Source organism: Rouxiella aceris, from assembly GCF_012933545.1.
Taxonomy (GTDB): Bacteria; Pseudomonadota; Gammaproteobacteria; order Enterobacterales; family Enterobacteriaceae; genus Rouxiella; species Rouxiella aceris.
Map to the genome: position 1 here is coordinate 115,343 of NZ_JAADJU010000009.1, position 57,671 is coordinate 173,013.

Sequence of the window (57,671 nt, forward strand, 5' to 3'; positions counted from 1 at the left end):
ACTCAGGAACTGTACAGTAATTTTGTTGCATTACGCGTTCTTAGGAGAAAGCATGACGGCTGAATTACTGGTCAACGTTACCCCGTCAGAAACAAGGGTGGCATATATTGACGGTGGCATCTTGCAAGAGATCCACGTAGAACGAGAAGCAAAACGGGGTATTGCCGGCAATATTTATAAAGGTCGCGTCAGCCGTGTGTTGCCCGGTATGCAGGCGGCTTTTGTCGATATCGGTCTGGAAAAGGCGGCTTTTCTCCATGCCTCCGACATTATGCCGCACACCGAGTGCGTTGCCCGCGATGAACAGAAAAACTTCAATGTCCGTGACATTGTCGAGCTGGTTCATCAGGGACAGGATCTGATGGTGCAGGTCGTAAAAGATCCCCTGGGTACCAAGGGTGCCCGCCTGACCACCGATATTACGCTGCCCTCCCGCTATCTGGTCTTTATGCCGGATGCCTCCCATGTCGGCGTGTCACAGCGCATAGAAAGCGAAGTCGAACGCGAGCGGTTAAAGCGCATTGTCTCCGCCTACTGCGATGAGCAGGGTGGCTATATTATCCGCACTGCCGCCGAAGGGGTCAGAGAGGAAGAGCTGTCTCAGGACGCTGCCTATCTGAAGCGCCTATGGACCAAGGTGATGGAGCGTAAGCGTCGCAATGTCACCAAGTGCAAACTCTATGGCGAACTGGCGCTGGCGCACCGCATTTTGCGTGACTTTGCCGGACAGGCGCTGGACCGTATTCGCGTCGACTCGCGCCTGACCTATGAGCTGCTGGTTGAGTTCACCAGCGAATATATGCCCGAGATGACCGAAAAGCTCGAGCACTATAACGGCAGGCAGCCTATTTTCGATCTCTACGACGTTGAAAACGAAATTCAGCGCGCGTTGGAGCGAAAAGTCGAACTGAAATCTGGCGGTTATCTGATTATCGATCAGACTGAAGCCATGACCACCATTGATATCAATACCGGTGCCTTTGTCGGACACCGCAATCTGGAAGAGACCATCTTCAATACCAATACCGAAGCGACTCAGGCCATTGCCCGTCAACTTCGGCTACGGAATTTGGGCGGCATTATCATTATTGATTTTATTGATATGGCCAATGAGGATCACCGCCGCCGCGTACTGCACTCACTGGAGCAGGCGCTTTCAAAAGATCGTGTTAAAACCGGCATCCACGGCTTCTCTGCGCTGGGTCTGGTGGAAATGACCCGCAAAAGAACCCGCGAAAGTGTGGAACATGTTCTGTGTAGCGATTGTCCAACCTGCCATGGTCGCGGCACGGTAAAAACCGTGGAAACCGTGTGCTATGAGATCCTGCGCGAAATTGTGCGGGTTCATCATGCCTATGATGCGGACAGATTTTTGGTCTACGCCTCGGTTGCCGTAGGGGATGCCTTGAAAAGCGAAGAGTCCCATGCGCTGGCTGAAGTTGAAATATTCGTTGGCAAACAAGTGAAAGTCCAGATAGAACCTTTATACAGCCAGGAACAGTTTGACGTTGTCATGATGTAGATCCCAGAATTAACTGGTTATTTAACGCCGGTTTTTAACGTAGGATCGTCTTGTGTAAGCAATGTTAACTGAGGTGTCGGGATCTCCGAGCGGTTCGGTTGGACAAACGAATAATTTCAAAGGAGAGAAGAGTGAGGCGACTGCCCGGGATACTGTTAACCAGTTGTGCGACGATAGTGGTGATCGTCGCGTTGGCGATCAGTGGTTTGCGTCTGGCACTGCCTCAGCTTAATCGTTTCCAGCAGCCTATTGTCGATAAAATTCAGGCGCTGACCGGCGTACCGGTCAGCCTGTCCCAGGTACAGGGTAGCTGGCAGACCTTTGGTCCCACGCTGGAAGTCAAAAATCTGTCGGTGGCCTTGCCGGACTCTTCCTGGAAAGTCGAACGCATCACGCTGGCACTGGATGTCTGGCAGTCGCTGGTTCATCTGCGCTGGCAGTTTCGCGATCTCACCTTCTACAATCTCCAGCTCGATTTGAACTCGACCCTTGGCGATGGCAATCATCAAGGCAATATCCTCGAACCTAATCGTATCAGCGATATATTCCTCAAGCAGGTTGACCATTTTGACCTGCGCGACAGCCGCATTACCTTCCTGACCCCTTCTGGCCCGCGCGCAGAATTCGATATTCAGCAGATGACCTGGCTTAACTCGCCCAATCGCCATCGTGCCGAAGGTCAGTTGGGATTATCGAGTTTTAACGGCCAGCACGGCGTGGTTCAGCTGCGTATGGATCTTAACGATAATGACGGCCTGCTCAATGACGGCAAAATCTATTTGCAGGCTGACGATATTGATATGAAGCCGTGGTTCAGCCGCTGGCTGCGCAGCAATACCGGCCTGGAAAGTGCCAATTTCAGTCTGGCTGCCTGGCTGACCGTGCGTGATGGCCAGGTATTTGGCGGAGATGTGCAAGTCAAAAAAGGCGAAGCCGTCTGGCATGTTGACGACCAGCCGCACCGTCTGGATGTTGATAACCTGACCTTGCACGGTGAGCGTCAGGGTAATGGCTGGCAGATTGCCACCCCGCAGTTGAATTTGAAAACCGATGGTCAGGCTTGGGCTCCGGGAGCGTTAACCGCGCTCTATCTGCCGGAAAACGGCGTTACCAGCAACAGCTCGTCACCCGTCACCCAGGCGGAAGAACTGCGCCTGCGGGGGAGCAATATCCAACTGGAAAGAATTGGCCCGCTGATCCCGACAATTTCCTTCCTGACACCGACGCTGCTGGAACGCTGGAAAGATCTGCAGCCCACCGGCACCCTCGATACGCTGGCCCTGGATATTCCCCTTAAACAACCAGAACAGACGCGCTTTAATCTTAAATGGCATGATGTCAGTTGGCAGCGCTGGGCGCTGTTGCCCGGCGTGAATCATTTGGCCGGCAGTCTCAGCGGCAGCGTGCCGCGCGGGCAGTTACGCATCAATTTGCAGGACAGCCAGTTGCCTTATGGCGAGATGTTCCGTGCCGCGCTAGAGATCAGCCAGGCCAGCGGTACCTTTGACTGGAGCAGTAACGACAGCGGCTGGTCGCTGTGGTCGCAGGACGTGGATGTCAAAGCCAAGGGGCTGTGGGCCAGCGGTGGTTTTGACTATAACCAACCGGCAAACGGTCAGCCGTGGCTAAAAATTGTCTCGGGGATCCGCCTTTACGACGCCGGCCAGGCCTGGCGTTATTTCCCCGAACCGCTGATGAGTAAAAAATTGGTGGATTATCTTAGTTCGGCGATCCAGGCCGGGCAGGTGGATAATGCCACCCTCAGCTTTAACGGTAATCCGCAAGACTTTCCGTTCCGCCATAACGAAGGGCAGTTTGAAGTCTGGGTACCGTTACGCCATGCAACCTTCCAGTTCCAGCCGGACTGGCCAGCCTTGACCGATCTGGGTATTGATCTGGATTTCCTTAATGAAGGCTTGTTTATGAAGGCGCCACACACCCTGCTCGGTAAGGTGTCTGGCAATAACATTGAGGCGGATATCCCCGACTATCTGCAAGAAAAGCTGCTTATCGATGCCGATATTGCCGGTGAGGGCAGCGATGTCGGCAGCTATTTTATGCAAACACCGCTGCACAATACGCTGGGGTCAGCGCTGCAGCAACTGCAGATTGGTGGTCCAGTTAGTGGGCGTTTACATCTTGATATCCCATTGAACGGCAAAGAGGTTCGTGCCACCGGCAATGTCAACCTGCATGACAACACGCTGTTTATCAAGCCACTGGACAACACCTTTAAGCAGCTCAATGGGCAGTTCAGCTATGATAATGGCAATCTGAGCAGTAATGCCCTGACGGCCACCTTGTTTGATCAACCGGTAAATATCAACTTTAAAACCGCTGAACAGCCTGATAACTATGCTATTCAGGTGGCCCTTGACGGCGACTGGCAGCCAGCAAAACTGGCGGGGCTGCCTAAAGGCATCGCCGAAAAGGTAGCGGGCACCGCCAGCTGGAAAAGCGATATCGCTATTTCACTACCGCATAAAGGCTCGCCGACTTACCAGGTTACCGTGGATGCCGACCTGAAAAATGTGAGCAGTCACTTACCTCAGCCGCTCAATAAAGAGGCGGGTCATGCATTGCCGCTCAGCGTTAATGCGCAGGGCGATCTGCGCAGTTTCACTCTCAGCGGGGTATTGGCCGGCAAGGATCGCTTTAATAGCCGCTGGTTGCTGGGCAAGCAGTTGACCCTCGACCGGGCATCGTGGCAAGCCAACGTAACGAAAACGCCTCCTTTGCCTGACAGCAGCAGCCTGACCCTGCATTTGCCAGCGCTGGACGGAGAGAATTGGCTGGGACTGTTTTCGTCAGATAAATCGTCATCGTCAGAAACCGGCAAGCTGACCGAGTTTGGCTTCCCGCATCAAATTATTCTTACTACGCCACGCCTGACGCTGGCGGGGCAGGCATGGAATGATCTGACCCTCAGCTCTACCCAGGATGAAGGTGGCATGCACGTCACCGCCAAAGGCAAAGAGATTGATGGCATTCTCGATATGAACAATCGGGGTCCGTGGCTGGCAAACTTGCGCTATCTCTACTTTAATCCGCAGTGGCCAGCGCGAACTGCCAGCACTTCGGCTGCCGACGGTAGCACGCCCGCCAACCGCATCTCTTTTGCCAGCTGGCCAGCTCTTGATCTGCGCTGCGAAGCCTGCTGGTTTATGGGACAAAGTTTCCGCAAAGTCTATGCTGACCTGCAACCACAGGGCGATCAACTGATCTTGCGTAACGGCCTGGTGGATACCGGTGAGGGCCGCCTGGATATTCAGGGCGACTGGAAACAGGATGCACAAGCTGGTGATAGCACGGCGCTGAAGGGAAAACTCAGCGGTAAAAATATCGATCGCGCCATGTCCTTCCTGGGCGTCACCACGCCGCTAAAAGGGGCCCCTTTTGATCTCGATTTCGATTTGCACTGGAAAGATGTGCCTTGGCGACCAGATGTCAAAACCCTTAACGGCACCATGAAAAATCAATTTGGCAAAGGCGAAATCACCAATCTTGGCGGCGGTCGCGCCGGACAGTTGCTGCGACTGGTCAGTTTTGATGCGCTGTTACGCAAGCTGCAGCTTGATTTCCGAGATACCTTTGGCCAGAGCTTTTATTTCGATTCCATTAAATCTACCGCCTGGATCAAGGACGGCGTGATCCATACCAACGATCTGTTGGTCGATGGCCTGGCCGCCGATATTGCCATTAACGGCGAGGTCAATCTGGTCGATCAGCGGCTGAATCTCGAGGCGGTAATTGCGCCAGAGATTTCCGCCACCGTCGGGGTTGCGACGGCCTTTGCCATCAACCCGATTGTTGGCGCGGCGGTGTTTGCTGCCAGTAAGGCTTTGGCACCGCTGTGGAATAAGATCTCACTGATCCGCTATCAGATTGATGGCACCATTGAGCAGCCCAATATTCATGAAGTTTTGCGGCAATCGAAAAGCGACAATAAAACCCTGCAGGCGACACCGGGCCATTAGCATCAGGCGCTGTCCCTTAAAGCAACTTAACTGTGATAGGCTGGGAATACCTAGCCCAAAGAGAGTGAAGATATTATGAGTCTGGCCTTAGTCAGTGAGCGGTTACTAACCGCAAATAACCTGAGTCAACAAGATCTGTTTGCGGTATTAGGCCAGTTGGCTGAACGTCGCCTCGACTATGCCGATCTCTTTTTCCAGTCCAGCTTTCACGAAGCCTGGGTGATTGAAGACAGCATCATCAAGGACGGCTCCTACAATATCGATCAGGGTGTCGGTGTTCGTGCCGTCAGCGGCGAGAAAACCGGGTTTGCCTATGCCGACCAGATCACCCTCAATGCCCTTAATCAAAGCGCGCTGGCAGCCCGCAGTATCGTGCGCGAGCAGGGCAATGGCCAAGTCCATACCCTGGGCCATATCAGCCATGCGGCGCTCTATTCGCTGGCCGATCCGCTGCAAAGCCTGCCGCGTGAAGAGAAAATTGCCCTGTTGCACCGCGTAGACAAGATTGCCCGTGCTGCCGACAGCCGCGTGCAGGAAGTCTCTGCCAGCATCACCGGCGTGTATGAAAGCGTACTGGTTGCGGCTACTGATGGCACCCTGGCGACGGATATTCGTCCGCTGGTGCGTTTCTCGGTCAGTGTGCTGGTGGAACAGGATGGACGCCGTGAGCGCGGTGCCAGCGGCGGCGGCGGTCGTTGCGGTTATGATTACTTCCTCGAAATCGTTGACGGCGAAGTGCGAGCTGAAGCCTATGCCCGCGACGCGGTACGTATGGCGCTGCTTAATCTTGGCGCGGTTGCGGCTCCCGCAGGCACCATGCCGGTAGTTCTCGGCGCAGGCTGGCCGGGCGTGCTGTTGCACGAAGCGGTAGGTCACGGTCTGGAAGGCGATTTTAACCGTCGTGGTACCTCGGTATTCAGTGGACAAATGGGCAAGCTGGTGGCTTCCGAGCTCTGTACCGTGGTCGATGACGGCACCATGCCAGGTCGCCGCGGTTCACTGGCCATTGATGACGAAGGCGTTCCTGGGCAGTACAACGTACTGATCGAAAACGGTATTTTAAAAGGCTATATGCAAGACAAGCTCAATGCGCGGTTGATGGGCGTGGCACCGACCGGTAACGGTCGCCGTGAGTCCTATGCCCACCTGCCAATGCCGCGTATGACCAATACCTATCTGCTTGGCGGCCAGTCGACGCCGGAAGAGATTATCAGCAGCGTGGAATACGGGCTATATGCGCCAAACTTTGGCGGCGGTCAGGTGGATATTACCTCCGGCAAATTTGTGTTCTCCACCTCCGAAGCCTACCTGATTGAAAAAGGTCGCATCACCACGCCAGTTAAAGGTGCCACCCTGATCGGCTCAGGTATTGAAGCGATGCAGCAGATTTCCATGGTGGGTAACGATCTGGCGCTGGATAAAGGCGTCGGCGTCTGTGGTAAAGAAGGCCAGAGTCTGCCGGTCGGGGTGGGTCAGCCTACCTTGAAGCTGGATAGTCTGACGGTGGGTGGTACCGCCTAAAAGCGATACCTCTTTATCCTTGACGCTGTTATGGCGTGATCCGCATCGGCTGCTATTTGGCAGCCGATTCTCTTTTGCGGTGTATACGATATATCTTGCTCACTTCTTTAAAGTAATCCGTCAGATAGTTGATGCACACCTGCACTTTCAGCGGCAGCTTGTCTTTTTCGGTGTACAGCGCATACACCGGGCGCGGCTCGGTTTGGTAGTTACCAAACAAAATCTCCACCTCCCCTGAATTAATCTCATCAATAATCCACATCAGCGGCACATAGGCGATACCTACCCCGGACTTGAGCCAGCGGATCATGGTCTGGGCGTCGTTGGTGATAAAGCGTCCCTCCGGGGAAATGCGCATGGTCTGACCTTCCGGGGTGATCACATCAAAATCGCTGTCGTGGCGCACGCTGTATTCCAGCCAGGCAAAATTCACCATATCCGCCGGGGTTTCCGGTTTGCCGTGTTGGCTAAGATAGCTTTTGGCCGAGCACACCACCATCGGCATGGCGCCGAGCAGTTTGGAGAATAGGCTCGAATCCTGAAGTTTCCCCACGCGGATCACCAGGTCCAGGCCATCGGCAATCAGATCCGGTGCCGGAATACCGGTTACCAGGTTGACGGTCAACCCCGGATATTCACTCAGCATCTTGGCGGTCATTGCAGCAAGAACATTTTGTGCCATTGTTGACGAGCTGCCGATGCGTAACGTCCCGGTGGGGGTGTTATTAAATGCGTATAATTGCTCATGTACTTCCCGCACGCTTTGCAGCATTTTCTGGCAACCCTGGTAGTAAATTTTACCGGCTTCAGTCAGCCCAAGACTGCGGGTGCTTCTATTTAATAGCTTGATCTGCAATTCATTTTCTAGCTTGGTAATACTTTGGCTGATTGCCGAAACGCTCATTTTAAGGCGTAAAGCGGCGGCGGTGTATGAGCCGCTTTCCACTACCTGAGCAAATACCGACATGCGTTTTAATCGATCCATTATTAAGCCTGGCTTAAAAGTGATTGTGATCACAGAATGTTGATAAGTTGATAATAAGCAGGCTAATATACTTGCTCAGATAAAAGCCTCAAGTTCGGATATCATAAAATCAACAATCTTACCCCTGCTGACTTTTCTGGCAATCCAACATTACCCTTCAGCGCATGTCATTGAGTTCCTCTCTGACACTGTGTCGATTTCTATTAAAGTTAATGAATCATATTTGCGATGTTAAAATTAGTGAATAATATGAGGCCTGCTGTGCGTTGCTACCTGTGTGGTAAGAGTTTAAGGAACTATCCATGAGTTTGCTTCCGGTGATGGTGATTTTCGGATTGTCGTTTCCCCCGGTGTTTTTTGAGATTTTGTTGGCGTTAGCCGTGTTTTTTGTTTTGCGCCGAATTCTGACCCCAACCGGGATTTACGATTTTGTCTGGCATCCGGCGTTATTTAATACAGCACTGTATTGCTGTCTCTTTTACCTGATTTCCTGCTTGTTCGTTTGAGGCTGTCGTGAAAAACTTCTCAATAAAAATAATACGTTATGCAATTACACTACTCATTGTGATCCTGGCTGCCATCGCGATTTTCCGCGCCTGGGTCTTCTACACCGAATCACCCTGGACGCGCGACGCCAAATTTACTGCCGATGTGGTGGCTATCGCCCCTGACGTTAGCGGACTGGTGACCGATGTGCCAGTGGTTGACAACCAGTTGGTTAAAAAAGGCGATGTGCTGTTTAAAATTGACCAGCCGCGCTACCAGCAAGTGTTGGCTGAGGCCAACGCCGACGTGGCTTATTACAAAGCCATGGCCGACGAGAAAAAACGTGAGGCTGGACGCCGGGTAAAACTGGGCATCCAGGCCATGTCGCAGGAAGCCATTGATCAGGCAACCAATGACCAGCAAACCACTCTGCATCAGTTGGCGAAAGCACAGGCGGCAGCAAGCTCTGCGGCGCTGGATCTGCAACGTACCGTGGTGACTGCCCCGGCCGACGGTTGGGTTACCAACCTTACTGTCCATCCCGGCGCTTTTATTACCCGTGGCGCGACCTCGGTGGCGCTGGTGAAACAAAATACGTTCTATGTGCTGGCCTATATGGAAGAAACCAAGCTGGCGCGCGTACAGAAAGGCGATCGGGTGGAGATCACTCCGCTGGGCAGTAATCACATCCTGCATGGCACCGTCGACAGCGTGGCGGCAGCGGTCACCAACAGCAGCAGCTCGGCGGCAAGCAACGGCCTGGCCACCATTGACAGTAACCTGGAGTGGGTGCGTCTGGCGCAGCGTGTACCGGTAAAAATTACGCTTAATGATATGGACGAAAAACATCCGTATTCGGCAGGGACTACGGCAACGGTTGTCGTCGCCGGGGAAAATGATCGCGTTGCACACAGCTCCTGGTTTACCAAATTTTTGCACCGTCTGCGTGAGTTTGGTTAAGAGAAAATAATATGAATAGCCAGACCTTCCTGCGTATGCGCTTTGCCTGCAAGCTGACCTTTGCCATTTTGGGCGCGTTGGTCTTGGGGTTTTATCTGCAACTGGAAACCCCGCGCTGGTCGGCGATGACCGCGGCCATTGTCGCCGCCGGTCCGGCGCTGGTCGCTGGCGGTGAACCCTTCGCCGGGGCTATTCGTCATCGCGGTATGCTGCGGGTGATCGGTACTTTTGTTGGCAGTATTGCTGCGGTGGCCATTATCGTTGCCACCGCCCGCGCGCCAGCAGTGATGTTATTGCTGTGCTGTCTGTGGGCCGGTTTTTGCACCTGGTGGTCAACGCTGGTTCGCGTTGAAAACTCTTATGCCCTGGGTCTGGCCGGCTATACGGCACTCATTATCGTGGTGCTGGCTTCCTCTTCCCTGCGCGAAGCGCCGCAGTTCGCCGTTGAGCGCTGTAGTGAGATTGTTTTGGGCATTTGCAGCGCCATAGTGGCGGATCTACTGTTCTCCCCGCGATCGATCAAAGGCGATATCGACCGCGCCGTAACCCGACTGCTGCTCGACCAATGGGCACTGATGAAACTCTGCCTGCATCAGGCTGAAAAAGCGGACATCGACCGCGCCTGGAACGGTCTGGTGAAAAGTACTACCGCCATCAATGCCATGCGTGGCAGCCTGATGATGGAGTCTTCTCGCTGGCAGCGCGTCAATCGCCGCCTGAAAGCCTTGCACAGTATGTCGTTAAGCCTGATCACTCAGGCCTGCGAAACCTATCTGATTATGCAGACTACCCCCGAGCTGGTACCGGTGGAGATCAAACGGCTGTTTGATGAGCCGGTTGCTGACCTGCATGACGTACGTAAAAAAATGAAACAGTTGCGACAGATTGTTGCCACCCTGCGTTCCGATGATATTGCCCTGCCGCTTTACTCGTGGATTGGATCCGGTACCCGCGCACTGTTGATGATCACCGGCATCCATACCAATAGCAGTATCAGCAGCATCGAAAGCAATGTGTTGAACACTGAAGTGGTGATCCGCCCGGCGTCAGCCGAACGGCATCACGCCATGATTAACGGTTTACGCACCTTTGTTTCCAGCGCCATCGGCTGTCTGTTATGGCTGTGGACCGGCTGGACCTCTGGCCCCGGTTGTATCGTAATTATTGCGGTGATCACCTCACTGGCGATGCGTACGCCCAATCCGCGCATGATGGCGATCGATTTTATGGTCGGCATGATGGCGGCTATCCCGGTGGGATCGCTGTTTTATATGGTGATTATGCCCTGGACCCAGCAAAGCCTGTTCCTGCTCTGCCTGTCGCTGGGTATTTTTATCTTTATTATCGGTATTGAGGTGCAAAAACGACGTCTGGGTGTGCTCGGCCTGTTGGTGGGCAGCATCAATGTGCTGGTGTTGAGTAATCCCATGTCCTTTAATGTCACCACCTTTCTCGACAATGTTACCGGCCAGGCCATCGGCTGTGGCATTGCCGTGGTGGTGCTGGCGCTGATCCGTGACAAGTCGCGGGATAGAACCGGTCGTACCCTGCTTAATCGCTTTGTCAGCAGCGCGGTGTCGGCGCTGACCACCAAAGCCTATCGCCGCCGTGAGAACCATCTGCCGGCCCTCTACCATCAGTTGAATCAGCTGCTGGTGATGTTTCCTAATGACATTGGTAAATACCGGCTGGCCTTACAGCTGATCATTGCCCATCAGCGTCTAAAGCTGGCAGAAATTCCGGTGAATGAAGAGCTGTCGGCGTTTCATAAACAGATCCGCTATACCGCCGATCGCGTGGTGTCCGCGCGCCGCGAAGGGAAACGCGCCTATTATTATCAGCGGCTGTTAACGGAAATGGCGGAGTATCAGCAAAAGCTGGTGGCATACCAGGCGCCGCTGAAGGTCACCGAACCGGTAAGACGACTGTGCGATTTATTGCATAACTATCAACGGGCGTTTCTGGAATAACGCCTGTCATAAACCCCCGTTATACTTTCTGAAAAGCACCCCTTGCGCCGCGCTGACTGCAACGGGGCGGGCATTAGCGACTATACTTTATAGTGAATAAACTGTGATTTTGTGGTCGCAGCCACGCTGCCGCTGCGTAAAAGGGAGCCTCGCCATGTCTGATCTGCACGCTACACTCGCCGCACATCCGCTGTTTAAAACCGGTTATTTTGTTGCCGGTGAATGGCATACCGCTGCCGAAACCTTTGATGTGCTTAATCCTGCCACCGGCGAAACGCTGGCAAAAGTGGCGCGCGCCGGTAAGGTGCAAACCGAGGCTGCCATTAACGCGGCAAGCCAGGCTTTTCCGCAATGGCGAAAAACCACCGGTAAAGCCCGTTCCGAGATTTTGTATCGCTGGTATCAACTGATGCGGGAAAACAAACAGTTTCTGGCGGAATTGATGGTCGCAGAACAGGGTAAGCCCTTGCAGGAAGCCTTAGGCGAGGTCGACTATGCCGCCAGCTTCCTGCAATGGTTTGCCGAGGAAGCCAAGCGTGGCAACGGTGAAATTATCCCGCCGGTAAAAGCCGGTTCGCGGATTTTTGCCACCCGTGAACCTGTTGGCGTGGTGGCTGCCATTACGCCGTGGAATTTTCCGCTGGCGATGCTGACGCGTAAGCTGGGGCCAGCTCTGGCCGCAGGCTGTACCGGCTTGATTAAACCGGCCAATAATACCCCGCTTTGCGCTCTGGCACTGCTTGAGCTGGCCAAACAGGCTGGCGTGCCCGACGGGGTGATTAATGGCGTGGCCGGTGATACTGCCGCCATCAGCGAGGCGATAATGCAAAGTACCGCCGTGCGAAAAATATCTTTTACCGGGTCTACCGAGGTGGGTAAAACGCTGGTGCGCAACAGCGCTGCCACCATGAAAAAGGTTTCGATGGAACTTGGCGGTAACGCGCCATATATCGTGTTTGATGATGCCGATATCGACGCCGCCATTGACGGGGTGATCGCCTGTAAATTCCGCAATTCCGGTCAGGTGTGCGTGGCGATCAACCGCATATACGTGCAGGCCGGTATCTATGACCGCTTTGTCAGCCGTCTGGCCGATCGCGTCAGCACGCTGCAAGTCGGTAACGGCATGGATAAGGGCGTGACTATCGGTCCGTTAATTGATATCAAGGGGCTTGAAAAGGTTGAAGAACATGTTAAAGACGCCTTGCAGCATGGCGGTAAGGTGCTGACCGGCGGCCAGCGACACCGGCTGGGGGGAAATTTCTTTCAGCCTACGGTGATCGCCCAGGCTAATGATGCTATGCAACTGGCCCGCGAGGAGACCTTTGGTCCACTGGCCGCCTGTTTCCGTTTTGACAATGAAGAAGAGGTGATTAAACGGGCCAATGCCACGGAGTTTGGTCTGGCGGCCTATTTCTACACGCAAAATCTGCAGCGTGTATTCCGCGTGGCAGAGGCAATTGAAAGCGGCATGATCGGCATTAATGAGTGTGCGCTCTCGACTGAAGTGGCACCTTTTGGCGGCGTTAAAGAGTCCGGTCTGGGCCGTGAAGGTTCGGTACTGGGAATGGAAGAATATTTGCAGGTAAAAACTCTGCATTTGGGTAATCTGTAGGCTTAAGTCTGGCTATTCTAAAAGTAGGTAATAATGCGCGCAGTAAATAAATGGCTCAGGGCTTATCTGCTGCTGGCCGGGCTGGTAGTGATTTTTAGTGATACCGCAGCGGCCAAGATCAATTTTTTCCAAACCGCTGCCGGCAATCAACAGGATATTGCCGCACTGACCGCAGAAAAAAACGTGGTCAGTTATCTGCAACAGCATCACCGACTGCCGGACTATTATGTCACTAAAAAGCAGGCGCGCGCTGCGGGGTGGGACGCCCGCGCCGGAAACCTTTGTCAGGTGTTGCCTGGCAAGGCGATAGGGGGCGATCGTTTCAATAATCGTGAACAGAATTTGCCCTCGGCACCGGGTCGCACCTGGTGGGAAGCGGATATTAACTATCATTGTGGCCGACGAGGCGCCGATCGCCTGCTATTTGCCAGCGACGGCCTGATTTACCTCAGCGGTGATCACTATAAGAATCTTGTACCGGTGGAGTCGCGCTGATGAAAAAAATTGTTTTCGATTTTAATCATATCCCGGATCTTGCCGCCTTTTACGCCGATTTTGCGCGCCAGTTTGCCCTTGGCAGTCAGTTTGGCGCCAATCTCGATGCCCTGTGGGATGAGGTCACCGGCGGTATTGCCTTGCCGGTGGAGATCGACTTTATCAATCTCAATGCCGGACGTAAGCGTCGCTTTGGTTCTCTGGTGCTGCTATTTGAAGAGGCGGAAGAAGAGCTGGAAGGGGCGCTGCGTTTTAATCTGTTTGATAAGTCGCCGGTAAAACCCAAAAGCTAAGCCAGGAGTAAAAAGTCCGGCTGTAAACCTCAGATCACTGATAAAGCCCGTTTTTAGGGAGAGTACAGCGTTGGGGGTCGATGCTGCCGGCGACGTTACCTGCCAACACAGGCCTGCAATAACGCACCTTTTAAGGTGCCAGGCCAACCTGCGTTAAGCCAATGGCGACCGCTGGCACAGGCCAGGGCGGCAATTGGGTAAACGCGGTGGCAAAGAAGGCAGAGATTAGTTTTTGGCTTCTGCCAAGTCACGTAGATACTGGAAAATCTGGCGATAGGATTTTGGTGGCTTGCTGGTGGCTTTTTCTTTTTGCGCATTACGTACCAGCGCACGCAGTTGCTGGCGATCCGCTTCGGGATAGATATCCAGTACCGCAGGAATAGCGTCATCGCCTTCTTCAACCAGACGATCGCGCAGTACTTCCAGTTTATGGAACAGTGAAACCTGTTGGTTGTGGCGGTTCTTGAGTTTATCCAACGCGGTCTGGATAGGTTCAATATCGCGTGAACGCAGCATTTTACCGATCAACTGCATCTGACGGCGGCGGCCTTCTTTTTTGATGCGTTGCGCCAGATCGATAGCGGCACGCAGATCTTCATCGAGCGGGATCTTGTCCAGGGAGTTTTTGCCCAGATCGACCATCTCGGCACCCAGATCTTTCAGTGCTTCGGCATCGCGTTTGATTTCACTTTTACTGACCCAGATGATTTCATCATCTTCTTCGTTGTTCTCTTCGGGAACATCATCGAGCCAGTCTTCAATTTTCTTCGTCATTATGTATCCTTAAATTTCTGGCTGCTATTATCGCACGGTTAACCTCCGCCTTCTATACCCGTCATCTTTTAGCCAGTACCGCCAACAGGAATGCGAAATTCCAGACGGTCTCTGATAGACTCAAGAGTATCTGAACTCAATATTTTTTCTTAAAAAAGGGCGGGCTGATGAAGGTAACCACTCAAGTGGCAGAGCAACGTAAAACGCTGGAAAACGCCGTAGCGCAAGCTCTGGAATTAGCGAAAGTCGGTTCTGACGGTGCGGAAGTGGCGGTCAGTAAAACCACCGGTATAGGGATTAGTACCCGTTTTGGCGAAGTCGAAAATGTCGAATTCAACAGTGACGGTGCACTGGGTATTACCGTTTATTATCAGCAGCGTAAAGGCAGTGCCTCCTCGACTGACCTCAGCCCGGACGCCATTGCGCGTACCGTGCAGGCGGCACTGGATATCGCGCGTTATACCTCTCCCGATCCTTTTGCCGGCGTAGCCGACGAACAGATGCTGGCCTTTGATGCGCCGGATCTGGATCTTTTCCACCCTACCGAGTTGGATGCCGATCGCGGTATCGAACTGGCGGCCCGTGCCGAACAGGCTGCCCTGGGTGCCGATGCACGTATCACCAATACCGAAGGTGGCAGTTTCAACAGTCATTACGGTATTCGCGTATTTGGCAATAGCCTCGGTATGCTGCAAAGCTATTGTTCAACCCGTCATTCGCTGTCGGCGTCAGTGATTGCCGAACATAACGGGGATATGGAGCGTGATTACGCCTACACCATTGGTCGCGCGATGGCCGATCTCGCCAGCCCGGAATCCGTGGGTGCCGACTGCGCGCGCCGTACGCTGTCGCGCCTCTCGCCTCGTAAACTGCCAACCATGAAGGCACCAGTGATGTTTGCCGCCGAAGTGGCAACCGGTTTGTTCGGCCATCTGGTGGGGGCGATCAGCGGTGGCAGCATTTATCGTAAATCTTCTTACTTGCTCGACAGCCTGGGCAAACAGATCCTGCCGGAATGGATCACCATTGAAGAGCATCCACATCTGCTGAAAGGCCTGGCATCGACGCCGTTTGACAGCGAAGGGGTGCGCACGACCCGTCGGGATATCGTCAAAGAGGGCGTACTGCAAACCTGGCTGATGACCTGCTACTCCGCGCGTAAACTGGGGCTGCAAACCACCGGTCATGCTGGCGGTATCCATAACTGGCGTATTGCCGGTCAGGGCGACGATTTTGCCGCTATGCTGCGTAAAATGGGCAAGGGCCTGCTGGTAACCGAATTGATGGGGCAAGGGGTCAGCGGCGTGACCGGTGACTACTCGCGCGGTGCCTCTGGTTTCTGGATCGAAAACGGCGAAATTCAGTACCCGGTCAGTGAGATCACCATTGCCGGTAATTTGAAAGATATGCTACTTAATATGGTCAGCATTGGTAGTGATATCGAAACTCGCAGCAATATCCAGTGTGGTTCGGTTTTACTGCCGGAGATGAAAATCGCCGGCGAGTAAGGCTTTTTCCGCGCTCTCTTACAGCGGCGGCCTGCCGTCGCTGCTTGTCTTTCCTCTATTTTATTGCGCTTTCTGCACTTCTTTACAAAAATTTAATACACCTTTTCTACTATTACCCCCTATGTTATTAACAGTTCCATCCGCAATGTCGTTAATTGATTAAACCAAAAAATAAATGGAAGGTAGCATGCGTAAACATCTGATTGCGTTAGTAACGGTAACCCTGCTGGCATGCAGTGCCCAGGTGATGGCGGCAGACTTGTCGACAGATATGGACACCATTGCCGACAACTACGGCAAGATAATGAAAACCAGTGATGCTAAAGCTTTTACCGATGGTCTGGCCAAAATGAAGGCCGCTGCCCTAGATGCCAAAAATGACACCCCGGACAAGCTTAAAGGAAAAGCGCCAGACAGCCCGGAAATCAAAGATTATCACCACGGTCTTGATACGCTGATCGGCCAGATTGACAAGGCCGCAGAGCTGGCCAAAGCCGGTAAATTGGATCAGGCGAAAAAAGAAGCCGAAGGCTTTAAAGCTACCCGCAACGAAAACCATAAGAAATTTAAGTAAATCAATTCCATCCCCCTCTTTCGCCACTGTCCGGATAAAGAGGGGGACGCCAATGCCACGCTTTCCCTCTGCTGATTGTTACTTGTTGCCGCCCACCGCCTGCGTCGCCAATACCAGTCTGTTCCACTGCCAAAACCTCGCCAGCCAGTTCTCTGCGCCACCAAATTGTATTTTTGATAATGAGATCTGCTTGGTATAGGGCATTTCCAGTTTGAACTGGAAAAAAACCGTCTACACAAGATATCGGCTTACGCGTAGGGTAATAACAATAGAAACGGCTCTGTAAAGAGAACGAGCAGATTGATATGAATAATGCCCTTGAAATAAAAGATGCACCGGCAATTACTGAAAAATTATTAACAGATATTCAAAAAATGTTGAATGCAGAAAATATATTTACCAATGACGTTCAACAGCAGATGTTAACTTCGCACGTTAAAGCAATGGTATTGCGTTCAATTACCGGGGAACCCTTACCTGAAGTAGAAAAAGAGCTGTTTGATGAAATTTCATCAGGCTCAATGAAAATGGCTGAACAGGTTGTCGATATGCTGGGGAATTTACCGATTGAGGAAGCCTATTTACTCTCGGTACATTTTGAAGTAGCCAAAGACAATAACAACCTATAACCCTTGCTTATAAAAACTTATCTGGAGAGTAGACATATGGCACAAGTCCTCGTAGTGATTGGCGACCGTTTAGGGAAAGGCCAGAAAGTTGCCGCTGGCGTAGAAGCAGCAGGAGGCCGCGCCATTGTGGTTCCTGGTGTGGCTGCCGATATGAAATTGGGCGACGTGATGAAAGCGGAGGGAGCCACCTTTGGTATCTCTTTCTGCGGCAGTGGCGGCGCGGGGGCGATTACTGCCCAAAATAAATATGGATATAAAGCCAAACACGGCATGCGTTCCGTTGAAGAAGGTGTAACGGCAATTAACGAGGGCTGTGCGGTATTGGGCTTTGGTTTTATGGATAAAGAAGAGCTGGGTCAGAAACTGGTAGAAGCTTATATCAAGAAAAATGGCCAGTCGTAATGAAGCAACACTTAACGACCACAGTTCGGGTAGAAGGAAAGGGCGAAAATAAGGCTGCCGCCTTTTCCTCCGCGCTGAGCCAGGTTCAGCGAACCGTTCTTAAATCTACTGAAAATATTTTGCTGCGTATCGAACCGCAGGACGTCAAGATAATTACAGCAGAAGAGAAGGTGACCAAGGAAAGGTTTCTGTTCTTTTTTCTGGCCAGGGAAAGAAAGAGTTATTACGTGGTATTAGACATTACCGTCAATCTGACTGTCATTAATACTGAGCAGGTGGTCTTTACTACGAAATAAAACCGTTAGCGATACCCGTCGTCATTGACGGGGGTATATAAAATCACAGGGATACTCTGATGTTTTTAATTATTTTATTTAAGTCGCTGATTATCGGCGGATTGGTGGGCGTGGGGGTAGGTGCCGGTGCGGCGCGTATGTTCCATGCACCTACCGTACAGGGAATGGGGGCGTTTCGTACCCTGGGGGAACTGAACTCCTGTGAAGGGGATCCTGCTTCGCACTTCTCCTTCGGGCTGGGCTTTTTCTTCAACGCCTGGGCGTCATCCGTGGCGGCCGGTTCCTTCACTCAGGACGTCGATCACCGCATTATTCCCAACTGGGCCGCAGCTGCGTTGATGATAAAAAATCGCAACGTTGCCGAGACCCTGCATGACCCACGCAAAATGGCCATTGCCAGCGGCATTATCGGCATGATTGTGGTGGCCTTCCTTAATACTACCGCCTCGGCGGTGCCGCCTGCCCTGCAGGTAACGGCGATTAAGGTGCTGGTCCCGGCGGCCAATATGCTGGTCAATACCGTGATGCCGGTTATTTTCTGGTTGGCGGCCATTGATGCCGGTCGTCGTTCCGGTTTCTGGGGCACTATTTTTGGTGGTCTGGCGCAGATGATTATGGGTAACGCGGTGCCGGGACTGGTACTGGGGATTCTGATCGGTAAAGGGGTAGAAGAGGGCGGCTGGAACCATGTCACCAAAGTGATGATGGCGGCGATTATCGCGCTGTTTGTCCTCAGCGGCTTCTTCCGTGGCTTTGACGTAAAAATGTTGCAGTCCTTTATGCTCGACGTACCGGCATGGCTGAATGGCATTCATAATTCACTCAGTGGTAAATAAGGGGATCATGAAAATGGAAGAACAAACCAAAAGTGGTTTCTGGTACGCCGAGTGGTCGTTCCCGATTTTTGTCGGGTTACTCTCTGCCGGGGTGTTTGCCGGGACCCATATGTATTACCTGTATGGCATTGGTGCCTTTAACGAGGTGGCTTTCGTTTCCATGCTGCGTTCGGGGATGAATACCGGCGTCTATGGTGCGGTGGCGGCGTTCGGTGCCAGTTTCCTGTTTGCCCGTATCATTGAAGGTTCGCTGGTCGGTATCCTCGATATCGGCGGTGCCATCCAGACCGGGATTGGCCTGGGCGTGCCTGCGCTGTTGCTCGGTGCTGGCATTGTCTTTCCGGTGGCCAACTTCGCCGCCTCGTTGGTTACCGGTTTAATCCTCGGTCTGGCAGTGGGCTATATCATTATTCTGGCACGTAAATTTACCATCAATCAGGGTAACTCGACTTACGGTGCTGACGTGATGATGGGGGCAGGTAATGCCACCGGCCGTTTCCTTGGGCCGTTGATTATTCTGTCGGCAATGGCCGCCTCTATCCCGATCGGTCTGGGTGCGTTATTGGGTGCGCTGCTGTTCTATATCTGGAAAAAACCGCTTACCGGTGGCGCGATCCTCGGGGCGATGATCCTCGGTGCTATCTTCCCGGTTTCACTGTAATACCTTGATTTAAAATAATTAGAAAGTTTGTTTATCCCCTGGCGACCCCAAGTTGCCAGGGGATGAGGAGAAAGGTCGTATGTATGATGTGATCGTCAGACAGGCTAAAATCGCCGATGGCAGCCTGATAGATATCGCCATTCAAGACGGTAAGCTGGCCGCTGTTGGCCAACTGCCACCGGATGTGACCGCCACCCGGACGCTCGATCTGCACGGACAATATTGGCTAAGTGCCGGCTGGATCGATTCCCACGTTCACTGCTACCCGAAATCACCGATTTATCATGATGAAGCCGACCGTGTTGGTATCGACAGCGGCGTGACCACGGTGATCGATGCCGGTAGCACCGGCGCGGATGATGTGGATGATTTTTATCAGTTGACCCGTCAGGCCAAAACCCGGGTGTATGCCTTCCTCAATATTGCCCGCACCGGTATCGTGACGCAAAACGAACTGGCCGATATGGCGCAGATCGACAAAGTCGGTGTCGCCCAGGCGATTGCCGATCATCCGGATTTTATTATCGGTCTGAAAGCCCGTATGAGCAGCAGCGTAGTGGGTAAAAACGGCATTCAACCGCTGCTGCGTGCCAAAGAGATGCAGCAGGAAAATCAGGGTCTGCCCTTGATGGTGCATATTGGCAATAACCCGCCGGATCTCGATGAGATCGCCGATTTGCTGGCGGCGGGCGATATCATCACCCACTGCTATAACGGCAAACCCAACCGCATTCTGACGCCGCAAGGTCAACTGCGCGAGGCGGTGAAACGCGCCCTCGAACGCGGCGTGCTGCTGGATGTCGGCCATGGTTCCGCCAGCTTTAGCTTTGCGGTCGCCGAAATGGCAATCCGCCAGGGGATCCTGCCTCATACCATCAGTTCCGATATCTACTGCCGCAACCGTATTTCCGGGCCGGTGCATAGTCTGGCGACGGTGATGTCGAAATTCTTTAGCGTCGGTATGACCTTGCCGCAGGTGATTGACTGCGTGACCTGTCATGCCGCCGATGCGCTGCGTCTGGGCGGCAAAGGCCGTCTTGAGGTCGGTGCCGATGCCGACTTGACACTGTTTGAGTTGCAGCATGTGCCGCAGGTGTTTATCGATTCCGAAGGGCTGTCGAAGGCGGGCGAACAGCTGCTGGTGCCGCTGGCTGCCATTGTGGCCGGTGAAGTGATATTAACTGCCGAAGGGAAGTCTAAAAATGTCTTCGATTTATGAAAAATACAATTTAAAACAGGTGATTAACGCGTCAGGCCGCATGACGATCCTCGGTGTGTCTACCCCGAGAACCGAAGTGGCCGAGGTGGTAAATACCGGGCTTAACCACTTCTTTGAGATGAAAGATCTGGTTAATAAAACCGGCGCTTATATCGCCAATCTGCTGAATGTTGAAAACGCCGTGGTGGTTTCCTGCGCTTCGGCGGGGATTGCCCAGTCTGTTGCCGCTGTAATTATTAAAGATAACGCCTGGCTGTTGGATAATCTGCACGCGGCACCGTTGACGGTAGCCAATGAAATTGTACTGCCCAAGGGACATAACGTTAACTACGGTGCGCCGGTGGCCACCATGGTGACTCTCGGCGGCGGTAAAGTGGTCGAGGCTGGCTATGCCAACGAGTGTTCTGCGGCCCAGTTGGCGGCGGCTATCACCCCGCACACTGCGGCGATCCTCTATATCAAGTCCCATCACTCGGTGCAAAAAAGTATTTTGTCGGTGGCCGAAGCGGTGGCGGTTGCCCATGAACATCAATTGCCGTTAATCGTTGATGCGGCGGCGGAAGAAGATCTCCACTGTTACTACGAGATGGGGGCTGACCTGGTGATCTACAGTGGGGCCAAAGCCATTGAAGGGCCGACCAGTGGTCTGGTTTTGGGCCGCCATCAGCTTGTCGAGTGGGTAAAACTGCAATCCAACGGCATTGGCCGCGCGATGAAAGTGGGCAAGGAAGGCATTCTCGGTCTGACGCAGGCCATTGAAAGTTATATCACGCAGCCAAAAACCACCGGCCAGCAGATGGTCGACAAAATGACCCCCTTTATCGCCAGTCTGAATGCGATTAACGGTGTTTCTGCCCGCGTGGTGTGGGACAGCGCCGGTCGCGATATTGCGCGCACGGAAATTGCCTTTGATGAAACCTTGTTGGGCTGGAAAACCAAAGCCATTGTCGATGCGATGAAAACCGGTGAGATTGCCATTTATTTTCGTGGTTATCGTGCCAACGAAGGCAAAATCGAAGTGGATGTGCGCAGCGTAACCCCGGCGCAACTGGTTACCGTTGCCGAATGTTTTAACGCCCTGTTTAGCGGAGAGAAAGCATGAAGCTGACCCCTAATTTTTACCGTGACCGTGTGTGCCTGAATGTTCTTGCTGGCAGTAAAGACAATGCCCGTGATATCTATCAGGCGGCGGAAGGTCATGTACTGGTCGGCGTACTGTCCAAAAATTATGCCGATGTGGCCAGCGCTGTAGAAGATATGAAAGCTTATGCTGCCTTGATTGATAATGCCTTGTCTGTCGGTCTGGGTGCTGGCGATCCGCGTCAGTCGTTGATGGTCAGCCAGATTTCCGGGCAGGTTCAGCCACAACACGTTAATCAGGTGTTTACCGGTGTGGGTACCAGTCGTGCGCTGCTGGGGCAGAACGACAGCGTGGTTAATGGTCTGGTTTCTCCCAGCGGTAAAGTCGGTTGGGTGAAGATCTCCACCGGTCCGCTCAGCTCAAAAACCAGCGACGGTATTGTGCCGGTAGAGACCGCCATTGCGATGCTAAAAGATATGGGCGGTAGCTCGGTGAAGTATTTCCCGATGGGCGGCCTGAAAACCCGCGAAGAGTTCGCTGCGGTGGCACGCGCCTGTGCCGAACAGGACTTTTGGCTGGAACCTACCGGCGGTATCGATCTGGAAAACTTTGAACCTATTATGGAGATCGCCCTGGCGGCGGGAGTGAGCAAAATTATTCCTCATATCTATAGTTCGATCATTGATAGCGCCAGCGGCAATACCCGCCCGCAGGATGTCAGCACGCTGCTCGCCAGTGTTAAAAAACTGCTTGGCTAATAATAAGCGCCCGGTCTAAGCCCGTGTACACTCGCTAAAAACGGGCTTGGTCAGCAGTCTGGGTGGTAAGGTGTTTTTGTTGATGGCTAATCGGTTGCCGGTAGTCCATCGTAGAGCGTACCCTGAAACAGAGTAAATTGAGGGGGTGAGCTGCAACCTGTGCGGGATGATGTTAGCCATTCATCCTGCCCGGTTATTTTTGGTCAGACTCAGCGGAAGGTTTATGGTGAGATTTCCTTATCAACGATTGGCAGTGCTGTTTGATGCTTTACAGACGGAAACGTTGCCGCAGGATGAGCTGGCAAAACGTCTGGATGTGTCCACGCGCACGGTGCGGGCAGATATCACCGCACTGAATGAAATTATGCAGCAATACGGTGCCTGTTTTATTCATAATCGCGGCAGTGGTTATCAACTGAAAGTGGATGATGCTGCGCTGTTTTCCATGCTGCAACAACCGGTTAAGCGCAATAATCCTACGCCGCGCAGTGCCGCAGAGCGGGTTAACCGACTGCTGATCCGTTTTTTGACCTCGGCTTTTTCGTTAAAGCTGGAGGATCTGGCCGACGAATGGTTTGTCAGCCGCGGCACGCTGCAAAACGATATGCCTGAGGTGCGCGAGCATCTAAACCGTTACCATCTCAATATTGAAACCAAGCCGCGTTATGGCATGAAACTGTTCGGTTCGGAACTGGCGATCCGCGCCTGCCTTACCGATTTGCTGTTCCAGCTTAATAATGACGACCAAATCAGCCCGTTCCTGAAAGCCGAAAGCCTGGAAGCTGAAGCACTGCAACCCTTGACCGATTTTATGCATCAGTTGCTGAATCAGTCGTCGATTCAGCTTACCGACGAGGGGGAGAAGTATTTGATCCTCTATTGTGCCGTGGCGGTCAAGCGTATTGCTGGCGGTTATCCGTTAACGGATTTTGATGCCGAAGAACAAGAGCCAGCGGTCAGGCAAATCTCCAGCAAGCTGGCAGCCGAGTTAAAACGAATGGTAGGCAAAGAGATCCCGGCGGCGGAAGAGGCCTATTTGCGGGTCAATATTGCCGCACGACGTGTGCAGAGTATTTTGCCCACCGACATTAACGCCGATGATGAAGAGTCGTTGGTCGACTATATTCTCTCCTATATTAACTCCCATTATAATTATGATTTACAAGGGGATAAGCAACTTCGCTCAGACTTGCTGACGCATATTAAGGCGATGATCACCCGGGTGAAATACCAGATCAATATTCCCAATCCGCTGCTCAACAATATTAAACAGCACTATCCGATGGCCTACGACGTTACTCTGGCGGCGGTATCAAGCTGGGGGAAATACACCCCTTATAGCCTGAGCGAAAATGAAATCGGCTTTCTGGTGCTGCATATCGGCGTCGGGCTGGAGCGTCATTACAATATTGGCTATCAGCGGCATCCGCAGGCGATGCTGGTGTGCGATACCGGCAACTCCACGCTGCGCATGATCGAAGCGCAAATCAGCCGCAAGTTTCCGCAAATTGTGGTTACGCGGGTCATTTCATTGCGTGATTATGAACAAATCGAGCATATCGACGAAGATTTTATTATTTCCAATGCACGGCTGGTGGAGCGCAATAAGCCGGTGGTGGTGCTGTCGCCGTTTCCTACCGAATATCAGATGGAGCAACTGGGAAAACTGGTGCTGGTGGACCGCACCCGGCCTTATATGCTGGAAAAATTCTTCGATCGGCAACACTTTCTGATCCTCGATGAGCCCATGACTCAGGCGCAGCTGTTTCGCAAAATTTGCACTCAGCTGGAAGAGGAAGGCTATGTCGATGAGGCGTTTTATCCTTCGGTGGTTGAGCGCGAAGAGATTGTCTCCACCATGTTGGGTGAGGGCATTGCGCTGCCGCACTCGCTGGGCTTGCTGGCCAAAAAGACCGTGGTGATCACCGTATTATCGCGGCAGGGGATCAAATGGGGCGAGGGGGAGACAGCGCACGTTATCTTCCTGCTGGCGATCAGCAAGGCCGATTATGAAGAAGCGATGGCGATATATGACTTGTTTGTGACTTTTGTGCGCGAAAGATCGATGAGTCGCCTGTTGACCAGCCGTAATTTTGACAGCTTCAAGGCGATGGCGATTGACTGTCTAAGCCGTATCTAGCGCTCTGAACAACGACTTCCCCCTTTTTGATTGTAGGGGGAGGCTTGCCTGATTACGCTATTCTTCATCAAACCCGGAATTAATCAGATTAATCACCGCCGCCAGCGCTTCCGCTTCGTCCGGGCCGGTGGCTTCGATTTCAATTTGCTGGCCTTTCGGCGAGTCGAGCATCAGCAGTGCAATCACGCTGCTGGCTTCGGCTTCAATACCGGCATCGTTGCGCAGCATCACTTCCGATTCAAAACTCTGTACCAGTTCAAACAGTTTCATCGCCGGGCGAGCGTGCATTCCCAGCCTGTTCTTGATTTCAACTTTCTGTTTAATTGACATAAGGGTTAACCGTCATGATTTGCGCTTTTCCAGCGTACGATGGCGAGACTGCACGTTTTTTCCACGGGAGCGGAAATAGTCGGCGAGTTGTTCAGCCACATAGACCGATCGATGTTTACCGCCGGTACAACCGATGGCTACCGTCAGGTAGCTGCGATTGTTGGTTTCCAGCATAGGTAACCATTGTTCGAGATAGCTGCGGGTCTGATAGATAAAATTATGCACTTCGGTATGGCGATCAAGAAAGGCGGCAACGGGTTTGTCTAACCCGGTCATGGGCCGCAGTTTGGGATCCCAGTGCGGGTTAGGTAAAAAACGCACGTCGAAAACGTAATCGGCATCGATAGGAATACCATGCTTAAAGCCAAATGATTCAAACACCATGGTCAATTCACGCTCACGTTTGCCCAATAAACGGGTACGCAGCATTTCGGCCAGTTCGTGCACCGACATTTCCGAGGTATCGATAATCAGATCGGCGCTGGAACGCAGCGGTTCCAGTAATTCGCTTTCCTGATCGATAGCACTTTCCAGTGACAGGTTTTTACTGGAAAGCGGATGTAGACGGCGCGTATCGCTGTAGCGTCGGATCAGGGTATTGCGATCGGCATCCAGAAACAGCAGTTGTGGAGAGAAACTGTCTGGCAACTGGGTCATGGCATGCTCGTAAACTTCTGGTGTTTCCGGCATGTTACGTACGTCAATGCTTACGGCGGCAGAGGTATTCCGTTCTGCCAGCGTTTGCGCCAGCTGCGGCAGCAATACGACCGGCAGGTTATCGACGCAATAAAAGCCCATATCCTCCAGCGCACGCAAGGCGACGGATTTCCCCGAACCAGAACGGCCGCTGACAATCATCAGCACCATGTTTATCACTCCCTCAAGCAAATGTAGCCTTTATCTTTCAAACTGCAGGCATGCGCCGATGCGGTTGCTTGTCCAGGTTACTTACCTGAGTAAGTTGCTGTGACGTGCTCGGAGGCCGCTGCCCTGCGCCTTGAAATCTATGGGGTATCGACCCGATAGATGGTCTTCTTCGCGATTTACTCGTCTTCGGTAATTATATGGAACAGTTCTTCATCACTTTGCGCACCGCGCAAACGGCGACACACTGTTTTATCGGCCAGTTTCTTGGCCACTAATGACAGGGTGTGTAAGTGGGTTTTACATTGATCGGCAGGAACCAGCAAGGCAAAAAGCAGGTCAACAGGCTGATTATCTATCGCATCAAAGGCAATGGGCTGGTCAAGCTGGATAAAGACGCCGATGGCGCGCAGGGTGTCCTCTTCCAGTTTGCCATGGGGGATGGCGATACCTGCACCTATTCCAGTACTGCCCATACGTTCACGGGTCAAAATGGCATCGAAAATCACCTGTGGCGCGAGGTTGAGCTGTTTGGCAGCCAGTTCGCTAATGATTTCCAGTGCGCGTTTTTTACTGGCACAGTGGACGTTGCTTTTGGTGCATTCGGCATTTAATACCGAGGTTAGCTGCAGTGCTGAATCGTTGATCATCTCATTCTTTCACTTAGGCGCTTTACCCTAAAGATTTATCGGCTCGTACCCGAGGGTAACGAGCCGATTCATATATCCCCTGGCCCTGACAGCGTGGCTGTACGCGGGTTGCGAGATACTCGTCTGTGGCTCGCTGGCCACAGAGAGGGCTTAGTGCTGTTTCAGTTTGTCTTTATGCTTATTAAGCTGTCGGGCCAGTTTGTCAACCAGGCCATCAATAGCGGCATACATGTCCTGATGTTCCGAGGTGGCATGCAACTCGCCCCCGTTCACGTGCAGTGTTGCTTCGGCCACTTTCTGCACTTTCTCGACGCTTAATATTACGTACACCTGGTTGATGCGGTCAAAGTATTGCTCAAGTTTGCCAAACTTTGCATTAACAAACTCTCTCAGAGGCTCGGTAATATCTACGTGATGTCCGGTAATGTTGAGTTGCATAATGTCTTCCTTCTCTGTTGAGGTCAAACCAACTGTTTGCGTTGGTTTGATGGCGGGATGGACAAAGACTCTCGGTATTTCGCTACAGTGCGTCGAGCCACCATAATGCCTTGATCCGATAGCATAGTGGCTAACTTGCTGTCGCTCAGAGGTTTGACGGGGTTTTCCGCCGCGATTAACTTCCTGACCAGTGCGCGGATGGCGGTGGATGAGGCTTCACCACCGCTGTCCGTACTGACGTGACTGGAAAAGAAATATTTCAGTTCGAAAATGCCTCGCGGACTGTGCAGAAACTTCTGCGTGGTCACGCGCGAGATTGTCGATTCGTGCATTTCCACGGCACTGGCAATATCGGCCAATACCATGGGTTTCATAAACTCTTCACCAAGATCAAAGAATGCCTGCTGCTGTTCAACAATACAACGCGTCACTTTCAATAACGTATCATTGCGGCTTTCCAGGCTTTTGATCAACCACTTGGCTTCTTGCAGGTTACTGCGAATAAACTGCCCGTCGCTGTCGTTGCGTACCGAATTGCCCATGGCCGCATACTGCTGGTTGATCTTCAGGCGCGGAATGCTGTCTGAATTCAGTTCCACCGACCACACTGCGCCGATTTTACGCACCAGCACATCCGGGATCACATACTCGGACTCGCCGGTGTTGATCGACTGTCCCGGCCGTGGATCCAGCGACTGGATCAGCAACATGGCACCTTTCAGTGTATCTTCTTTTAGACGGGTTGATCGCATCAACGCACGAAAATCGTGATTGGCGAGCAGATCTAAATGTTCACTGACGATTAGACGCGCTTCCGGCAGATACTGGGTCTCAGGCACATATTGCGATAGCTGGATTAACAGGCAATCGCGCAGATCTTTTGCCGCCACGCCCACCGGATCAAAACGCTGTACGCGCTTCAGCACGGCTTCGACTTCATCCATATTGACGTTGTCGTCACCCATGCTTTCGAGAATATCGTCCAGGGATACGGTCAGGTAGCCGGTATCGTCAACTGCATCGACGATCGAGGTGGCAATGGCGCGATCGGTATCGGTAAAGGGTGTCAGTTCGACCTGCCACATCAGATAATCTTGCAGCGTCTGCGTGGTCTCGCCCTGATACACCGGCAGCTCGTCGTCGCTGTAATCATTGCCGGTTCCGGAAGGGGTACCGGCGGTATAGATTTCGTCCCAGGTGGCATCCAGTGGCAGCTCCTCGGGCATATCTTTTTGCTCAAGGGCCTCACGGGTATCCAGCGCTTCACTTTCGACGGGTTCTATGGCGTCTATTTCATCATGCAGGTCGGATTGTTCCAACAGCGGATTGCTTTCCAGCGCTAATTGAATTTCTTGCTGGAGTTCAAGCGTGGACAGTTGCAGCAGGCGTATTGCCTGCTGTAGCTGTGGTGTCATGGCCAATTGTTGGCTGAGCCTGAGTTGCAAACCTTGCTTCATATCTTGGGTTTATTTCCGTTGCGACAAATAAAATAAACTGACTGTTATGCTACCTTTTGCCCTTGACGCTGTGGCTGTATTGGCCTCACCCGCTTAGCCGAACACTTGTTGGCTTCACTTTTTAATCGGCGGGTTTGCCAGCTTGCCACAACCGCCATGGCTTTGGATATAACTGAGCCACTTACAAGCGGAAAGCTTCGCCCAGGTAAACGCGTTTGACCTGTTCATCTTGCAGAATTTCTTCTGGTGTACCGTGAGCAATCAGATGCCCCTGGCTGACGATATAAGCGCGTTCACAAACGTCGAGGGTTTCACGCACGTTATGGTCGGTGATCAGAACCCCGAGGCCGCTGTCACGCAGGTGTTCAATAATTTTCTTGATATCGATAACCGATATCGGGTCAACCCCGGCAAAGGGTTCATCGAGCAGGATGAACTTGGGATTGGCAGCCAGCGCGCGGGCAATTTCCACGCGACGACGTTCACCACCGGAAAGTGACTGTCCGAGATTATCGCGCAAATGCGCAATATGGAACTCTTCCATCAGTTCATTGGCGCGCGCCACGCGCTGTTCTTTATTGAGATCGTCGCGGATCTCCAGCACGGCCATCAGGTTATTGAACACGCTCAAGCGACGAAAGATTGAGGCTTCCTGAGGCAGATAGCCAATGCCGCGGCGAGCGCGAGTATGCAGCGGCAACAGGCTGATATCTTCATCATCAACCACAATTCGTCCTGCATCGCGCTGAACAATACCGACGACCATATAAAACGTGGTGGTTTTACCTGCGCCGTTTGGCCCCAATAAGCCGACGATTTCCCCTGACTTGACGGACAGACTGACGTCTTCAACGACTTTGCGGCCTTTGTAGGCTTTAGCCAGGTTTTCTGCGATTAATGTTGCCATAAGTTATCAGTTACTCTTTTTCTGACCTGCGGCAGCAGGCGTCTTTTGCTGTAGCTGAGACGGAACCAGCACGGTGGTTACGCGCTTGCCTTTGTCACTAAAGGCTTCCATCTGCTGTTTTTGCACCAGATAGGTAATACGATCGCCGGTGACGTTGCTGTCGAGCTGTTCCAGGTAAGCATTGCCGGTCAGGGTCACCAGATCGGCGGAAACGTCGTAGCGTACTTTCAGTGCATGGCCATTAATGGGTTTACCATTATCTTGCATCTGATAAAAGGTTACCGGATTACCAAAACCTTCGACGATCTCTTTGCCTGACTCACCACCTGGGCGGACGATAGTGGCGCGGTCTGCTTTCACCAGGATGGTACCCTGTTTGACAATCACGTTACCGGTTAAAGTAACGGTATTGGTATTGATATCGACAGCCTGGTTATCCGAGGTAATGGTCATCGGCTTGGTGGTGTCATCTTTCATCGCCAATGCCGACATGCTTACGGCCAACAGCGAGGTGGTGATCAATAGGTTACGGATTTTATTTTTTGTTTGGAATTTCATAATTTGTATTTACCTTTTCGATCAGCTCTGCGGTTTTATTTCGCAAATTACCACGCATTTTCATGCCGTTAGATGTAAAACCGGTGCCATATAAATAGACTTCGTCGTCGGAAGCTACGTCTTGAGTGACCAGGTTGACCTGGGCATTATCTGTTCTTATTTTCTGCAATTGTGACGTTGCCGGCGTCAGGCTATCAACCTGCACATGACCATAAAGATAGAGCATCTTATCATTGGTCAGCTTGGCGCGATCGGAACGAACGGTCCAGGTCGCCACGGTATTCTGGTCATACATGGTCACCACCGGGTTGGTAAACCAGCTAAGCTGGTCGGCGGTGTAATATTTGACCTCATCCGAGACAAGCCGATAATTCAACTTGCCCGTCGGGTCATACACCACGGTGATGGTATGCTGACTCTGATAAGTCGGATCCTGAGTGTTGACGGCCACCGCTGGGGCTTTGTTGATACTGTCTGACAGCGTCCAGCCAATCAGTACCAGCACAATAAGGCCCAGCAGCAACGTTATCCAAAGTTTTGTTTTATTCATATCGACAGCCCTTTGGCGTCCTCCAGCTTACCCTGTGCCAGCAAAATCAAATCGCATAACTCGCGCACTGCACCTCGCCCTCCGGCAATGCGGGTCACATAGTGCACCCTGGGGAGCAAAATGGGATGGGCATCGTTAACGGCGACAGCAAGCCCGACTTTCTCCATCACCGGCCAGTCAATTAAGTCATCGCCAATATAAGCGACCTGTTCAGGTTGCAGAGACAGTGTATCTAACAGTTCGCGGAAGGCCAAAAGCTTATCGGATTGCCCCTGGTAAAGATGACGAATCCCCAGCGTTTTTGCACGATCTTCCAATAATTTGGCATTACGCCCGGTAATAATGGCCACCTCAATATCTGAAGTGAGCAGGCAACGGATACCGTAACCATCGCGAACGTTGAAGCTTTTCAGCTCTTCGCCCTGATTTCCCATGAAAATCAGGCCGTCAGACATTACGCCATCAACGTCACAAATCAGCAAGCGGACCGCTTTGGCTCGCTCCAGCACTTCTGCGCTAACGGGACCGTAACAGGTATCCACATTGGCTGCGCTTTTACTCATTGGGGCAATTCCTTATGGAGACGAAGGGAGGGCAACTTCACTTCGCCAGTGTTAAACCACGCCGGCTCTCAGCATGTCATGCATATGTACCACACCCAACAACTGGTCGCCATCGGCAACCATCACGCAGGTAATATGCCGCTCCTGCATAATATTGAGCGCATCAACGGCCAGCATGGCAGGCCGCACACGGATACCGCCGCAGGTCATGACGTCGGTAATTTTGGCCTCATTAACGTTGACGCCCATATCAAAAATCCGTCGTAAATCCCCGTCGGTAAAAATCCCTTCGATTTTCATCAGATCGTCGGTAATCACCGTCATACCGAGATTTTTCCGGGTGATCTCCAGTAATGCATCACGCAAGGAAGCATCGCGGCTTACCTGCGGAATTTCATTACCGGTGTGCATGATATCGCTTACGCGCAGCAGCAGTTTACGACCCAGTGCTCCGCCCGGATGGGAGAGGGCAAAATCTTCGGCAGTAAAGCCGCGTGCTTCCAGCAGCGCCACCGCCATGGCATCCCCCATCACCATCACCGCGGTGGTGCTGGTGGTCGGTGCCAGGCCCAGTGGGCAGGCTTCCTGCGGCACTTTGACACAAATATGTACGTCGGCGGCTTTGCCCATCGAGCTTTCGGCATTGGCCGTCAGGCAGATAAGGCGGATATCCAGGCGTTTTAACACCGGGATCAGTGCCAGAATTTCGTGGGCTTCACCGGAGTTGGAGATCAATATCACGATATCCTGTTTGGATACCATACCGAGATCGCCGTGGCTGGCCTCGCCGGGATGGACAAAAAACGCCGGGGTGCCGGTACTGGCAAAGGTCGCCGCCATTTTGCGGCCGACGTGTCCGGATTTGCCCATGCCCATCACCACCACTTTACCGTGGCAATGAAGCATCATTTCACAGGCGCGACTAAAGTCGTCGTTGATGTATTGATCCAGTTGCGCCAGACCTTCTCTTTCGGTTAACAGCACCTGTTTACCGACGTTGATGAAGTTGAATTTCTCGTAATCTAATGATGTCATCGTCAATTCCTGTGACTTTGTCCGACCAGCAAAAGCTGTCTGCAAGTCGATGTTATCAGGTCTAAAATGTCATGCCGCCGGGAAAGCAAAACAGCAGCGTCAGATAAGCAATAAAACCGCATAACAGCAGGGCACCTGCCAGATGGCCAATGCGGTGTTTGCGCATCAGGCAAAGCCCGGTCAATACCACGCTGACTACCAGCATGACCCAGTAATCCCGATGAAAGGCGTCAGGATTGAAATGACCCGGGGCGACCAGCGCCGGCAGGCCGAGTACCAGGCACATATTAAAAATATTTGCGCCGATAATATTGCCGAGAGCAATGTCATCTTCGCCTTTGATTGCGCCGGCAATAAATGTCGCCAGTTCCGGCAGGCTGGTGCCGATAGCGATCACCGTCAAACCGATAACCAGTTCGCTGATGCCAAAGTAGCGGGCAATCACCGACGCATTGTCGACAACCATGTTCGACGCCAGCGGCATGATAATAAACGCCAGCGCCAACCACAAAAATGCTACCGTATTGCTGCCGTCTTGCGGTAATTCAGCCATTTGTTCGCGGGTCAGTGTATCCTGTCCGGCGTGTTGTGACATTTTGGCAATCTTTATCATCAGTATCAGGAACACGGCCGCTGCCGTAAGCAGCACTACGCCGTCCCATCGACTTAGCTCACTGTCTCTGAGTAAGAAACCACAGAGTACCGTGACCAGCAACATTAACGGCAGTTCGCGTCGCAGGATATCAGAACGCACGGAAAGTGGATGAATTAGCGCTGCGCCACCCAAAATCAGAAGAATATTAGTGATATTTGAGCCAATCACATTGCCGACCGCCAAATCCATCTGGCCATTGATGGCTGCCGTAGTGGTGACCACCAGTTCAGGCAGGGAAATACCCACGCCCACCACCGTCATGCCAATAATAAGAGGGGGAATACCGATTGAGCCTGCCAGGACTGAAGCGCCGTACACCAAACGATCGGCGGCATAAACAAGCAAAAACAGGCCGACAATCATGAGTACAATAGCGAGAAACATGAAAAATCCTTTATTGGGTGTAGGCTGTGCCCTTTAAATTGTTCGTGGTCTTGTCGTGGTTACGAAAACAAACCGTAATCAAGGCGTAAGAGACACAGCCTGGTGCAATGTTCGTAAGTCTGGCAAGGAACCAAAAAGACTTTGATCACTCTGACTTCAGACAAAGGGTCTGAGCAGGCGTGACTCGGGTTCCATAATAGCGATTACCTTGGCTTCTGACTTTTAGTTTTGAAAATTTTCAAACTGCGGGGTGATAATGCTGCCACAGTTGGTTGATTTTGACCGTCTGGGAACTAAAAGTAAATCAATGGCAACTTTAGTAACGCAATGGCAGTAAGTTTTTGTAAAATGTAGGGCACAAGGACCAACGATTGGTCAAAGTGATATACCGATCATACTTCAAGCTGCCTCTTTATGGCGGCCTTCCCTCACTCCGGCCTGCTGGTTATCTATGCTCCCGGAGATTCGTCAAGTTGCCGCCTCAACGCAACTCGAACTATTTTGAGGCAAAGGTCATCCACAAGGCGCGGCGTGGTCGGCTTTCTGAGAAGGAGCTTTGCAGTTGCGTTCGCCCAGAGGAAGAAACAAATGAGTCAGAGCGAAGCGAATTTGGTCGAGATCAAGAGCATGAGCTTTATGCGCGGCGATCGCCCCATTTTCGAAGAGATAAACATGACCGTACCCAAAGGAAAGGTCACCGCCATTATGGGGCCTTCCGGGATAGGTAAAACCACGCTGCTCAGATTAATCGGCGGACAACTTACGCCGGATAGTGGGGAAATATGGTTTGATGGTGAAAACATTCCTGCGCTGTCGCGTCGTAAGTTGTACGAATCCCGTAAAAAAATGAGCATGCTTTTTCAGTCCGGGGCGCTTTTTACCGACCTTACCGTGTTTGAAAACGTGGCTTTTCCGCTGCGTGAACACAGTAAACTGCCGGAGGAGTTGTTGCGCAGTACCGTGCTGATGAAGCTTGAGGCCGTTGGCCTGCGTGGTGCGGCAGAGTTGAAACCGGCGGAGCTTTCCGGTGGTATGGCGCGCCGCGTGGCATTGGCGCGCGCTATTGCGCTCGATCCCGCACTGATTATGTTCGACGAGCCTTTTGTCGGCCAGGACCCGATCACCATGGGGGTGCTGGTAAAACTGATTGACGAGCTCAATCATGCACTGGGGGTGACCTGTATTGTGGTGTCCCATGACGTACCCGAGGTGCTCAGTATTGCTGATTATGCCTATATCGTGGCAGCGCAGCATGTTATCGCTCAAGGCACTCCCGAGGAGTTGCAAAATAACCCTGACCCTCGCGTTCGCCAGTTTCTCGACGGTATCGCCGATGGACCGGTGCCTTTCCGTTACCCTGCCGGTGACTATCTCACCGAGCTGCTTGGATGATGGAGTAGTAAATCAATGTTAATTAGGGCGTTAGCCTCTTTAGGTCGCAGCGGATTAAAAACCTGTGCGTCATTTGGTCGGGCGGGGCAATTGTTGTTCCGCGCGCTGGTGGGTCGGCCGCAGTTTGCCAAACAATGGCCACTATTAATCAAACAGCTTTACAGCATTGGGGTATTGTCCCTGCTTATCATTGTGGTCTCGGGCCTGTTTATTGGCATGGTATTGGGATTACAGGGCTATCTGGTGCTGACTACCTACAGCGCCGAAGCCAGTTTGGGCATGATGGTGGCGTTATCTTTGCTGCGTGAATTGGGGCCGGTGGTTACCGCGCTGCTATTCGCCGGACGAGCCGGTTCTGCGCTGACAGCGGAAATTGGCCTGATGAAAGCTACCGAGCAGATCTCCAGTCTGGAGATGATGGCCATAGATCCGCTGCGTCGTGTGGTGGCACCGCGCTTCTGGGCTGGTCTGATTACCATGCCTTTGCTGACGGCAATCTTTGTTGCCGTGGGTATCTGGGGTGGCTCGCTGGTTGGGGTTAACTGGAAAGGTATCGATAGCGGCTTTTTCTGGTCGGCGATGCAAAATGCCGTGCAGTGGCAGCAGGATTTGCTCAACTGCCTGATTAAGAGCATCGTTTTTGCCATTACCGTTACCTGGATCGCGTTATTTAATGGTTACGATGCCATCCCGACCTCTGAAGGGATTAGCCGGGCTACGACTCGTACCGTTGTGCACTCGTCACTGGCGGTGCTGGGATTGGATTTTGTGCTGACAGCACTGATGTTTGGGAATTGAGCCATGCAAAACAAAAAGAGTGAAATCTGGGTAGGCATCTTTATGCTGATCGCCCTGTGTGCCGCGCTGTTTATCTGTCTGAAAGTGGCCGATATCCGCTCCCTTGGCTCGGATCCCACCTACCGAATTTATGCCAATTTCGACAATATTGGCGGGTTGAAAGTCGATTCGCCGGTAAAAGTCGGTGGCGTGGTGGTTGGCCGCGTAAGTAGCATTACACTTGATAAGAATTACTCACCGCGTATCGCGATGGATATCGATCAGAAATACAACCAGATCCCGGATAGCAGCTCGCTGGCCATCCGTACATCGGGTTTGCTGGGTGAACAGTTCCTGGCATTGAGCATCGGTTTCCAGGACCCGGATATGGGGACCGCAATCCTTAAACCGGGTGGCGTGATCCAGGACACCAAGTCCGCATTGGTGCTGGAAGATTTGATCGGCCAGTTCTTGTACAAAAGTGGTGGTAAAGACGACGCCGCAAAACCGGGTGATGCTGCTGCGCCAGGCAGTACGGCGACGCCCGCTCCTGCGGCTCCAGGTAATTAAGAGGAATTTTTATGTTTAAACGTTTTCTGGTGGTTGCGTTACTGATGATGGCCCCCCTGGCGGCCAATGCGGCTGCCGCTGTGGATAAAACCAATCCTTACAGCATGATGAATGAAGCAGCCAAGGCGACCTTTACACGTCTGAAAACCGAACAGCCGAAGATCAAACAGGATCCCAACTATCTGCGCACCATAGTGCGCGAAGAGCTGTTGCCCTTTGTGCAAATCAAATATGCCGGGGCATTGGTTTTAGGCCGTTATTACAATTCGGCGACACCGGCGCAGCGCGAGGCCTACTTCAGCGCCTTTAATGATTATCTGCAACAGGCTTATGGCCAGGCGCTGGCGCTGTATCACGGTCAGTCCTATCAGGTGCAGCCGGAGCAACCTGTTTCTGCCGGAACCAATATTGTCGCCATCCGGGTGACAATTACCGATCAAGGGGGCCGTCCTCCGGTTCGTCTTGATTTCCAGTGGCGCAAAAACAGCATCTCGGGCGAATGGCAGGCTTATGACATGATCGCCGAAGGCGTCAGCATGATCTCCACCAAGCAGAATGAGTGGGCTGATATCCTGCGCCAGAAAGGTATCGATGGCCTGACCGAGCGTCTGAAAAGCGCCGCCGCCCAGCCGATTACCCTGCAGCAGAATCAAAAATGAGTGGCGAACTGCACTTTGAATCCTTGCAGCAATGCCTGATCCTCAGCGGTTGTCTTGACCGCGAAACGCTGTTGCCACTGTGGCAACAGCGTGAGAGTTTGCTTAATGGCGTGACCTGTGTGGACGTGGCGCAGTTAGAGCGTGTTGATTCATCCGGCTTGGCATTGCTGGTGCATTTACGCGACTATGTGGGCAGGCATGGCATTGTGTTACAAATTTCAGGTATCACCGATCGTTTGCGCACATTAATTGAGTTGTACAACCTGCAAGAAATAATCCCTGTTGATCCGGCCAGTTAGCCAAGGTTAGACGACAATATGGATGTGGCAATGCGGTTCTAAATAACGTGCCCCTGTCTGAAACTCTCATGCAGGGGCTTTTTGCCAGTTTAAGAGTTGGCCGGATCTCTATAATATGTCCGGCTATGACTTATCTTCGATGATATGAGTTTTATGGAAACTAACGAAATTAAAGACGTGCTGATGGCAGCATTGGCACTGGATGAAGCACATGTTACCGGCGACGGCAGCCACTTTCAGGCGATTGTGGTAGGCGCACTGTTTGACGGCATGAGCCGTGTAAAGAAACAACAGACTGTCTATGCCCCGCTGATGGAATACATCGCCGACAATCGCATTCACGCCCTCTCTATCAAGGCTTATACCCCAGAAGAGTGGCAGCGCGATCGTAAGCTCAACGGTTTTTAAGGTCGCCGGGGCATCGTTGCTACCGGCCATGTTGTTGAATACCTGAATTAGATCACAGATAAGAGAGCAATAATGGATAAGTTTCGTGTGCAGGGCGGGACCCGCCTGAGCGGAGAAGTCAAAATCTCGGGTGCGAAGAACGCCGCGCTGCCTATTTTGTTCGCCGCACTGCTCGCTGAAGAACCGGTCGAATTGCAAAATGTCCCGCATTTGAAAGACATTGATACCACCATCAAACTGCTGAGCCAACTGGGCACCAAAATCGAACGTAATGGTTCGGTGTATGTGGATGCCAGCGGTGTAAACGAATTTCGCGCTCCCTATGACCTGGTGAAAACCATGCGTGCCTCTATTTGGGCTTTGGGTCCGTTGGTGGCGCGTTTTGGCTGTGGTGAAGTGTCGCTGCCTGGCGGATGTGCCATTGGTGCGCGTCCGGTGGATTTGCATATTACCGGTCTTGAGCAGCTCGGTGCGAAAATCGTGCTGGAAGAAGGTTATGTCAAAGCCACGGTTGATGGACGCCTGCAGGGTGCCCATATCGTAATGGACAAAGTCAGCGTTGGCGCGACTGTGACCATCATGAGTGCCGCGACGCTGGCGGAAGGTACCACCATTATCGAAAACGCCGCGCGTGAGCCGGAAATTGCGGATACCGCCGCTTTCCTTAATACGCTGGGCGCGAAGATCAGCGGTGCCGGTACCGACCGGATCACCATCGAAGGTGTCAAACGCCTTGGCGGCGGTGTCCACCGCGTAGTGCCTGACCGTATCGAAACCGGGACCTTCCTGGTGGCGGCGGCCATCTCAGGTGGCAAAGTGGTTTGTCGCGACACCCGTCCGGATACGCTGGATGCCGTACTGGCAAAACTGCGCGAAGCGGGCGCGGATATTGAAGTAGGCGAAGACTGGATCAGCCTTGATATGCACGGCAAGCGCGCGAAAGCCGTAACCCTGCGTACTGCACCACACCCTGGTTTCCCGACCGATATGCAGGCGCAGTTCAGCCTGTTGAATATGGTGGCTGAAGGCACCGGTGTGATCACCGAAACTATCTTTGAAAACCGCTTTATGCATGTGCCAGAGCTGATTCGTATGGGCGCACACGCAGAAATCGAAAGCAACACCCTGATTTGCCACGGCGTTGAAAAACTCTCTGGTGCCCAGGTAATGGCGACCGACCTGCGTGCTTCTGCCAGTCTGGTATTGGCGGGCTGCATTGCCGATGGCGTGACCCTGGTTGACCGTATCTATCATATCGATCGCGGCTATGAACGTATCGAAGACAAGCTGCGTCTGCTGGGTGCCAAAATCGAAAGAGTAAAGGCGGACTAACGCCTTTATCTGAAAAGACAAAAAGCCGAAAAGGGTGACCTTTTCGGCTGAGTTTGATGACAAAGTCGTCTTGATGATCGAGATACCCGGGCATAGCACACCTAGGGGCGCTCCGGCGGGCAAGCCCGCTACGACCCCAACGGTGCACTCTCCCTAATAACGGACTTTGTCAGCAGTCTGAGCCGAAAAGGGTGACCTTTTCGGCTTTTTTAATGGTTCTGCGGCAGTGCGTTGGCGTTAGTGTTCGGGGTATTCCTGCACCGTCATCTGCAGGTCGAGCTGTTTGCCGTTGCGATTAATCACTACCGGGATCACCGAACCCGGGCGAACTTCGGCTACCTGGTCCATGGTTTCAATTGCCGAGATGGCCGGTTTATTGTTTACGCTGACGATCACATCATGCACCTGGATACCGGCTTTGGCCGCCGGACCGTTTGGTGTTACCTCATTGACTACAATCCCCTGCAGATGATCGACATTGGCGCTGGGTCCATGCAGTGGCGAGGCTTCACGCCCGGCAATCCCAATATAGCCGCGGATCACCCGACCATCGCGGATCAGCTTGCCCATCACTTTGGTGGCCAGCGCGGTGGGGATGGCAAAACCAATGCCTTCCGGCGTCGCACCGTCGCTGCTCTGGTCAAAAGAGAGGGTATTGATGCCAACCAGTTCACCTAACGAGTTCACCAGCGCGCCTCCGGAGTTACCCTGGTTGATGGAGGCATCGGTCTGTAGGAAGTTTTGGCGACCGGAAGGGCTAAGACCAATACGTCCGGTGGCGCTGATAATCCCCTGCGTCACGGTTTGGCCGATATTAAACGGGTTACCAATGGCCATCACCACATCGCCGACGTGGGGAATACGCTTGGCATTAATCGGGATCACCGGCAGATTGGTGGCATCGATCTTTAATACTGCCAAATCGGTCAGGCTGTCTGAGCCAGCCAACAGCGCGTCAAATACGCGGCCATCTTGCAAGGCGACAATAATCTGATCGGCATTGTTGATAACGTGTTTGTTGGTAAGGATATAGCCTTTGTCGTTCATGATCACGCCGGAACCCAGGGTGCGGATCTGCAATGCATTTTGCGAAGAATCGCCCATATTGCGGTTATAAACGTTGACCACTGCGGGCGCAGCAAGGCGCACGCCGTTGTTGTAACTGGCGGGTTGTTCGCTTTGATTGCTGAAATCATGTTCGAAAAGCGGACCGGCAATATTTTTGCGCAGCCTGGGCACTGTGGCCAACAGAATAGCGGCGACAATAAGCCCGATCAGCGCAGATCTCAATAACTTAACAAACATGGATTTATCGGCGTCGAAAGAAAATGTGCCAGAAGAATAGCATGAGTTGTTGGGACGTAGCACAAGCTACGTCCAATTTTCAGCGGATTAGTAACAGAAGTGAGGCGTTATTGCCCTTCTGCAGGCTAATTTTGGTCTCTGTGGTGAAACGATCAAGGCATCAGCAGGTAAATGCTTTGACCATTACGCTGCACGCTTAGGGCAATAAGGTCTGGTTTGCTTTCCAGCATCTTGCGCAAAGCCGCCAGATTATCGACAGGTTCGCGGTTAATACCGACAATCACATCGTCTTTCTGCAGACCGACCTGATCGGCCGGGGAGCCTTTTTTCACGTCATCAACATGCACGCCTTTACCCGTTTTGGCATCGATATCGCTGAGGCTGGCACCGGTCATTGCCGGATTGATTTTCTCCAGCGCAATCACCACGTCCGGGCTTTTATCCAGCGTCACATTAACGTCCATGGCTTTGCCATCACGCAGAATACCCAGCTTCATCACAATACCAGGACCCGCGGTCGCCACCTTGGCGCGCAGTTCGGCAAAGCTGCTCAGGGGTTGATCCTGCAAACTGACAATCACGTCGCCCGATTTGATACCGGCCTTGGCGGCGGCAGAGTCGGCCAATACTTCATTGACGAAGGCACCGCGCTGGCGGTCAAGCTTAAAGGCTTTGGCCAGATCCGGCGTCATTTCACTGCCGCGAATACCCAGCAACCCGCGTTTGACCTCGCCAAACTCGATGAGCTGTTTGCTCAGGTTTTTCGCCATATTGATCGGGATGGCAAAACCAATGCCCATGCTGCCACCCTGGGATGACAAAATGGCGGTATTAATGCCCACCAGTTCACCTTGCAGATTGAGCAGCGCACCGCCGGAGTTACCGCGGTTGATGGAGGCATCGGTCTGAATAAAGTTTTCCAGCCCTTCCAGATTCAGCCCACTGCGTCCCAGCGCGGAGATGATGCCGGAAGTGACCGTTTGCCCCAGACCGAAGGGATTACCTACCGCCACGGCAAAATCGCCAACGCGCAGTTGATCGGAATCCGCCATCGGGATTTGCGTCAGGTTTTTGGCATCTTTTAGCTGGATTAGGGCAATGTCGGTTTGATCGTCTTTACCTATCAGTTTGGCTTCATATTCACGGCCGTCGTTGATTTGTACGGTAATTTTGTCAGCATTGTTGACCACGTGGTTATTGGTCAGCACATAGCCTTTGGCGGCATCGATGATTACGCCGGAACCCAGGCCTTCAAAAGCCTGTCCATCCTGTTTTTCTGCAGGTTTATCCGGGCCAAAGAAGAATTTGAACTCGGGTGGCACTTGATCGCTTGGCGGCTGTGTTCCCGAAACTTTGACACTGACCACGCCAGGCAGCACTTTTTGCAGCATGGGTGCCAGGCTAGGCAGAGCTTGTCCCTCAACGGCGACCGGCAGGGCGGCCATGGCGGACTGAAAAGAGGAGAGGCTTAATCCAAGGCTGAGCGCCAGTGCACTGAATAGAAAAGCAGTTTTTTTCATATGGATCACTCTCTCTTGTCTTATCTTATTAAATAAGGAGTGTTAAACCCCGTGGGCGTTTGCTCGCTAACAAAAATAAACGAAAGTTACTCTATATCGGCCAGAGAGAGGGAGATCGGTGACCATAGCGCCACCGATCCGGCTATCTGCATTATTTACGGCGCGGGCGATCGCCACTGCGCAGCAGGCCTGATGCACCATCGGAATAATCACGAGGCATTTCAACCGGTGCCTGATCGTTGTCCGCTTCTGAGCCGGTCAGACGATAGTTGAATGGATTATCCTGCACGGGCAAATCAGGTAACAGGTTATTCGAGCTTTTTGCCATATGTTGATACAGCTGACGATAGTCAGTGGCCATATTATCCAGCAGCTCGGCGCTGCGAGCAAAGTGGCCCACCAACTCCTGACGGTATTCTTCCAGCTCTGCCTTGCTCTTGTTGAGCTCGTTTTGCATGATTTGTTGATCGCGTAATTTACGATTGCCAAAGCGCATCGCTACCGCGCCGATGGCGATACCGACCACTAATCCAATGAGCGCATACTCCCAAGTCATGATAACTCCTATTATTGACAACGTTGTCCTGTAAGGCTTTTTGGCGTAACTTTCTCACCAATCTTTTTTAACAATAGCTTTAATAAATATATCGCTTTTATACCCGCTACACCTGATGCAGCAACGGCGGCAGTGTGGAAGTACCACGCAAAGCACCGGTGCACATCAGCGTATTGGCATTTGCTGTCTTACTGCAACAGCAATGACTTAGGGTATCGCTGACCAGCGTAGGGTAAAACTGAACACCACTATAACCGTTAACCTTGTGTTAGTGGAATCCTGTGGTAACTTTCGCAATAACCAGTGGGGTTTCTTTGCGTGATAAGTACATTAAAAACCGCGAAATAGCGAAAAACGCTGCGCTAATTACCCGAAAATTTCGCCAAGAAAAACTGAAAATATTTTCTCAGGGCCGTTTATGACCATGCAATCTACAACACCCCTTATCTGTTATCAGAGTGCGTTAGATGCCGGAGAGTTCCAACCGGATGATGTTCAAAAGCAAGCCGTAACCCGTCTTGATGCCATTTATCAACAATTGGTCGCGGCAAAACCAGCGGATTTAGCCGAAAACCGTGGCTGGTTGGGACGACTGTTAAAAAAGACAGCCAATAAAACCGCACAGCGTCCGGTACAGGGCCTGTATATGTGGGGCGGCGTGGGGCGCGGCAAGACCTGGCTGATGGATCTGTTTTTCCATAGCCTGCCGGGCGATCGTAAAATGCGGCTGCATTTCCACCGCTTTATGCTGCGTGTGCATCAGGAATTGACTCAGTTGCAAGGGCAGGTCGATCCGCTGGAGATTATTGCCGATCATTTTAAGCAAGAAACCGACGTGCTCTGTTTCGACGAGTTTTTTGTTTCCGATATTACCGACGCCATGTTGCTGGCTACGCTGTTGCAGGCGCTGTTTGCCCGTGGCATCACTCTGGTGGCGACCTCAAATATTCCGCCGGATAACCTTTACCGCAACGGTTTGCAGCGCGCCCGTTTCTTACCGGCGATTGCACTGATCAATCAGTATTGTGATGTTATGAACGTTGACGCCGGTATTGACTATCGCTTGCGTACACTGACCCAGGCCAACCTGTGGCTGACACCAGAAGCCGGGAAAACATCCTCCGAGCTTGATGAGGCAATGCACGTCATGTTTGGCAAACTGGCGGGGCAAGCCGGTGAGCAGGCGCCGGTGCTCGAGGTTAATCACCGTCCCTTGCAGGCGATTGCTTCTGCCGACGGCGTGCTGGCCGTCGAGTTTCATACCCTGTGTGAAGAAGCGCGCAGTCAACTGGACTATATTGCGCTATCGCGGCTGTATCACAGCGTGCTACTGCATAATGTGCCGGTGATGCACCGCGACCAGGAAAACGCTGCCCGTCGTTTTCTGGCGCTGGTCGATGAGTTTTACGAACGCCGCGTCAAGCTGGTGGTTTCGGCGGAGGTGGCGATGTTTGAGATTTATCGCGGTGAGCGGCTGAAATTTGAATATCAGCGTTGCCTGTCGCGTTTGCAGGAAATGCAAAGTGAGGAATACCTCGCCAGCGAACATCTTCCCTGATTCGGGTAATTAACTGCGCATTTTTTATGCGCATTGGGTAGACTGCAGACAGGGAAATTATGCTTTTTTCCAAAAAAGGGTTCGCTCTTTGTTCCGGACTTCTCTATAATCCTGCGACCCCACGTTACAACAAAGTTTTTTTCCCGAAACTTTATAGTGCCGGCAATGGCTATTCGAAGGGGTAGGTTTGCTGGACTGATGGTCGTGTGAACCTCCAATACTTATTTTATAAACAGGTAAGCGTTTGGGTGTTCGCCAACGTGTAACTTAAATTGGGTAAGCTTTTAATGAAAACTTTTACAGCTAAACCGGAAACAGTACAGCGTGACTGGTTCGTAGTTGACGCAACCGGCAAGACCTTGGGTCGCCTGGCCACTGAACTGGCTCGCCGTCTGCGTGGCAAGCATAAAGCGGAATATACTCCGCACGTTGATACTGGTGATTACATCATCGTTCTGAACGCAGAAAAAGTTGCTGTAACCGGCAACAAGCGTACTGACAAGATTTATTACCATCACACCGGCCACATCGGTGGTATCAAACAAGCGACCTTTGAAGAGATGATTGCTCGCCGTCCTGAGCGTGTGATTGAGATCGCGGTTAAAGGCATGCTGCCGAAGGGTCCGTTGGGTCGTGCAATGTACCGTAAACTTAAAGTTTACGCGGGCAACGAGCACACTCATGCGGCACAGCAACCGCAAGTTCTTGACATTTAATCGGGATTATAGGCAATGGCTGAAAATCAATACTACGGCACTGGTCGCCGCAAAAGCTCCGCCGCTCGTGTTTTCATCAAACCGGGTAGTGGTAACATCGTAATTAACCAGCGTAGCCTGGAACAGTACTTTGGTCGTGAAACTGCCCGCATGGTAGTTCGTCAACCTCTGGAACTGGTCGATATGGTTGAGAAATTTGACCTGTACATCACTGTTAAAGGTGGTGGTATCTCTGGTCAAGCTGGTGCTATCCGTCACGGTATCACTCGTGCACTGATGGAATATGACGAAAGTCTGCGTTCGGAGCTGCGTAAAGCTGGCTTCGTAACTCGCGATGCTCGTCAGGTTGAACGTAAGAAAGTCGGTCTGCGTAAAGCACGTCGTCGTCCTCAGTTCTCCAAGCGTTAATTACCTGCTGCCCTGGCAGCGGTTGGAACTTCGGTTCTGGCCAGGTACAACGCAACAAAAACCCGGTGCTACACCGGGTTTTTTTTCGCCTGTCGATCGGCACGGGCGAAAAAAAGTGTTGAAATCCCTTGTTTTCGTTTGTTAATTTCCCTCTGAAACACATTTCCCTGCGAAATCGTCGCCGACATCCCCACAGAACGAGCAAAATCTGGTAAACTGTCACACACTTTTGCGCCTGTGCACCGAGCAGTTAACGTTGCTGTCTTTGCTGGCTGGGTTTACCCCGCTTTGGCTTATCTACGAAACTGTGGGTTACAGGTGAGATGTATCCAAAGTAATTGATGTTACAGCACGGCAGCAAAACGAACGGATCTCGATAAGCTTAGTTAAGTCAAATTATCCGGGTTGGTGAGTCAAGATAACGTCGCCGTGACTTCAAGAGCGAAGGATATGATTATTCAGGATAGCCGCCCGATCGCGGCTATTCGCAGTATTATTCTAGATAAACTTGGAGGTTTTCATGGCTGTCGCTGCCAACAAACGTTCGGTAATGACGCTGTTTTCTGGCCCGACCGACATTTTTAGCCATCAAGTACGTATCGTACTGGCGGAAAAAGGTGTCAGTGTCGAGATAGAGCAGGTAGAAATGGATCACCTGCCACAGGATCTTATTGACCTCAACCCGTATCGCACCGTGCCTACGCTGGTCGATCGTGAGCTGACCCTTTTTGAGTCCCGCATCATCATGGAATACCTTGATGAGCGTTTCCCGCATCCACCGCTGATGCCGGTTTATCCGGTTGCCCGTGGTGAAAGCCGTCTGATGATGCACCGCATCGAAAACGACTGGTACTCCTTGCTGCGTAAAATCGAGCAGGGTTCTGCTGCGGAAGCTGATGCAGCACGTAAGCAATTGCGTGAAGAGTTGCTTGCTATTGCGCCAATCTTCTCCTATATGCCTTACTTTAAGAGCGAAGAATTTAGCCTGGTTGATTGCTATCTGGCTCCGTTGCTGTGGCGCTTGCCGGTATTGGGCATTGAGCTGTCAGGCACCGGTTCTAAAGAGCTGAAAGGCTATATGACGCGCGTATTTGAACGTGACGCATTCCTGGCGTCTCTGACTGAGCCAGAGCGTGAAATGCGTCTGCACGCCAGAGGATAAAAACTATGGAGATGACAGACATGTCTCCCCGCCGCCCCTTCCTGCTGCGCGCGTTTTATGACTGGTTGCTCGACAATCAGCTAACGCCGCATCTGGTGGTGGACGTGACCCAGCCGGGTGTTGTTGTGCCAATGGAATTTGCCCGTGATGGACAAATTGTTCTTAACGTTGCCCCGCGTGCGGTTGGCAACCTTGAGCTTGGCAATGCGGATGTTCGTTTCAATGCGCGTTTTGGTGGCATACCACGTGAGGTATTTGTCCCTATCGCTGCCGTATTGGCTATTTATGCGCGTGAAAACGGTGCGGGTACCATGTTTGAGCCTGAACCGGCTCTCGATGGTGCCGCAGCATTCGAACATCTGGAACAGCAAAATACCGAACCGACCATGTCAGTGATTGATGGCGATCTGCCGGATAACGCGGATGACGGTTCAGATGATGAGCCACCGACACCGCCTCGCGGTGGTCGTCCGTCGCTGCGTGTGGTGAAGTAAGAAGCTACGCGTTATTGCTGACACAGTATAAGCACGATAAACCCTGCGCAACCGCGCGGGGTTTTTTTTTGAGTGCAGCGCAAAATTTCAGGCAGAGGTCACGAAAATAAATGCAGGTTTTTGCAACCCCCAGGCAAATCGCTGGGGGTTGGTTGAAGCGGATTTAGACTTCGAGGAAACACATAATGCCGTCAGCGGCTTTACGGCCTTCAGCAATGGCGGTAACCACCAGGTCGGAACCACGAACCGCGTCGCCACCAGCGAAGATTTTCGGGTTGCTGGTCTGGAATGGATTATCATGGCCTTCTGGTGCCACAATGCGTCCCTGGTTATCCAGCTCCACGTTGTGCGCCGACAGCCAGTCCATTTTGTGTGGTCGGAAACCAAACGCCATGACCACGGCATCGGCATCCATCACGTGCTCTGAACCCGCCACGATTTCTGCACGACGACGGCCTTTGGCATCCGGTGCGCCCAGTTCGGTACGCGCCATCTTGATGCCACAGACGCGGCCTGAGCTGTTAAGTTCAATGCTCAGCGGTTGCAGGTTGAATTTGAATTCGACACCTTCTTCGCGGGCATTTTTCACTTCACGGCGTGAGCCAGGCATATTCTCTTCGTCACGACGGTAAGCACAAGTCACCGCAGTCGCACCCTGACGGATGGAGGTACGCACACAGTCCATAGCGGTATCACCCCCGCCGAGAACCACCACGCGTTTGTGCTCCATGCTGACATAAGGCTCGTGCGGCTGTGCGTCAAAGCCCATCAGTTGCTTGGTATTGGCAATCAGGAACGGCAGCGCATCATAAACGCCTGGTGCGTCTTCGTTCTCCAGGTCACCGCGCATTGACTGATAGGTGCCAACGCCAAGGAATACGGCATCGTATTCTGCCAGCAGGGCTTCCATCGTAATATCTTTGCCGACTTCGGTATTGAGCTGGAACTCGATACCCATTTCAGTGAAGATCTCGCGACGCTTGGTCATCACCGATTTTTCCAGCTTGAACGACGGGATACCAAAGGTCAGCAGACCGCCAATCTCCGGATGGCGATCAAACACCACCGCTTTCACGCCGTTGCGCGTCAGTACATCGGCACAGGCCAAACCTGCCGGACCGGCACCAATAATCGCTACGCGTTTGCCGGTAGACTCAACGTGCGACATATCCGGACGCCAGCCCATTTCAATCGCTTTATCATTGATATAGCGTTCGATATTGCCGATGGTAACGGCGCCGAATTCGTCATTGAGGGTACAAGAACCCTCGCACAGGCGGTCCTGTGGGCATACGCGCCCACAGACTTCTGGCAGACTGTTGGTCTGGTGCGCCAGATCGGCGGCTTCCATAATACGTCCCTCATTGGCCAGTTTCAGCCAGTTTGGAATGTAGTTATGCACCGGACACTTCCACTCGCAATAAGGGTTGCCACAGGAGAGACAGCGGTCTGCCTGTGATGCCGCCTGAGTTGCCGAGAAGGGTTCGTAAATTTCCACAAACTCAATTTTACGGATCTTCAGCGCTTTTTTTGGCGGATCAACGCGCTGTAAGTCGACAAATTGATAAACGTTTTGACTCATCATAACCTCTTACTGCGCTTGTACCCGCAGCTCAGCTGCGGAACGACTACGGTGACCCAACAATGCTTTAACATCACTGGACTTTGGTTTAACCAGGGCAAATTTAGGCGCCCATTCAGGCCAGTTCGCCAAAATCTCTTCACCACGGGCCGACGCGGTCAACTGTACGTGTTCGGTGATCAAACCGCGCAGATGTTCTTCATGAATTGCCAGCTCTTCAACCTCGAGCACTTCTACCAGCTCTGGGTTGACGCGCTTGCGGAATTCGCCGTCTTCGTCGAGGACATAAGCAAAGCCACCGGTCATACCGGCACCAAAGTTGACCCCGGTACGGCCCAGCACGCAGACGATACCACCGGTCATATATTCACAGCCGTTGTCACCAATGCCTTCGACAACAGTGATCGCCCCGGAGTTACGCACCGCGAAACGTTCACCCGCACGGCCAGCGGCAAACATCTTACCGCCGGTTGCGCCATACAGACAGGTGTTGCCGACAATACTGGCTTCATGGCTGCGGAAGGCGGAACCAATTGGCGGACGGATGGCAATGCGGCCACCGGCCATGCCTTTGCCGACGTAGTCGTTGGCATCACCGGTCAGCATCAGGTCAACGCCACCGGCGTTCCAGACGCCAAAGCTCTGGCCTGCGGTACCGTTAAAGTTAATGCGCACCGGATCGGCAGCCATGCCCTGATCGCCGTGTTTCTCGGCAATGGCACCTGACAGCAGGGCACCAACGGAGCGGTCGGTATTGCGAATATCGAAGTAGAACGCCTTGCTCTGCTTGCCCTCAATGTGCGGCGCTGCCTGTTCCAGGATATCTTTGTTCAACTGGCCTTTATCAAACGGTGGATTGTTCTCGGTACAGTAAACGGCTTTGCCTGGGTGCGGCGTTGCCGTCATCAGCAGCGGTGACAGATCCAGTTTGTTTTGCTTGGCGGTGAAACCATCAAGCTCGACCAGCAGATCGGTACGACCAATCAGATCGACCAACTGGCTGATACCCAGTTCGGCCATAATCTCACGGGTTTCCTGGGTGATAAACTTGAAGTAGTTAGTCACGCGTTCAGGCAAGCCGTGGTAATGATTACGACGCAGTTTGTCATCCTGAGTTGCCACGCCCGTTGCGCAGTTGTTCAGATGGCAAATACGCAGGTATTTACAGCCCAGCGCCACCATTGGTCCGGTACCAAAGCCAAAGCTTTCGGCACCAAGGATCGCGGCTTTAACAATATCTACGCCGGTTTTCAGACCGCCATCCACCTGCAGACGGATCTTGTGGCGCAGACCGTTGGCTACCAGCGCCTGCTGGGTTTCTACCAGACCCAATTCCCACGGGCTGCCGGCATGTTTCACCGACGACAGCGGGCTGGCACCTGTACCGCCGTCATAGCCGGCAATGGTGATCAGATCGGCATAAGCCTTGGCGACACCGGTAGCGATAGTCCCGACACCCGGTTCGGAAACCAGTTTGACGGAGATCATCGCCTTCGGATTGACCTGTTTCAAATCGAAAATCAACTGAGCCAGATCTTCGATTGAATAGATATCATGGTGTGGCGGTGGCGAAATCAGCGTCACGCCAGGCACGGAATAACGCAGTTTGGCGATATAAGGGGTGACTTTATCCCCCGGCAACTGGCCGCCTTCGCCCGGCTTGGCACCCTGAGCGACTTTAATCTGGATCACATCGGCATTAACCAGATACGCCGGGGTGACGCCAAAGCGACCGGAAGCGACCTGCTTGATGCGTGACACTTTATTGGTGCCATAACGCGCCGGATCTTCGCCGCCTTCACCCGAGTTGGAGCGACCACCGATGCTGTTCATGGCTTCGGCCAAAGATTCATGGGCTTCCGGGCTTAACGCACCGATAGACATGGCGGCGGTATCGAAACGGGTGAACAGGCCTTCGGCTGGCTCAACCTGATCGACCGGGATCGGCTCGCCTTTCGGGGTGATCTTCAGCATATCGCGCAGCATGGCTACCGGACGTTCGTTAACCAGTTTGGCGTATTTCTGATAATCGGCGTAGTCACCGCTTTGTACTGCCGCTTGCAGACTGTTTACCACATCAGGGTTATAGGCATGGTACTCCCCGCCGTGGACATATTTCAGCAGACCGCCCTGATCCAGCGTCTTGCGTTTCAGCCAGGCGCGTTTGGACAGGTTTTGCAGATCCTGCTGGAAGTCGCTGTAGCTGGCACCACTGATGCGGCTGACCACACCCGGGAAGCAGACATCAGTCAGCTCTTTATGCAGGCCAACGGCTTCGAACAGACGGGCGCAGCGGTAAGAGGCAATGGTCGAGATGCCCATTTTGGACATGATCTTGTACAGGCCTTTGTTGATGCCATTACGGTAATTCAGCATCACATCGCGATATTTCTTCTCGATAACCTGGGTGTCGACCAGGCGGGCCAGCGTTTCGTAAGCCAGGTATGGATAGACCGCAGTGGCACCAAAGCCCAGCAACACGGCGAAATGGTGAGGATCGCGGGCGCTGGCGGTTTCGACAATAATATTGGCGTCGCAGCGCAGGTTCTTTTCAACCAGACGATACTGCAGCGCACCCACGGCCATTGGCGCAGGCAACGGTAAACGGTTAGGGGCAATATTACGGTCAGACAGCACCAGCAACACCGCGCCTTCGCGAACTTTGCGTTCGCCTTCGTCACAGAGTTTTTGCACAAAAGTCGCCATATCCTGTTCTGACGGATCGAAGGTCAGGTCCAGGGTTTCGGCGCGATAGTGTTTGCTATCAAGGGTGGTCAGCTGTGAAAAGTCGGAATAGAGCAGGATCGGCGATTTAAAGCTCAGACGGTGTGCCTGACCTTCGGCTTCGCAGAACACGTTCATTTCGCGGCCAATGCTGGTGGCCAGTGACATCACGTGGGCTTCACGCAGCGGATCGATTGGCGGGTTGGTTACCTGCGCAAACTGCTGACGGAAGTAGTCGTAAATCACGCGAGGACGGCTGGACAGCACGGCAAACGGCGTATCATCGCCCATTGAGCCGACGGCTTCCTGACCATTTTCGCCGAGCACGCGCAGGATCTGATCCAGCTCTTCGCTGTTGTAGCCGAACTGTTTCTGATAGCTCTCTAACAGGGCATCGTCCATTTCGCGCTTGCCGACCAGATCTTCCGGCAGGTCTTCAAACGGCACCAGACGCTGAACGTTCTTTTCCATCCACTCTTTGTAAGGGTGACGGCTTTTCAGATCGTTGTCGGTTTCGGCAGAGTGATGGATCTTGCCGCTGCGGGTGTCGATAACCATCAGTTCGCCTGGACCGACGCGGCCTTTTTCCACCACTTCGTCCGGCTGGTAATCCCAGATGCCGACTTCCGAAGCGCAGGTGATCAGCTTGTCTTTGGTAATGACATAACGCGCCGGGCGCAGGCCGTTGCGATCCAGCGTACAGGCGGCATAGCGCCCGTCAGACATCACAATACCTGCCGGACCGTCCCATGGCTCCATATGCATGGAGTTGAAATCAAAGAACGAGCGCAGGTCGTTATCCATATCCGGGTTCTGCTGCCAGGCTGGCGGTACCAGCAAACGCATGGCGCGCAGCAGATCCATACCGCCGCTAAGGAACAGTTCCAGCATATTGTCTAATGAGCTGGAGTCAGAACCGGTTTCATTCACAAACGGCGAAGCATCCTGCAGATCGGGGATCAGCGGGGTTTTAAATTTGTAAGCACGGGCACGCGCCCATTGGCGGTTACCGGCAATAGTGTTGATTTCACCGTTGTGCGCCAGGTAACGGAAAGGCTGCGCCAGACGCCAGCGTGGTACGGTGTTGGTGGAGAAGCGCTGATGGAACAGGCAAATGGCCGATTCCAGACGCAGGTCCGCCAGATCGAGGTAGAAACGCGGCAGGTCGGCAGGCATGCACAGACCTTTATAGATATTGACCACGTTGGAGAAGCTACAGACATAGAAATCTTTGTCCGGGCCGTTGCTCTCGCTGATGCGTTTTTCAATGCGGCGGCGCGCCATATACAGGCGGCGTTCCATATCACGCGGGCGCCAACCGGCTGGCGCGTTGACAAAAATCTGTTCGATGCGCGGCAGGGAGGAGAGGGCAATCTCGCCGAGAACGTCGGGATTGGTCGGCACTTCGCGCCAGCCAACAACAAACAGCGTCTCGTTCTCCAGCTCTTCTTCGACAATGCGGCGGCTTTCGGCGGCCAGTGCCTCGTCTTTGTTGAGGAACAGCATGCCGACGGCATAGTTCTTCGCCAGGCGCCAACTGCGCTCTTCGGCGATCATCCGGAAGAAACGGTCCGGTTTTTGTAACAGCAAGCCGCAACCATCCCCGGTCTTGCCATCAGCAAGAATAGCGCCACGGTGCTGCATACGCGCAAGGGCGTGAATGGCCGTACGGACGACCTTATGGCTAGGTTCGCCTTCTATGTGGGCGATCAGGCCGAAACCACAGTTGTCCCTCTCTTGGGATGCATCATATAACATGTCTTGAACCTCCCCAGGCTCTGCGAGACTCTCACACCTATTGCGAGGGAGCATAATAACGGCTGATTCAGCGTATTAACGCACTCTTATGGTGCGATTATGGGCTGACATCCTCCGTCAATGGCCCCTCGTGACGGTTCTCACAAGTGGTATATGACTTGTTTTAATGAGGGAGTCTTCAATTACTGCATAAATATGACGAGTTATTGGCTCATCGATTTTAACTGATAAAGAGTGCTTCCAGCGGACTCCCAACTTAGCGAGAAAGCGCGGGTAGGTCAAATACCGATTGTCACCGTGGCAAAATAGATGTTTTATCAATTAACGTTTTGATATGTATCATTTTAGTGGTTTTTGAGGGGCTATAATAACAGTCTGAAACAGGCTGGGAAGTGTGAGCTGTCTCACTGTCACGCAAGGCGCATATCTGTTCCCTGTGCTAGTGAATGATACTTTGCCAGTTTTTTGTTCTGCACAATGGGCATTGCATGTGCTTTATCGCTGTTTTTAACTGTAGCGTAATATTGTAATTATAGCGGCGGGATAATAAGAATTATTCATACTGTGTTGAGTGATTTTATTTGCAGTAATACTGAATAGTTATTCTTTATCTGGCTGGTCGGCAGCGCAAAAGAGTAATAGAGAAAAGAGAAAAGCCTTTTCGGGCTGGGCCTTGGAAGTATTCAGTATAAGACTATTAATAATTGCAAGGCCGACGTTAGTCAATAATTGCCAGTTTGGAGCCTTTGCACCATCCATCGTTCCCTAACGGTGCAAAAGCGAGAATTCTCAGCCAAAAACTGACTTGCTGGCTGAAATGTGCCTGTTTTGCGGTATGATTTAGCTGTGCTGCCACGAACCTGCAACCTGACCGCGAGCGGGTATAGACAATGTTTTCTCAAGGAAAGGCCATGAAGCAGATCAGATTACTTGCGCAGTACTACGTCGACCTGATGGTTAAGCTCGGCCTGGTACGTTTTTCGCTATTGCTTGCCTCGGCGCTGGTGGTACTGGCAATGATTGTGCAAATGGCCGTGACCATGCTGTTGCGCGGGCAGGTTGAAAGTATTGATGTGGTGCGCTCCATCTTCTTTGGTCTGATTATTACCCCCTGGGCGGTCTATTTCTTGTCAGTGGTGGTCGAACAACTGGAAGAGTCCCGTCAGCGCCTGTCTCGCCTGGTGGATAAACTCGAAGAGATGCGCCACCGTGACCTCACGCTAAACCAGCAACTGACAGAAAATATTGCTCAGTTGAATCAGGAGATCGCCGACCGTATCAAAGCCGAAGAGGCGCGTCTGGCGGTGGTCGACAAACTTAAGCTGGAAATGCAGCACCGCGAGCAGGCGCAGGTCGAACTCAGTCAGCAGTCAGCCCTGTTGCGCTCTTTTCTCGATGCCTCCCCGGACCTGGTCTATTACCGTAACGAAGACAAAGAGTTTTCTGGCTGTAATCGCGCCATGGAGTTACTCACCGGTCGCAGCGAGAAGCAGTTGATTGGTCTGACACCGGACGATGTCTATACCGCGGATATTGCCGAAAAAGTCATTGAGACCGACGAAAAAGTCTTCCGCCATAATGTCGCCCTGACCTATGAACAGTGGCTGGTTTATCCTGATGGCCGCAAAGCCTGTTTTGAACTGCGCAAGGTGCCTTTTTATGACCGTGTGGGTAAACGTCACGGACTGATGGGGTTTGGGCGTGATATTACCGAGCGTAAGCGCTATCAGGACGCGTTAGAGAACGCCAGCAGGGAGAAGACCACATTTATCTCTACGATCAGCCACGAGCTGCGTACGCCGCTTAATGGCATTGTCGGTCTGAGCCGTATTCTGCTGGATACGGAACTGAACGATGAACAGCATAACTACCTCAAGACCATCCACGTCAGTGCCATTACCCTGGGGAATATCTTTAACGATATCATTGAGATGGATAAGCTTGAGCGCCGCAAGGTGCAACTCGACAATAATCCGATCAATTTTACCGACTTCCTTTCCGATCTGGAAAACCTCTCCGGCTTGCTGGTGCAACCCAAGGGGCTGAAGTTCGTGATGCAGCCGGATATGCCGTTACCGCATACCGTTAAGAGCGACGGCACCCGTTTGCGCCAGATCCTGTGGAATCTGATTGGCAACGCGGTGAAGTTTACCCATCAGGGCGAGATTGTGGTGCGGGTACATCACGACGGCAAGGATCACTTGTGCTTTGAGGTCCAGGACTCCGGTATGGGTATCCCGCAGGCGGAACAGGACAAAATCTTCGCCATGTACTATCAGGTCAAGGACAAGAACGGCGGCAAACCGGCCACCGGCACCGGTATTGGTCTGGCGGTTTCCAAGCGTCTGGCGCAGAGCATGGGCGGGGATATCACCGTATGCAGTGAACCGGGCAAAGGTTCCTGCTTCACTCTGACGGTCAATGCGCCAACCCTGGACGAACCGGAAGAAGCATTAAACGATGCCGATACGTTGCCGCTACCCGCATTGAATATCCTGCTGGTGGAAGATATCGAACTTAACGTAATCGTCGCCCGTTCAGTGCTGGAAAAACTGGGCAGTAGCGTGGAAGTGGCAATGAATGGCCATGATGCGCTAGCCATGTTCGACCCCGATGAGTTTGATTTGGTATTGCTGGATATTCAACTGCCTGATATGACCGGCCTGGATATCGCCCGGATACTGAAAGACAAATATGCCGGTCAAGCGTTGCCACCGCTGGTGGCGCTGACGGCCAACGTTTTGAAAGACAAGAAAGAGTACCAGGATGCCGGTATCGATGACGTGTTAAGCAAACCGCTCTCCGTGCCGGCACTTACCGCCATGATCCAGCAGTTCTGGGATCACCAGCCGCAGCATGTCGCAAACAACAAGGAGCATAAAACCATGAAGGCCAATGAAAATCTGCTCGATATCCCAATGCTGGAACAGTATATGGAGTTGGTAGGGCCGGGCCTGATACATCAGAGCGCCGATATGTTCGAAAAGATGATGCCTGGCTATCTTGAGTTGCTGGACTCCAATATGACCGCCCGCGATCAGCAAGGCATTACCGAAGAGGCGCATAAAATCAAGGGTGCAGCGGGGTCGGTGGGCTTGAAACACTTGCAGCAGTTGGCCCAGCAAATACAAACGCCTACTTTGCCAGCCTGGTGGGACAACGTTCAGGATTGGGTCGACGAGTTAAAACTGGAATGGCGCAATGATGTGCAGGTATTGCGTGAATGGACGGCAGACGCTGAAAAAAAATAACCCCAGCCTAGGCCGGGGTGCGCTAATACTGCGCCAACACCAGGGAAATGGTTAACCCACGATAGGATTCTTAGGGTTCGGAGTTCGCAGGTCTTGGTAAATTAGAAATGTAAGTGTAATACAATATTGCCGAGTCAACATAACAAAAATCAGCGAAACTGTTACGAGATTCATTAAAAACTGTGATGTAGATTAATCTTTGTCTATACAAAAGTTCAAGCGTTTATCGCAGGAAATTTTACGGCGGGTGCATGAAAGCCTGCGCAGGGCTGCCTGCGGGCAAGGGTTTTGCATCAGCTTGCCAGGCCCAATCCGTTATTATCGTTTCGGTTATAAGCAATAAATATGTTTTATAAGACTTGCTCCAGACACTGGAATTATTTTAACTCACTGTAATTAATGGTTTATTTTAAAAAATAAGATGCTGTGGGTGATGTTTTCTCGTGGCGCTGGCCTGGCGAACGGATAAAGCGATAATTTTAGTTAGAAGCGCCCGCCGACAAACCTCTTCCATATGGAATATAGCGCATGGCATAGGGGGGAACATCAGGTTGAGCACCTGACTTAGGTATGAAATCGTCTGGTCGATTGATTAGTGATTATTAATGTTTAGTCGATGGATTCATAAGAAACATAAACCAATAGGTTTTATCAGCCTTTCTGTCTGTCGGGCTTGCCAATCACCCGGTGAAACCGTTAGCGAAACAGGGAAAAACGAACGGAAAAATACGGAACTCATTGATGCATTGGGCGCAGATGACCAACGCCACCCGGCGAGTAATTGAGCGACAGGCAGGTAATAGCCGATTGTTAGCACTCTTGGTGAGGTATTTGCTAGCATGATAAAGGAGGCAGCCGTGAGTATTGATAAGCTGGTCAGATGTGTATTGGATTGTATTGCATGAGCAAATCATTAATAAAAAGTTCGCTATATCGCCCCTTTTTATGGCTAAAAACAGCGGTAATCTCCTTAGTTGCCGTGTGGTTAGCCGGGATTGTATTTTTTTCGTTTTTACCGGTGCCCTTTTCGGCGGTCATGGTCGAAAGACAGATTTCCGCCTGGTTTAGCGGCGACTTCGGCTATGTCTCTCACTCAGATTGGGTGCCAATGAGCGCTATATCGTCGCCAATGGCGCTGGCGGTGATGGCGGCGGAGGACCAAAAATTCCCCGATCATTGGGGATTTGATGTCGAAGCCATTCAGTCCGCCCTTAACCATAATGAACAGGAAGATGCCAATATTCGCGGTGCTTCCACCCTGTCTCAGCAAACGGCGAAAAACCTGTTTCTTTGGGATGGCCGCAGTTGGATCCGCAAGGGGCTGGAAGCCGGGCTGACCCTGGGCATTGAAACCGTGTGGACCAAACGGCGCATTTTGACGGTCTATCTCAATATTGTGGAGTTTGGCGACGGGGTGTTTGGTGTCGAACAGGCCGCCCAGCATTTCTTTCATAAACCCGCCAGTCGGCTGACGGCTTCTCAGGCCGCGCTGTTGGCTGCGGTATTGCCCAATCCTCACCTGTATAAAGTCAATGCCCCGTCGGCGTATGTATTGCGGCGTCAGCAGTGGATCTTGCGACAGATGAGCCAGTTGGGCGGCGAGGGTTTTTTGATTGAACACAAGCTGCGTTAGCTAAAAAAGAGTGCAGACATATCCTGGTGTCCGGTAAGTAAGCAGTAAGTCAGGCTGTCTTAAAGTCGATTCCTTCTGGTACGGCATTCAGAGGAATAAACTGTGAGAACGTTACACTGCTGTAGTCTGCCTGCTCCTTGGGTGATGCTATCCGTTGGGCTGGGTTGCGGTATGATGCTGGCTCAAAGCGCCAGCGCTGCCCCGTCGACGGGATCGGGCTTTACCTGGCAAAACACTCAGGAGTCTACGACGCAATGGGGCCTGGGAGCCGGGATCGGCTATCACCAGTCTCCTTATGACGGCGTAGGCGCCAAATATTCCCCGCTTCCGCTACTCTATTTCGACGATAAATGGCTGCACTTTTTTGCTAATCAACTTGATGTCAAAGTTGGGCGTTGGGATACGTTCAGCGTTTCGTTACGGGCAAGATATGCGCTGGGTGACGGTTACAAAGGGTCAGACGCGCCAATCCTC

General features: G+C 52.4%; 54 protein-coding genes (2 of these 54 running past the window's edge). 36 read left to right on the forward strand and 18 right to left on the reverse strand.

Annotated features, from left to right (window positions below):
- The 4 genes from GW590_RS17125 to tldD all read left to right on the forward strand — a co-directional run.
- Nucleotides 1-63 carry the 3' portion of a Maf family protein gene (locus GW590_RS17125; RefSeq protein WP_169404293.1) on the forward strand. It extends 531 nt beyond the left edge of the window, so 63 of the gene's 594 nt are visible here — the last part of the coding sequence; its start codon lies beyond the left edge, outside the window; its stop codon occupies nt 61-63.
- On the forward strand, nt 53-1,522 hold the full coding sequence (rng, locus tag GW590_RS17130; RefSeq protein ID WP_169404294.1) for a ribonuclease G: 1,470 nt from the start codon (nt 53-55) through the stop codon (nt 1,520-1,522). The genes GW590_RS17125 and rng overlap by 11 nt, the downstream gene beginning before the upstream one ends.
- Nucleotides 1,523-1,653: 131 nt before the next feature.
- Entirely contained in the window at nt 1,654-5,499 is a 3,846-nt protein-coding gene (gene yhdP / locus GW590_RS17135; protein ID WP_169404295.1) for an AsmA2 domain-containing protein YhdP, read from the forward strand.
- A gap of 75 nt (nt 5,500-5,574) precedes the next feature.
- Entirely contained in the window at nt 5,575-7,020 is a 1,446-nt protein-coding gene (gene tldD, locus GW590_RS17140; protein ID WP_169404296.1) for a metalloprotease TldD, read from the forward strand.
- A gap of 52 nt (nt 7,021-7,072) precedes the next feature.
- Here tldD and aaeR read toward each other — a convergent pair whose 3' ends face one another.
- A complete protein-coding gene (aaeR, locus tag GW590_RS17145) occupies nt 7,073-8,005 on the reverse strand; it encodes an HTH-type transcriptional activator AaeR (protein ID WP_169404297.1) in 933 nt (310 codons plus the stop codon).
- 302 nt (nt 8,006-8,307) lie between these two features.
- Here aaeR and aaeX point away from each other — a divergent pair, with 302 nt between their 5' ends.
- The 6 genes from aaeX to GW590_RS17175 all read left to right on the forward strand — a co-directional run bounded on the left by aaeX (nt 8,308) and on the right by GW590_RS17175 (nt 13,824).
- Complete coding sequence (aaeX, locus tag GW590_RS17150; protein ID WP_169404298.1) at nt 8,308-8,511, forward strand: p-hydroxybenzoic acid efflux pump operon protein AaeX; 204 nt, start codon at nt 8,308-8,310, stop codon at nt 8,509-8,511.
- Between the two features lie 7 nt (nt 8,512-8,518).
- Nucleotides 8,519-9,451 carry a p-hydroxybenzoic acid efflux pump subunit AaeA gene (gene aaeA / locus GW590_RS17155; RefSeq protein ID WP_169404299.1) on the forward strand — a complete coding sequence of 311 codons (933 nt, stop codon included), beginning with the start codon at nt 8,519-8,521 and terminating at the stop codon, nt 9,449-9,451.
- An 11-nt stretch (nt 9,452-9,462) separates the two neighbouring features.
- Entirely contained in the window at nt 9,463-11,421 is a 1,959-nt protein-coding gene (gene aaeB / locus GW590_RS17160) for a p-hydroxybenzoic acid efflux pump subunit AaeB (RefSeq protein WP_169404300.1), read from the forward strand.
- Nucleotides 11,422-11,575: 154 nt separating this feature from the next.
- Complete coding sequence (locus tag GW590_RS17165) at nt 11,576-13,036, forward strand: NAD-dependent succinate-semialdehyde dehydrogenase (protein WP_169404301.1); 1,461 nt, start codon at nt 11,576-11,578, stop codon at nt 13,034-13,036.
- Nucleotides 13,037-13,069: 33 nt separating this feature from the next.
- Nucleotides 13,070-13,531 (forward strand): ribonuclease domain-containing protein, encoded by a 462-nt coding sequence (locus GW590_RS17170; RefSeq protein ID WP_169404302.1) that lies wholly within the window; start codon nt 13,070-13,072, stop codon nt 13,529-13,531.
- Nucleotides 13,531-13,824 carry a barstar family protein gene (locus GW590_RS17175; RefSeq protein ID WP_169404303.1) on the forward strand — a complete coding sequence of 98 codons (294 nt, stop codon included), beginning with the start codon at nt 13,531-13,533 and terminating at the stop codon, nt 13,822-13,824. Before GW590_RS17170 ends, GW590_RS17175 begins: the two co-directional genes overlap by 1 nt.
- Before the next feature lie 225 nt (nt 13,825-14,049).
- On the opposite strand, the gene yjgA is transcribed toward GW590_RS17175, so the two are convergent.
- Entirely contained in the window at nt 14,050-14,598 is a 549-nt protein-coding gene (gene yjgA / locus GW590_RS17180) for a ribosome biogenesis factor YjgA (protein WP_169404304.1), read from the reverse strand.
- Nucleotides 14,599-14,765: 167 nt separating this feature from the next.
- On the opposite strand from yjgA, the gene pmbA reads away from it, so the two are divergent.
- The 11 genes from pmbA (at nt 14,766) to GW590_RS17235 (ending at nt 24,702) form a co-directional block, all read left to right on the forward strand.
- Complete coding sequence (gene pmbA / locus GW590_RS17185) at nt 14,766-16,106, forward strand: metalloprotease PmbA (RefSeq protein WP_169404305.1); 1,341 nt, start codon at nt 14,766-14,768, stop codon at nt 16,104-16,106.
- A 187-nt stretch (nt 16,107-16,293) separates the two neighbouring features.
- Entirely contained in the window at nt 16,294-16,680 is a 387-nt protein-coding gene (gene cybC / locus GW590_RS17190) for a cytochrome b562 (RefSeq protein WP_169404306.1), read from the forward strand.
- A gap of 305 nt (nt 16,681-16,985) precedes the next feature.
- Nucleotides 16,986-17,309, forward strand: a complete 324-nt coding sequence (locus GW590_RS17195) for a PRD domain-containing protein (RefSeq protein ID WP_169404307.1) — start codon at nt 16,986-16,988, stop codon at nt 17,307-17,309.
- Between the two features lie 36 nt (nt 17,310-17,345).
- On the forward strand, nt 17,346-17,711 hold the full coding sequence (locus GW590_RS17200; RefSeq protein WP_169404308.1) for an SFCGS family glycine-rich protein: 366 nt from the start codon (nt 17,346-17,348) through the stop codon (nt 17,709-17,711).
- Nucleotides 17,711-18,007, forward strand: coding sequence for a DUF4312 family protein (locus GW590_RS17205; RefSeq protein WP_169404309.1), 297 nt, complete (start codon nt 17,711-17,713; stop codon nt 18,005-18,007). Before GW590_RS17200 ends, GW590_RS17205 begins: the two co-directional genes overlap by 1 nt.
- A gap of 59 nt (nt 18,008-18,066) precedes the next feature.
- Complete coding sequence (locus GW590_RS17210) at nt 18,067-18,843, forward strand: DUF4311 domain-containing protein (RefSeq protein ID WP_169404310.1); 777 nt, start codon at nt 18,067-18,069, stop codon at nt 18,841-18,843.
- A gap of 13 nt (nt 18,844-18,856) precedes the next feature.
- Nucleotides 18,857-19,504, forward strand: a complete 648-nt coding sequence (locus GW590_RS17215) for a DUF4310 family protein (RefSeq protein WP_169404405.1) — start codon at nt 18,857-18,859, stop codon at nt 19,502-19,504.
- 79 nt (nt 19,505-19,583) lie between these two features.
- On the forward strand, nt 19,584-20,723 hold the full coding sequence (locus GW590_RS17220; protein WP_169404311.1) for an amidohydrolase/deacetylase family metallohydrolase: 1,140 nt from the start codon (nt 19,584-19,586) through the stop codon (nt 20,721-20,723).
- The gene (locus GW590_RS17225; RefSeq protein ID WP_169404312.1) at nt 20,707-21,825 is read left to right on the forward strand and encodes a DgaE family pyridoxal phosphate-dependent ammonia lyase; all 1,119 of its coding nucleotides are present in this window, start codon (nt 20,707-20,709) and stop codon (nt 21,823-21,825) included. The genes GW590_RS17220 and GW590_RS17225 overlap by 17 nt, the downstream gene beginning before the upstream one ends.
- Nucleotides 21,822-22,562 (forward strand): 2-dehydro-3-deoxy-phosphogluconate aldolase, encoded by a 741-nt coding sequence (dagF, locus tag GW590_RS17230; RefSeq protein ID WP_169404313.1) that lies wholly within the window; start codon nt 21,822-21,824, stop codon nt 22,560-22,562. Before GW590_RS17225 ends, dagF begins: the two co-directional genes overlap by 4 nt.
- 223 nt (nt 22,563-22,785) lie before the next feature.
- A complete protein-coding gene (locus GW590_RS17235) occupies nt 22,786-24,702 on the forward strand; it encodes a BglG family transcription antiterminator (RefSeq protein WP_169404314.1) in 1,917 nt (638 codons plus the stop codon).
- Between the two features lie 57 nt (nt 24,703-24,759).
- On the opposite strand, the gene npr is transcribed toward GW590_RS17235, so the two are convergent.
- The 11 genes from npr to GW590_RS17290 all read right to left on the reverse strand — a co-directional run bounded on the left by npr (nt 24,760) and on the right by GW590_RS17290 (nt 33,093).
- Nucleotides 24,760-25,032: a PTS phosphocarrier protein NPr gene (gene npr, locus GW590_RS17240; protein ID WP_169404315.1), complete on the reverse strand. Its 273-nt coding sequence runs from the start codon at nt 25,030-25,032 to the stop codon at nt 24,760-24,762.
- 12 nt (nt 25,033-25,044) lie between these two features.
- Nucleotides 25,045-25,899 (reverse strand): RNase adapter RapZ, encoded by an 855-nt coding sequence (rapZ, locus tag GW590_RS17245; RefSeq protein ID WP_169404316.1) that lies wholly within the window; start codon nt 25,897-25,899, stop codon nt 25,045-25,047.
- A gap of 176 nt (nt 25,900-26,075) precedes the next feature.
- Nucleotides 26,076-26,546: a PTS IIA-like nitrogen regulatory protein PtsN gene (gene ptsN, locus GW590_RS17250; RefSeq protein WP_169404317.1), complete on the reverse strand. Its 471-nt coding sequence runs from the start codon at nt 26,544-26,546 to the stop codon at nt 26,076-26,078.
- 150 nt (nt 26,547-26,696) lie between these two features.
- Entirely contained in the window at nt 26,697-26,984 is a 288-nt protein-coding gene (hpf, locus tag GW590_RS17255) for a ribosome hibernation promoting factor (RefSeq protein ID WP_169404318.1), read from the reverse strand.
- Nucleotides 26,985-27,007: 23 nt separating this feature from the next.
- Nucleotides 27,008-28,441, reverse strand: a complete 1,434-nt coding sequence (gene rpoN, locus GW590_RS17260; RefSeq protein WP_169404319.1) for an RNA polymerase factor sigma-54 — start codon at nt 28,439-28,441, stop codon at nt 27,008-27,010.
- Between the two features lie 181 nt (nt 28,442-28,622).
- Nucleotides 28,623-29,348 (reverse strand): LPS export ABC transporter ATP-binding protein, encoded by a 726-nt coding sequence (lptB, locus tag GW590_RS17265; RefSeq protein WP_169404320.1) that lies wholly within the window; start codon nt 29,346-29,348, stop codon nt 28,623-28,625.
- A 6-nt stretch (nt 29,349-29,354) separates the two neighbouring features.
- Nucleotides 29,355-29,906, reverse strand: coding sequence for a lipopolysaccharide ABC transporter substrate-binding protein LptA (lptA, locus tag GW590_RS17270; RefSeq protein WP_169404321.1), 552 nt, complete (start codon nt 29,904-29,906; stop codon nt 29,355-29,357).
- Nucleotides 29,884-30,456 (reverse strand): LPS export ABC transporter periplasmic protein LptC, encoded by a 573-nt coding sequence (gene lptC, locus GW590_RS17275; protein ID WP_169404322.1) that lies wholly within the window; start codon nt 30,454-30,456, stop codon nt 29,884-29,886. Before lptC ends, lptA begins: the two co-directional genes overlap by 23 nt.
- Nucleotides 30,453-31,019, reverse strand: coding sequence for a 3-deoxy-manno-octulosonate-8-phosphatase KdsC (gene kdsC / locus GW590_RS17280; protein ID WP_169404323.1), 567 nt, complete (start codon nt 31,017-31,019; stop codon nt 30,453-30,455). Before kdsC ends, lptC begins: the two co-directional genes overlap by 4 nt.
- A 51-nt stretch (nt 31,020-31,070) precedes the next feature.
- Nucleotides 31,071-32,054 carry an arabinose-5-phosphate isomerase KdsD gene (gene kdsD / locus GW590_RS17285; protein ID WP_169404324.1) on the reverse strand — a complete coding sequence of 328 codons (984 nt, stop codon included), beginning with the start codon at nt 32,052-32,054 and terminating at the stop codon, nt 31,071-31,073.
- A 61-nt stretch (nt 32,055-32,115) separates the two neighbouring features.
- Nucleotides 32,116-33,093, reverse strand: a complete 978-nt coding sequence (locus GW590_RS17290) for a calcium/sodium antiporter (RefSeq protein ID WP_169404325.1) — start codon at nt 33,091-33,093, stop codon at nt 32,116-32,118.
- Nucleotides 33,094-33,681: 588 nt separating this feature from the next.
- On the opposite strand from GW590_RS17290, the gene mlaF reads away from it, so the two are divergent.
- The 7 genes from mlaF (at nt 33,682) to murA (ending at nt 38,530) form a co-directional block, all read left to right on the forward strand.
- Complete coding sequence (gene mlaF, locus GW590_RS17295; RefSeq protein WP_169404326.1) at nt 33,682-34,485, forward strand: phospholipid ABC transporter ATP-binding protein MlaF; 804 nt, start codon at nt 33,682-33,684, stop codon at nt 34,483-34,485.
- A 15-nt stretch (nt 34,486-34,500) separates the two neighbouring features.
- Nucleotides 34,501-35,283: a lipid asymmetry maintenance ABC transporter permease subunit MlaE gene (gene mlaE / locus GW590_RS17300; RefSeq protein ID WP_169404327.1), complete on the forward strand. Its 783-nt coding sequence runs from the start codon at nt 34,501-34,503 to the stop codon at nt 35,281-35,283.
- 3 nt (nt 35,284-35,286) lie between these two features.
- Entirely contained in the window at nt 35,287-35,832 is a 546-nt protein-coding gene (gene mlaD / locus GW590_RS17305) for an outer membrane lipid asymmetry maintenance protein MlaD (protein ID WP_169404328.1), read from the forward strand.
- Between the two features lie 11 nt (nt 35,833-35,843).
- Nucleotides 35,844-36,491, forward strand: a complete 648-nt coding sequence (gene mlaC / locus GW590_RS17310; protein WP_169404329.1) for a phospholipid-binding protein MlaC — start codon at nt 35,844-35,846, stop codon at nt 36,489-36,491.
- Nucleotides 36,488-36,790 carry a lipid asymmetry maintenance protein MlaB gene (gene mlaB / locus GW590_RS17315; protein ID WP_169404330.1) on the forward strand — a complete coding sequence of 101 codons (303 nt, stop codon included), beginning with the start codon at nt 36,488-36,490 and terminating at the stop codon, nt 36,788-36,790. The genes mlaC and mlaB overlap by 4 nt, the downstream gene beginning before the upstream one ends.
- A 153-nt stretch (nt 36,791-36,943) precedes the next feature.
- Nucleotides 36,944-37,198: a BolA family iron metabolism protein IbaG gene (ibaG, locus tag GW590_RS17320; protein WP_169404331.1), complete on the forward strand. Its 255-nt coding sequence runs from the start codon at nt 36,944-36,946 to the stop codon at nt 37,196-37,198.
- Between the two features lie 72 nt (nt 37,199-37,270).
- Nucleotides 37,271-38,530, forward strand: coding sequence for a UDP-N-acetylglucosamine 1-carboxyvinyltransferase (gene murA, locus GW590_RS17325; protein WP_169404332.1), 1,260 nt, complete (start codon nt 37,271-37,273; stop codon nt 38,528-38,530).
- A gap of 237 nt (nt 38,531-38,767) precedes the next feature.
- On the opposite strand, the gene degS is transcribed toward murA, so the two are convergent.
- The 3 genes from degS to zapG form a co-directional block, all read right to left on the reverse strand.
- Nucleotides 38,768-39,835, reverse strand: coding sequence for an outer membrane-stress sensor serine endopeptidase DegS (gene degS / locus GW590_RS17330; protein WP_169404333.1), 1,068 nt, complete (start codon nt 39,833-39,835; stop codon nt 38,768-38,770).
- Nucleotides 39,836-39,987: 152 nt separating this feature from the next.
- Nucleotides 39,988-41,355: a serine endoprotease DegQ gene (gene degQ / locus GW590_RS17335; protein WP_169404334.1), complete on the reverse strand. Its 1,368-nt coding sequence runs from the start codon at nt 41,353-41,355 to the stop codon at nt 39,988-39,990.
- Nucleotides 41,356-41,506: 151 nt separating this feature from the next.
- Nucleotides 41,507-41,911 carry a Z-ring associated protein ZapG gene (gene zapG / locus GW590_RS17340; RefSeq protein WP_169404335.1) on the reverse strand — a complete coding sequence of 135 codons (405 nt, stop codon included), beginning with the start codon at nt 41,909-41,911 and terminating at the stop codon, nt 41,507-41,509.
- 424 nt (nt 41,912-42,335) lie between these two features.
- On the opposite strand from zapG, the gene zapE reads away from it, so the two are divergent.
- The 5 genes from zapE to sspB all read left to right on the forward strand — a co-directional run bounded on the left by zapE (nt 42,336) and on the right by sspB (nt 46,249).
- Nucleotides 42,336-43,469 (forward strand): cell division protein ZapE, encoded by a 1,134-nt coding sequence (gene zapE / locus GW590_RS17345; protein WP_169404406.1) that lies wholly within the window; start codon nt 42,336-42,338, stop codon nt 43,467-43,469.
- 287 nt (nt 43,470-43,756) lie between these two features.
- The gene (gene rplM / locus GW590_RS17355; RefSeq protein ID WP_008925400.1) at nt 43,757-44,185 is read left to right on the forward strand and encodes a 50S ribosomal protein L13; all 429 of its coding nucleotides are present in this window, start codon (nt 43,757-43,759) and stop codon (nt 44,183-44,185) included.
- A gap of 15 nt (nt 44,186-44,200) precedes the next feature.
- Nucleotides 44,201-44,593 carry a 30S ribosomal protein S9 gene (rpsI, locus tag GW590_RS17360; protein ID WP_169404336.1) on the forward strand — a complete coding sequence of 131 codons (393 nt, stop codon included), beginning with the start codon at nt 44,201-44,203 and terminating at the stop codon, nt 44,591-44,593.
- 520 nt (nt 44,594-45,113) lie between these two features.
- Nucleotides 45,114-45,755, forward strand: coding sequence for a stringent starvation protein SspA (gene sspA / locus GW590_RS17365; RefSeq protein WP_169404337.1), 642 nt, complete (start codon nt 45,114-45,116; stop codon nt 45,753-45,755).
- A 5-nt stretch (nt 45,756-45,760) separates the two neighbouring features.
- The gene (sspB, locus tag GW590_RS17370) at nt 45,761-46,249 is read left to right on the forward strand and encodes a ClpXP protease specificity-enhancing factor (protein ID WP_169404338.1); all 489 of its coding nucleotides are present in this window, start codon (nt 45,761-45,763) and stop codon (nt 46,247-46,249) included.
- Nucleotides 46,250-46,412: 163 nt separating this feature from the next.
- Here sspB and GW590_RS17375 read toward each other — a convergent pair whose 3' ends face one another.
- Entirely contained in the window at nt 46,413-47,831 is a 1,419-nt protein-coding gene (locus tag GW590_RS17375; RefSeq protein WP_169404407.1) for a glutamate synthase small subunit, read from the reverse strand.
- A 9-nt stretch (nt 47,832-47,840) separates the two neighbouring features.
- Nucleotides 47,841-52,313, reverse strand: a complete 4,473-nt coding sequence (gltB, locus tag GW590_RS17380) for a glutamate synthase large subunit (protein ID WP_169404339.1) — start codon at nt 52,311-52,313, stop codon at nt 47,841-47,843.
- Between the two features lie 911 nt (nt 52,314-53,224).
- Here gltB and arcB point away from each other — a divergent pair.
- The 3 genes from arcB to GW590_RS17395 form a co-directional block, all read left to right on the forward strand.
- Complete coding sequence (gene arcB, locus GW590_RS17385) at nt 53,225-55,564, forward strand: aerobic respiration two-component sensor histidine kinase ArcB (RefSeq protein WP_169404340.1); 2,340 nt, start codon at nt 53,225-53,227, stop codon at nt 55,562-55,564.
- Nucleotides 55,565-56,465: 901 nt separating this feature from the next.
- The gene (gene mtgA, locus GW590_RS17390; protein ID WP_169404341.1) at nt 56,466-57,197 is read left to right on the forward strand and encodes a monofunctional biosynthetic peptidoglycan transglycosylase; all 732 of its coding nucleotides are present in this window, start codon (nt 56,466-56,468) and stop codon (nt 57,195-57,197) included.
- Between the two features lie 102 nt (nt 57,198-57,299).
- On the forward strand, nt 57,300-57,671 hold the beginning of the coding sequence (locus tag GW590_RS17395; RefSeq protein ID WP_169404342.1) for a MipA/OmpV family protein. 438 nt of this gene lie beyond the right edge of the window; the window shows 372 of its 810 coding nt (coding positions 1-372); the start codon lies at nt 57,300-57,302; its stop codon lies beyond the right edge, outside the window.

Coding starts and splice junctions, on each gene's coding strand:
- rng (WP_169404294.1), top strand. CDS start 53: ATGACGGCTGAATTACTGGTCAACGTTACCCCGTCAGAAACAAGGGTG.
- tldD (WP_169404296.1), top strand. CDS start 5,575: ATGAGTCTGGCCTTAGTCAGTGAGCGGTTACTAACCGCAAATAACCTG.
- aaeR (WP_169404297.1), bottom strand. CDS start 8,005: ATGGATCGATTAAAACGCATGTCGGTATTTGCTCAGGTAGTGGAAAGC.
- aaeX (WP_169404298.1), top strand. CDS start 8,308: ATGAGTTTGCTTCCGGTGATGGTGATTTTCGGATTGTCGTTTCCCCCG.
- aaeB (WP_169404300.1), top strand. CDS start 9,463: ATGAATAGCCAGACCTTCCTGCGTATGCGCTTTGCCTGCAAGCTGACC.
- GW590_RS17165 (WP_169404301.1), top strand. CDS start 11,576: ATGTCTGATCTGCACGCTACACTCGCCGCACATCCGCTGTTTAAAACC.
- GW590_RS17170 (WP_169404302.1), top strand. CDS start 13,070: ATGCGCGCAGTAAATAAATGGCTCAGGGCTTATCTGCTGCTGGCCGGG.
- GW590_RS17175 (WP_169404303.1), top strand. CDS start 13,531: ATGAAAAAAATTGTTTTCGATTTTAATCATATCCCGGATCTTGCCGCC.
- yjgA (WP_169404304.1), bottom strand. CDS start 14,598: ATGACGAAGAAAATTGAAGACTGGCTCGATGATGTTCCCGAAGAGAAC.
- pmbA (WP_169404305.1), top strand. CDS start 14,766: ATGAAGGTAACCACTCAAGTGGCAGAGCAACGTAAAACGCTGGAAAAC.
- cybC (WP_169404306.1), top strand. CDS start 16,294: ATGCGTAAACATCTGATTGCGTTAGTAACGGTAACCCTGCTGGCATGC.
- GW590_RS17195 (WP_169404307.1), top strand. CDS start 16,986: ATGAATAATGCCCTTGAAATAAAAGATGCACCGGCAATTACTGAAAAA.
- GW590_RS17200 (WP_169404308.1), top strand. CDS start 17,346: ATGGCACAAGTCCTCGTAGTGATTGGCGACCGTTTAGGGAAAGGCCAG.
- GW590_RS17205 (WP_169404309.1), top strand. CDS start 17,711: ATGAAGCAACACTTAACGACCACAGTTCGGGTAGAAGGAAAGGGCGAA.
- GW590_RS17210 (WP_169404310.1), top strand. CDS start 18,067: ATGTTTTTAATTATTTTATTTAAGTCGCTGATTATCGGCGGATTGGTG.
- GW590_RS17215 (WP_169404405.1), top strand. CDS start 18,857: ATGGAAGAACAAACCAAAAGTGGTTTCTGGTACGCCGAGTGGTCGTTC.
- GW590_RS17220 (WP_169404311.1), top strand. CDS start 19,584: ATGTATGATGTGATCGTCAGACAGGCTAAAATCGCCGATGGCAGCCTG.
- GW590_RS17225 (WP_169404312.1), top strand. CDS start 20,707: ATGTCTTCGATTTATGAAAAATACAATTTAAAACAGGTGATTAACGCG.
- dagF (WP_169404313.1), top strand. CDS start 21,822: ATGAAGCTGACCCCTAATTTTTACCGTGACCGTGTGTGCCTGAATGTT.
- GW590_RS17235 (WP_169404314.1), top strand. CDS start 22,786: ATGGTGAGATTTCCTTATCAACGATTGGCAGTGCTGTTTGATGCTTTA.
- npr (WP_169404315.1), bottom strand. CDS start 25,032: ATGTCAATTAAACAGAAAGTTGAAATCAAGAACAGGCTGGGAATGCAC.
- rapZ (WP_169404316.1), bottom strand. CDS start 25,899: ATGGTGCTGATGATTGTCAGCGGCCGTTCTGGTTCGGGGAAATCCGTC.
- ptsN (WP_169404317.1), bottom strand. CDS start 26,546: ATGATCAACGATTCAGCACTGCAGCTAACCTCGGTATTAAATGCCGAA.
- hpf (WP_169404318.1), bottom strand. CDS start 26,984: ATGCAACTCAACATTACCGGACATCACGTAGATATTACCGAGCCTCTG.
- rpoN (WP_169404319.1), bottom strand. CDS start 28,441: ATGAAGCAAGGTTTGCAACTCAGGCTCAGCCAACAATTGGCCATGACA.
- lptB (WP_169404320.1), bottom strand. CDS start 29,348: ATGGCAACATTAATCGCAGAAAACCTGGCTAAAGCCTACAAAGGCCGC.
- lptA (WP_169404321.1), bottom strand. CDS start 29,906: ATGAAATTCCAAACAAAAAATAAAATCCGTAACCTATTGATCACCACC.
- lptC (WP_169404322.1), bottom strand. CDS start 30,456: ATGAATAAAACAAAACTTTGGATAACGTTGCTGCTGGGCCTTATTGTG.
- kdsC (WP_169404323.1), bottom strand. CDS start 31,019: ATGAGTAAAAGCGCAGCCAATGTGGATACCTGTTACGGTCCCGTTAGC.
- kdsD (WP_169404324.1), bottom strand. CDS start 32,054: ATGACATCATTAGATTACGAGAAATTCAACTTCATCAACGTCGGTAAA.
- GW590_RS17290 (WP_169404325.1), bottom strand. CDS start 33,093: ATGTTTCTCGCTATTGTACTCATGATTGTCGGCCTGTTTTTGCTTGTT.
- mlaF (WP_169404326.1), top strand. CDS start 33,682: ATGAGTCAGAGCGAAGCGAATTTGGTCGAGATCAAGAGCATGAGCTTT.
- mlaE (WP_169404327.1), top strand. CDS start 34,501: ATGTTAATTAGGGCGTTAGCCTCTTTAGGTCGCAGCGGATTAAAAACC.
- mlaD (WP_169404328.1), top strand. CDS start 35,287: ATGCAAAACAAAAAGAGTGAAATCTGGGTAGGCATCTTTATGCTGATC.
- mlaC (WP_169404329.1), top strand. CDS start 35,844: ATGTTTAAACGTTTTCTGGTGGTTGCGTTACTGATGATGGCCCCCCTG.
- mlaB (WP_169404330.1), top strand. CDS start 36,488: ATGAGTGGCGAACTGCACTTTGAATCCTTGCAGCAATGCCTGATCCTC.
- ibaG (WP_169404331.1), top strand. CDS start 36,944: ATGGAAACTAACGAAATTAAAGACGTGCTGATGGCAGCATTGGCACTG.
- murA (WP_169404332.1), top strand. CDS start 37,271: ATGGATAAGTTTCGTGTGCAGGGCGGGACCCGCCTGAGCGGAGAAGTC.
- degS (WP_169404333.1), bottom strand. CDS start 39,835: ATGTTTGTTAAGTTATTGAGATCTGCGCTGATCGGGCTTATTGTCGCC.
- degQ (WP_169404334.1), bottom strand. CDS start 41,355: ATGAAAAAAACTGCTTTTCTATTCAGTGCACTGGCGCTCAGCCTTGGA.
- zapG (WP_169404335.1), bottom strand. CDS start 41,911: ATGACTTGGGAGTATGCGCTCATTGGATTAGTGGTCGGTATCGCCATC.
- zapE (WP_169404406.1), top strand. CDS start 42,336: ATGCAATCTACAACACCCCTTATCTGTTATCAGAGTGCGTTAGATGCC.
- rplM (WP_008925400.1), top strand. CDS start 43,757: ATGAAAACTTTTACAGCTAAACCGGAAACAGTACAGCGTGACTGGTTC.
- rpsI (WP_169404336.1), top strand. CDS start 44,201: ATGGCTGAAAATCAATACTACGGCACTGGTCGCCGCAAAAGCTCCGCC.
- sspA (WP_169404337.1), top strand. CDS start 45,114: ATGGCTGTCGCTGCCAACAAACGTTCGGTAATGACGCTGTTTTCTGGC.
- sspB (WP_169404338.1), top strand. CDS start 45,761: ATGGAGATGACAGACATGTCTCCCCGCCGCCCCTTCCTGCTGCGCGCG.
- GW590_RS17375 (WP_169404407.1), bottom strand. CDS start 47,831: ATGAGTCAAAACGTTTATCAATTTGTCGACTTACAGCGCGTTGATCCG.
- gltB (WP_169404339.1), bottom strand. CDS start 52,313: ATGTTATATGATGCATCCCAAGAGAGGGACAACTGTGGTTTCGGCCTG.
- arcB (WP_169404340.1), top strand. CDS start 53,225: ATGAAGCAGATCAGATTACTTGCGCAGTACTACGTCGACCTGATGGTT.
- mtgA (WP_169404341.1), top strand. CDS start 56,466: ATGAGCAAATCATTAATAAAAAGTTCGCTATATCGCCCCTTTTTATGG.